Raw genomic sequence first — 57,671 nt, forward strand, 5'->3', positions numbered from 1 at the left:
GACGGTGTGATGATCGGGCGACATCATGGCAATCGGGCGATCCGCAATCACCCGGTCCAGATCGTGCCGTGTCACCGGCGCGCCCAGGATCTCATACGAGGCCCCCTGCGCCATCAACAGCGCGCTGTCGGGATGTTGCTGCGCATAGGCGGCAAAGGCGGCCTTCAGCGCATCGAAACCGTACAGCCCACCAATCTGCAACTGCACCAGCTCATTGCCGCCCAGCACCAGATGCAGATGGCTTTCCACGAACCCCGGCAGCACCGTGCGCCCGCCTGCATCAATGACCTGCGTGTCAGGCCCGGCGAGCGCGGCAATCTCGACCACCGACCCCACGGCGATGATTTTCCCTTTGGCAATCGCCACCGCCTCGGCGCGCGGGGTCGCGCTGTCCATGGTCAGCACACGGGCATTGGTCAGGATCATATCGGTCATCGGTCAGGCGTCCTTCACGTCGGGCGACAGGGTTTCGGCAATGGCGCAGAGCATTTCGAACAGGATCGACGCGCCCAGAAAGGCCGTCCCCCCCGAAGGGTCAAACGGGGGGGACACCTCGACCAGATCCGCCCCCACGATCTTGACACCGCGCAGGCCCTGCGCCGCCTGCAAGGCTTGCCAGGAATTCGGGCCGCCCACCTCGGGCGTGCCGGTGCCCGGGGCAAAGGCCGGATCCACAAAGTCGATGTCATAGCTGACATAAGTATCGCCCGTCCCGGCGATGGCCCGAGCCTCTGCCATCACATCTTCCACGCCACGGGCATGAAACTCTTCGATCGGAATCACGCGGATGCCGACGGCACGGGCGAAATCACGGTCCTCACCATCATAGGTGGTGCCGCGAATGCCGATCATGCACACCCGCTGTGGATCCAGCAAACCTTCCTCCACCGCGCGGCGGAACGGCGTGCCATGCGTGTAAAGCGTGCCGCCGAAATAGCTGTGGAACAGGTCTGTATGGCTATCGAAATGGATCATGCCCAGCGGATGATCCTGCGCCAGGGCCCGCAGGATCGGCAGGCTGCACAGATGGTCGCCCCCGGCGGTCAGCGGCACGATGCCAACGGCGCGCACCCGGCCATAAAACGCCTGCATCCGCGCCATGCTGTCCATCAGATCGGCAGGGTTCGGCGCCACATCACCCAGATCGGCGCAGCGCACCCGCTCGAACGGGCGGACCCCGGTCAGGCCGTTCTGCGCGCGCATCATGGTCGAGGCATCGCGCAATTGCCGGGGACCGTGGCGCGGGCCGGGGCGGTTGGTCGTGCCGCCATCCCAGGGCGCGCCGATCAGCCCCACCTGCACCTGCGCCAGACGCGGATCCTCCAGCGTGACATGCGGCAGGCGCATGAACGTCGGCACCCCGGCGTAGCGCGGCAGGTCAAAGCCGGAAACCGGCTGGAAAAAACGGCTGTCATCGGCGGTCATGCTGTGGCCTTTCCTTCATGCCCGGGCATCCAAGCAGCCGCCTTGCGCTTTGTCATGCCCGGAAACGACGCCCGAATGTCTCAGCCATACCGGCGGAAATCCCCACTGCCCCTTGACCAATGCCCGCCCCTGCCCCTTCTATCTGCCAAACCCGTGAACAGGACCGCACCATGACCCTCCCTGCCGAATCGCCCCGCCCCGCCGCCATGGGTGGCCGCTCCGTCATCGCACAGGATGTGCGGATCAAGGGCGACCTTGGCTCTGACGGCATCGTCGAAGTCATGGGCGAGATCGAGGGAAAGATCACCGCGCGCACCCTGGTCATTGGTGCCGAAGGTTATGTGAAGGGCGCCGTCATGGCCGAAACCGTGGATGTGCGCGGCCGGATGGATGGCCGCATCTCTTGCGTCACGCTGACCCTGCGCGCTGCGGCCCAGGTGAAGGCCGACAGCAGCTATTCCACCCTCAGCATCGAAAGCGGTGCCACGGTGGACGGACGGTTCAGCAAATCCAAGGCCTAACGCGGCGGAATCGAATAGGTCAGCCCGGCCCGCGCCACGGGCTGATCGCCACCGTCGGAATAGATCAGCACATCCGTCACCGCCAGCACCCGCCCCAGCTTCAACACGCGGGTGCGGGCCAGCAGATCGCGCCCCGCTTCGGGTTTGCGCATGAAATCCATGGCGCAATTGGTGGTCACCGCCAGCGCCACCGGCCCGATCCGCGCCAGAATGGCCAGATAGGCCGCCACATCGGCCAGCGCGAACATCGACGGCCCGGACACGGTGCCGCCGGGGCGCAAATGCCGCTCGGCCACCTTCAGCCGCACCACAAGCTCGGCCTCTGTCACCGCATCAATCGCAAAATCACCCGCCACCTGCGGGAATTGCTGCGCCAGAAACGCCGTCAGGCCCGCCGCCTGCATCACCAGTGCCATTCGCTTCCCTCCCCCGTCATTCCCCGGTAGCCTTTCGCCAAATGGGAGGAATGACAAGATGACTGACCTGCTTTTGCGCGAAGATCTTGGCCCGGTGGCGCGGCTGACGCTGAACGCCCCGACCAGCCTCAACGCCCTGTCGGATGCCATGCTTGGCACCCTGACCGAGGCCTTTGCCCGCCTTGCCACCGATAGCAGCATCCGGGTGGTGATCCTGCGCGGCGCGGGCAAGGCCTTCTGCGCCGGGCATGATCTGAAGGAAATGCAGGCCGCCCGTGCCGCCCCCGACAAGGGTGCCGCCTATTTTGCCGATCTGTTCACCCGCTGCGGCGCGATGATGCAGGCCATCCCCGCCCTGCCCCAGCCGGTGATTGCCGAAGTGCATGGCATCGCCACCGCCGCAGGCTGCCAGCTTGTTGCCTCCTGCGATCTCGCCGTGGCCGCAGCGGGCACGCGCTTTGGCGTGAATGGGGTGAATATCGGCCTGTTCTGCTCCACCCCGATGGTGGCGCTCAGCCGCAATGTGCCCGCCAAGGTCGCGTTCGAGATGCTGACCACGGGCGAGTTCATTGATGCCGAACGCGCGCGCGAGGTGGGTCTTGTCAATCGCGTGGTGCAGCAGGGCGATCTGGAACAGGAGAGCCTGCGCCTTGCCCAGACCATCGCCGCAAAGCTTGGGGCGGCGGTCAAGATCGGCAAACGCGCCTTTTATGACCAACTGCCGCTGCCGCTGGCCGAGGCCTATGCGCATACGGCGGCGGTGATGGCAGAAAACATGCTTTGGCGCGATACGCAGGAAGGGATTCAGGCCTTTCTGGAGAAGCGCCCCCCGGATTGGCAGGTCTGACCGGCAGGCGGGGCCTCGCAAGGCCCCGCGCCACGGGGTTACAGCCGCACGGCGATGCGGCCCTTCAGCCGCCCCTCCAGCAAATCCGCCGCGAGTTTCGGCAAGGCGCGGAAGTCATGCGTCTCGCTCAGCTCGGCCAGCAGGCCACGATCCAGCTCTGTCGCCAGCCGCGCCCAGGCCCGCTCACGCCGCGCCATCGGCACCATCACCGAATCCACGCCACGCAGGGTAACACCGCGCAGGATGAACGGATAGACCGTCGTCTCAAGCCCGCCGCCACCCGCCATGCCACAGGCGGCCACGATCCCGTCATAGCGCGTCTGGGCAATGGCATCAGCGAGCAAGGCCCCGCCTGCCACATCCACCACCCCGGACCAGCGCTCTTTGGCCATCGGCCGCCCGCCTGCCGAAATCGCGTCGCGGCCCAGAACCTCTGCCGCGCCAAGGGCACGCAGAAACCCCTCCTGCTCGGCCCGGCCACTGACCGCGATCACGTGAAACCCGGCCCGCGCCAGCAGACTGACCGCCACGGCCCCCACCCCGCCCGAGGCCCCGGTGACCAGCACCGCATCGCGGCCCGGCTGCAACCCGTGATCGGTCAGCGCCATCACACACAGCATCGCTGTATAACCCGCCGTGCCGATCTGCATCGCCTGTTCGGTGCTGAACTCCGCAGGCAGCGGCTGCACCACGCTCTCGGGCATCCGCACCAGCTCGGAATAACCGCCCCAGCGGGTTTCCGACAGGCCCCAGCCATTGACCAGCACCTTGTCGCCGGCGGCAAAGCGGGCGCTGTCACTGCTGACCACCTCGCCCGCAAGATCTATGCCCAGCACCATCGGAAAGCTGCGGATGATCGGCGCGCGGCCCGTGATCGCCAGCGCGTCCTTGTAGTTCAGCCCGGAATGCGCCACCCGGATCACCACTTCCCCGGCGGGCCAATCCTCCAGCGTCAGCCCTTCAAAACCCACGGCATAAGCCTTGCCTTCGGTGACCCGCGCCACCAGCGCCCGTGTGGCCGTCATGCTGCATCCCCCCGCACGGCGGCGGCCAGCGGATCTGGCAAGGCAAATTCCTGCAACAGCCGCACCCGCGCCGACTCTGACATCTTGCGGGCGGTCTTTGCGACGATGTCCACCACATCTTCATCCGCATGTTTTGCCGCAAAATCCGCGAAATAATGGCGGATAAACACAAAGCAGATCACGTCTTCCAGCGCCTGCACCTCGGCATCGCGTTTGATGCCCTCCTTGCGCAGCAACACACCGACGCGGGCCTGCGCCGCGGCGTCATAACCCGCCTCGGCCATGATCCCCGCTACGCGCTCTGCATGACGGCGGCCCTGTTCGCGCCGCCAGTCCAGATACCCCGCCTTGCCCTCAGGATAATCCGCACGCGGCAGCAGCCAGCGTTCCACATGCTGCCCGCGCGCAGCGATCTGCAGGACATCGCTCGCCTCAGGCACCAGCCGCGCCAGTTCCGCACTCATCCGCTGACCATAGAGCAAGGCCGCAGGCTGCCCGGTCTCGACATGCGGGTCTGCGCTGTTTGCCGCGTCAATTGCAGCCAAGGCGCTGTTCAGATCTGCCATGATCCCCCTCCTTCTTTGCCCTGATCCTGCGCTGCGGGCGCGGTTCATGCAAGCCACCGCGCACAAACGAAAACGCCGCCCCGAAAGGCGGCGGATCCGGTGAGGGCCGATCTATTCGGCCACGATCAGCTTGGGTTTGCTTTCCGGTGGCGGACGGCGGTTTTCCAGCTGTGACAGCCGCGCCTCCATCGCCGTCAGCTCCGCCGTCATCACCTCGGGCGACAGGGTCTCCGGCTCCACTTCCTTGCTGCCGATCATGGTGCGCGTCAGCCGGAACAGCAGGCGCGACAGATCATCCATGATCAGGAAGAAGGCAGGCACCACCACCAGCGACAGCACGGTCGATACGATGATCCCGCCGATCACCGCCGTTGCCATCGGCGCGCGGAACGAACCGCCCTCGCCCACCCCCAGCGCCGAAGGCAACATGCCCGCCGACATGGCAATCGAGGTCATCACGATGGGCTGCGCCCGTTTGTGCCCCGCCTCCATCACCGCTTTTACCCGGTCCATGCCCTGCCGCCGCATCTCGATGGCGAAGTCGATCAGCAGAATCGCGTTCTTGGTCACAATCCCCATCAGCATCAGGATCCCGATCATCACCGGCATCGACACCGCCGAGGATGTCAGGATCAGGGCCGCCGCCACCCCGCCAATGGCCAGTGGCAACGACAACAGGATGGTAAAGGGCTGGATCACGCTCTTGAACAGCAGGATCAGCACCGTCAGCACCAGCATCAGGCCCATAATCATGGCATTGCCAAAGCTGCCCATCAGTTCGGCCTGAATTTCGGCATCGCCCGATTCCGCCACGCGGACCGAGGGAGGCAGTTCCACACTGTCGGTGATTTCCTTGAACCGCGCCGAGGCTGTGCCCAGCGCCACCCCCACGGGCAGGTTGGCCCCGATGGTGGCGCGGCGTTCGCGGTTCAGACGTTCGACCAGCGACGGCCCTTCGGCAATGCGGATATCCGCCACCGTGTTCAGCGGCACCGAAGCGCCGGTGCCCGTCGTCACCCGCAGCGCACCGATGCGCGCCAGATCGGTGCGCGTCGCATCATTCAGCCGCACGCGCACCGGCACCAGCCGGCTGTCAATCGACAGTTTCGCCAGCGCCGCATCCACATCGCCAATCGTCGCCACGCGCACCACCTCGGCAATTGCCGCCGTGGTCACGCCCAGCCGCGCCGCCTCGGCCAGCTTTGGTTCGATCTGCAATTCCGGCCGCGGCAAAGCGCCTTCCGACGCCACATTAGCCAGCAGCGGATCGCCGGTCAGCGCCGCCTCCAGCCGCGCCACCGCCGTATTCAGATCCGCCTCATTGTCCGACAGGATCGAAAAGGACAGATCGCGTTCGCCCCGGTCATTCAGCTTGAACGCCCGCACATCCGGCACATCAGCGATACGCTCAAAGATCTCGGCTTCGATCTCGTTCTGCGGGCGCAACCGGCCCTTGCTTTCTACATCCGGCACGATCATCGCCAGACCGGGCACGGAATTGCCGATCTGAGACAGTTTCAGCAGCAGTGAATGATCCAGCTTTTCCAGAATGACCGTCACCGAGGCCCGGCGAATGTCGCGGTCGCCGGTGGGCGACGAGCCGCCCAGCACAAAGACATTCTCCACCCCTTCGATATCCTTGATGTGATCCCGCATCAGGGTGGTGGTCTTGTCGGTGTCATCCAGTGTCGCTCCCGGCGGCAATTCCACACTGATGGCCACGCGGCTCACATCCTCGGGCGGCAGGAAACTGCCCGGCACTTGCAGCATGAAATAGACTGAAACGGCCAGAATCATGATGGCGCTGACCATCGTCAGATACTGGTGCCGCGTGGTCAGGGCCACCAGCCGCAGATAGCGCCGCATCACCGGGCCATCCTGATGGTCGTGCTCGCCCATCGCATCCTTGGCGCGCATCAGATAGGCCGCCATCAGCGGTGTGATCAAACGCGCCACCAGCAGCGAAAACAGCACCGAAATCGCCACTGTCAGACCGAATTGCCGGAAATACTGCCCCGGAATACCGGGCATGAAGCTGACCGGCACAAACACGGCGATGATGGTAAAGGTGGTCGCAATCACCGCCAGCCCGATTTCGTCCGCCGCCTCGATCGACGCGCGATAGGGCGATTTGCCCATGCGGATGTGTCGCGCGATATTCTCGATCTCCACAATCGCGTCATCGACAAGGATCCCTGTCGCCAGCGTGATCGCAAGGAAGCTGACCAGATTGAGCGAGAAGCCCAGCATATCCATGATCCAGAAGGTCGGCACCGCCGACAGCGGCAGCGCCACCGCCGCGATCAGCGTCGCCCGCCAGTTCTTCAGGAAGGCCAGCACCACCAGAACCGCCAGAATCGCGCCCTCGATCAGCGTATGCAGCGCGCTCTCATAGTTGCCATAGGTGTAATACACCGTGTCATCGACCAATGAGATACCGACATCCGGGTGCTTTTCGCGCAGGCGGTCCAGCTCTGCATTGACCACTTCGGCCACCGAAACCTCGGATGCGCCCTTGGCGCGGAACACCGCAAAAGTCACCACCTGATCGCCGTTGAAGCGCGAGAAGGACCGCAGCTCCTCATAGGTATCGGTGATGGTGCCCAGATCCGACAGGCGCACATGCCGCCCGCCGCCCAGCGCAATGGTCGTGGCCGACAGCCGCTCCACCGTTTCGGCATTGCCCAGCGTGCGGATCGCCTGCTCGCCCGCGCCCAGTTCAGACCGGCCCGCGCCCATATCGGCATTCGTGGCCCGCAATTGCGCGCTGACCTGTTGCGCCGTGACGCCATAGCTGCCCAGCCGCACCGGATCGAGTTCGATGCGGATCTCCCGATCCGCGCCGCCATACCGATCCACCTTGCCGACGCCCGGCTTGCCCTGCAACGACCGGGTGATGGCATCATCCACGAACCAGGACAGCTCTTCCATCGTCATGTTCGGGGCAGAGACGGCAAAGGTCATGATCGCCTGACCTTCGACATCCACCCGGTTCACGATGGGCGGCTCCACATCGCCCGGCAGATCGCCGCGGATCTTGTCAATCGCGTCCTTCACATCCTGCACCGCCTTGTCGGTCGGCACTTCCATGCGAAACTCGACCAGCGTCTGCGAATTGCCATCCGACACGGTCGAGGTGACGTTTTTCACCCCGGCAATGCCCGCCACCGCATCTTCGACCTCTTTGGTGACCTGTGTTTCAAGCTCGGCCGGGGCCGCCCCGGCCTGCGACACCGAGACTGCCACCAAAGGCACGTCGATATTCGGAAAGCGGGTGATCGGCAGGTTGTTGAAGCTCTGCCAGCCCAGTACCATCAGCAGAACAAAGGCCAGAATTGGCGCAACCGGATTGCGGATGGCCCATGCGGAAAAGTTCATCGCCAATCCCTCACTGCGTTCCGGCCAGAACCGGGTTCACATGATCGCCGTCGCGCACAAAGGCGGCGGCCTTGGTCACAACGCGGTCGCCTGCCTGCACGCCGGTCAGGATCTCCACCATGCCCTGATCGCGGATCCCGGTCTGCACCGGCACCTGGCTGACCAGACCGTCCGGCTTGACGATCATCACGGTCGCCCCGTTCGGCCCGACGCCGACTGCCGTCACCGGCACCGCAAGCGCCTCATGTTCGGTCAGCAGGATTTCCGCATCGGCATACATGCCCGACCGCACCGTCCGCGCGTTTTCCAGCGTGATGCGTGCCGTTCCCAACCGGGTCGTGGTGTTCACGCCCGGCTCGACCAGCCGCACGGTGCCCTTCAGCGGTTCGGACGCGCCAACCGTCGTGATCCGCGCCGTCATGCCCGGTTGCAGCCGCACCAGATCGGCCTCGGCAATCTCGGCCCGCAGTTCCAGCGCGCCATCGCGCATCAGGGTGAACATCGGCAGCCCGGCGGCAGAGGCCACCGCACCGATCTGGGCATTGCGCGCCAGAATCTCGCCCGCCACCGGCGCGACGACACTGGTCCGCGTCAGGCTCAGCTCCACATTGGCCAGCTGCGCCTCGACGAGCTCCACCTGCGCGCGCGCCGCCTCCAGCACCTGTGCGGCCACCGTCACCCGCGCCGTAGCTGAAACCGCCGCCGCCTGCGCCTGTTCAAGCGCCGCTTGCGAAGCGCTGCCATTGGCCTTCAACGCCTTGGTACGGGCCGCAACCCGCTGTGCCTCATCCGCCGAGGACCGGGCCTCCAGCACCTGCGCCTCGGCCTGCGCAATCGTGGCCCGCGCCGAGGCCATCGATGCCTTCAGCTGGCTTTTCTGCAATTCAAGCGAGGTCAACGACAGCCGGGCCAGCACCTGCCCAGCCTCGACATAATCGCCCACTTCCGCCTCCAGCGCCTCGATCGGCTGGCCTTCGATCAACGGTTGCACCAGAATTTCTTCCACCGCCCCCACCAGCCCGCCCGCAATCACGCGGTCCTGCAAGGACATGGTTGTGACCTCAGACACGGTGATCGCCGGCAAGACCGCCACCTGTTGTGGCGCAGTTTCGGTTGCGGCCTCGGACCATGCCCCGCTGGGCAGCCCCACTGCCAGAGCCATCACAATACCCAGTTCAATCGCGCGCATCATCAAAGCCCTTTGCTTTCGCCGCCGAAACTTCATCCAGAATCATATCAACCATACGCTGCACCAATGCGGTAAGATCACTGCGGCATCTTTGCCCATCGGCCTGCGCCTGAATCGCCGTCGTCTTGATCAGCATGACCACCATCGCCGCATGGGCGGCAAAGCGGCGCGCGGCCTCGGCCTCGGGCACGCCCGCAATCAGCGCAAAGGCATTGACCAGATAGCCCTGCACCCCGCGCTCCATCTTGCCCACAACCGCGCCAATCTCGGGTTTGCGCTGTGCAGCGGCGGTAATCTCGGCCCAGAGCGGCGCATCGGGGCAGCCCATACATTCCTCGGCGATGCGCGCATGCAGCCCGCAACGCAGGGCCGCCAAAGGATCGGAGGCCGCCACGACATCGGTAAACTTGTCGCGCACATCTTCCAGATCGCGGGTGATGATCGCCTCGACCATCGCGGCTTTCGACGGAAAATAGCGGTAGAAATTGCCCACGCTCATCCCGGCCGCCCGTGCCAGATCCTGCATCGACGCGCCATCGAACCCCTTTTCGGCAAAGGTGTGACGGATATTGTCGAGGATTTCATATTCGCGCGGCCGTGGCGGCGCGTTTGACAGGGTTTGATCATCGGCCATCAGGGCCACAGGCTCCAGCGAGTCTAGCGAGTGAACGTTCATTCACACGGATGGCGAAACTTGTCCCTTCGGTCAAGTAAAACATGCTTTGCACATATGGTTTCAGGCCCGCGCCGGGCAATTTCTCCGCGCGAGCCGCACAAATGATACGCAAAAGGCAGAAAAGTTCAGCGCGCGCGCTGTTCGGCCCGCCGCCATGCCTCTTTTGACCAGGCCAAAGCCAACATCAGCAGAACCCCGGCAGAGATCACCGCCAGATCCAGCGCAAAGCTGGCGGGTAGCACGGTTTTGATGCCATTCGCCGTGTAGCACAGCACAACACCAAAGCCGAACACCGCCAGCCCATTGCGCCCCAGCAGGGCAAAGGGCGCGGCCAGCCGATGCGCGCAGGCCTGCCGCACGGCGGGAAACGCGCTCAGCACATAGGCCAGCGCCAGCGCATGGGTCAGGCGCGGCCCCGACAGATAGGTCTTGTCAAAGGCCATCACGAACCACGGCAGGTTCAGCCGGTCCTGCACGAACCACAGCACATGGCCAAACTCGTCCTGAATCGCCGGGAACTGCGCCACCCCCAGCCCCACAAGCAGCCAGGCCACCGCCAGCGCCAGCAGATCGCGCCGGACCGGCACCAGCCGCTGCCCCTGCTTGAGCTTGATACCGATCAGCAGCCCCAGCACGAACAGCAATTGCCAGCTGAGCGGGTTGAAGAACCACCCACCCTTGTTGGGAAAGGCCGGAAAGTTGATCCAGAACCGGGCTACCAGCGCCCAGACCAGCACCGAAACCGCCATGGTGCGCAGCGGCCAGCGCAACGCCGACCACAACAGCACCGGCCCGGCAAACAGCAGCACGGCATAGAGCGGCAGAATATTCGCATAGCCCAACTGATGGGTCAGCAGCGGGATACCGATCATGTATTGCAGCGGCTTCTTGTAACTGGCGCTGACCACATTCTTCTGCATCATCTCGAACCCGCCGAACCACAGCGCGGTTGCGGCGGCGATGCCCACCGCGATGACGGTGGTGACGATATGAACCTGATACAGGGTCCAGACCCGCCGCCACATGCGCCCGGTGCCCGCCCAGTAAGGGCCCGGCCCGGCAAAGAACTTCGCATAGGCCAGAGCCGCCGCGATGCCCGACATCAGAACAAACCCCTCTGCCGCATCGGAAAACCCGAAATTGCGCGAGGTGAGGTTTTCAAACACGGTGCCGGGCGTGTGGTTGATGAAGATCATCACCAGGGCCAACCCGCGAAACACGTCCAGCCGCAGATCACGGGCAGAGGAGGCCTCAGGATGCCGCATGAACGGCCTCCGGCACCAGCGAGATGTCCTTCATGGCGATCATGTCCCGTTCCCACAACGCCAGAATTTCCCGTTGCCGCCGCATCACCGGGGCTTCCTGCAAATCGGTGGGCGTCACGAACATGCCGCTTTGGGTCGGGCGGGATGACCAGCTGATGATCACCGGGGCCAGCATCATCGGCACCAGCACCGGCAGCATCCAGACCACCAGCCCGGGCGCCAGCATCCAGGTGCCGATCAGGCTCAGCACCCCGGTCGAGACCACCCAATGGCTTGCAGCCCAGGCCTCGGCCAGCGACAGCCGCGCATCACCGCGGTTGTTGGTGGGCCAGCCGCCATCGCGGCCCAGCAAAACCTGAAACACCGAGCGCGTCTGATAGGCCAGCAGCACGGGGGCGCTGATCGACGAAAACAGCAGCTCCGCCATCATCGACACAAACGCCCGCAGCGCACCACCAAAAGACTGCGCCCGCCCGCTCATCGCCGCATGCAGCGCCACGGCAAATTTCGGCAGGATCAGCAGGCCGAACACACCGATGGCCAGACCGATGGCCTTGGAGGTTTCCGCCTGCGGAAAGATCGGGAACGGCCAATAGGGCTCGGGGAAATAGTCAGGGGCGGGGGCGAAGAACGGCGCGGCAATGCTGGCCAGCATGAAGCCGATCCAGAACAGCGGCGAGATATAGGCCATGATGCCCTGAAAGAACACAAAGCGGCTCCAGGGCAGCAGGCCGGGGGCCAGCAGCAGCCGCGTATGCTGCAAATTGCCCTGACACCAGCGCCGGTCGCGTTTCGCGTGATCGACCAGATTTTCCGGCCCTTCTTCGAACGAACCGCCCAGATCGTCGTCCAGACGCACCCGCCAGCCCGCCCGCGCCAGCAGCGCCGCCTCCACATAGTCATGGCTCATGATATGGCCGCCAAAGGGCGGTTGCCCGGCCAGTTCCGGCAGGCCGCAGCTTTCGGCAAAGGCGCGCACCCGCACCATGGCGTTATGACCCCAGAACGGCCCGCTGCGGCCCTGCATCATCGCAAGGCCGCGCGCGAAGGCAGGCGAGTGGAAGGCCGCCGAAAACTGCATGGCCCGCCCGAAGCGCGTGCTGGCCCGCGTCACCACCGGCAGGGTTTGCAACAGGCCGATGTCCTGCTCTGCCTCCATCCGGCGCGCCATTTCGACGATTGTGGCACCTTCCATCAGGCTGTCGGCATCGAGGATCAGCGCAAGATCATAGGCTGCACCGGATTTCTGGATGAAATCCTCGATATTGCCGGCCTTCTTGCCCTTGTTGTCGGTGCGGCGACGATAGAACATCCGCCCTTCGGCAGCGCGGTCCTTCAGCAAGCGCAGGAACCACAGCCGTTCGCGGGCCGCAATCGCGTCATTGCGGGTATCTGACAGGATGGCGATGTGGAACAGATGGCCATAGCCGGTGGCGTGCAGGCTTTCATCCATCGCCGATACGCGTGAAAACGTGGTCAGTGGATCCTCGTTATACACCGGCACCAGCACGACGCAGCGCGCGGTCAGCGGCCCGGCCAGCGTCAAACGCGGCGGCTCGGCGCGCGTGGTCAGGCCCATCAGGCCCTGCACCGCCCCCCAAGCCAGCCACCAGGTTGAAATCAGGATCAGGACAGCCCGCAGGATATCAATGAAATCCAGCCCGTCCGCCCAGCCGAATTGCAGGAACAGCATAAAGGCCCCAGCCCCTGCAATGAGGCTGAGCACAATCGCAACCCCGCGTGGCAGGGCGGCCGATCCGGCGCGCACCGCCGGGCTGGTCATTGATTACATCTCCTGACGCGGAGCCGTCATCAGATGAAGGCGCGTCAGCACAGCCCGCAGCCTGCCACGGTTGGCCGTTTCCAGGATCTGCTTGGGCATCACCATCGGCGCGGTGACCGGCGCCGCGATATCCTGCACGAGACGCTCGATCTCAGCGGCGGAAAGTGTCGTAATATTCTGCATCACGCGTTGATCCACTGATAGAGCCAGGTTTCAGAAAGCTTGCGTCCATAACCCGCAACATGGGCAACAAGTTCCACAGTCGCCCCCGCTTCAGCCCGCACATCGACGACAAGCCGCCAGATGTCGGTGCCCCAGACCCGCTGGAAGCTTTGCGAAATGATGTCGCCGTTATGCACCGTCAGCATCGGTTCGATCTCGGCATCGGCGGGCAGCGGTTGCAGCGGCCCCCCGGTGAAATCGACCACGAACTTGCGGGTGTTTTCGGCGCTTTCCACGCCCGAGACGCCACCGGCCCCCGAACGGGTTTCAAACACATAGCCGATATCCATGCGATCTTCGGGCGGCAGATTGCCCCAGCGCAGGCGATAGGCGAACTCTCGCGTGTCACCCGCCTTCACGGCCCCCTCCGGCGTCCAGAAGGCGACGATATTGTCATTCACCTCCAGCTCGGACGGGATTTCGACCAGCCGCACGATGCCCTTGCCCCAATCCCCGATCGGCTCCACCTCCAGCGAGGGGCGGCGTTCGTAATGCGCTTCCGCATCCTGATAGCTGTTGAACTCGCGGTCACGCTGATGCAGGCCAAAAGCCTTCGGGCTGGTTTCGCCGAAATGCGACCCGGCCAGACGCGGCGGATTATTCAGCGGCCGCCACAGCACATCGCCATCGGTGCGCGTGATGCGCAGGCCGTTGCTGTCATGCACATTCGGGCGGTAGTCATCGAATTCGGACCGGTTCTTTTCCGAGAACAGATACATCGAGGTCAGCGGCGCAATGCCAAGCTGTGCCACATCGGCGCGGAAGAACAGACGCGCTGTCACCTCCATCACCGTCTCTTCGCCGGGGCGGATCACAAAGCGGTAAGCGCCGGTGACGCTCGGCCCTTCCAGCGCGGCGTGAACCGTGATGTCGCGTGCGCCGGGCACCGGACGGTCGACCCAGAACGCCGAAAACCGCGGAAACTCTTCGGCCTGATCGCTGGCGGTGTTGAGCGCGAGCCCGCGCGCAGAAATGCCATAGCCGCTGCCCTGCCCCAGTGCGCGGAAATAGCTTGCGCCCAGAAAGGCCACAACCTCATCCATTACATCCAGCCGGTTCAGCGGATAATGCAGGCGGAACCCGGCCAGCCCCGGAACAGGTTCGCCCGCAGGCACCTTGTTCTTCAGCTCGTTCAGGAATTCGAAATCATCGGTGGTGAAGCCCATGGAGGTCGCAAGACCGTCCTTCACCTCGTACATCTTCACTGGCTCGCCGAACAGCCAGCCCATCGGGAAGGCGTGCAGCTGGAACTGGCTGTCCTTCTCCTCGCTCCAGCGGGCGTGATCGGGCCGATAGCGGATCAGGCGATAATCGTCATAGGTCAGCTCGGCAAAAAATCCGCTGATCTTTTCCGGCGCGGCATAGGGCTGCCCGGCCTTGGCCTTCATCGCCTGCGTCAGCAGATCGAAGGAAAATTGCTGCGGCGCAGCAGGCGCCGCCTGTGCCGGAGCCTCTTGCGCAAAAGCAACACCCCGCCCGCCGCCAAACGCAGCCAGAGCGAAAGCGGATGTCGCCGCGAGAATCACAGCGCGGCGAGACAGGGCAGACACGGCATTCGGGCCGAGAGACATGGCATAAAATCCAGTATTTATGGGCTGGCGGACGCGAGCCCCTTTTCGCGCTCCTATATCGGTCGCGGGGGTCGCTTTGCAAGATCGGCTGCACGCTTCGTGAGCCGGTCAGCGTGAATCTGCCCGCCTGTTGCGCAACCGCCAGAGCAGCTGTTGCAAGCTTGCGCATTTCGCAGGCGCAGCACAAGATTCTTGCTGGCAGAAAGGGCTTAGCCGGGCATGATCCACCGCGCGCCCAGCTTGGCCAAAGCCACACTCAGCACGATGCGGGCGACGTGATGCACCGTCACGAAAACGATTCCCATCTGAAGGCTCAGCGCGATCAGGCTCATCTCGGCCAGACCGCCCGGCGCAAAGGCCAGAAACACCGCCGTCACCGGCTCTCCGGTGATTTTCGCCATCGCCAGACCAAAACCGAAGGCCAACAGCAAAGCCACAGCCACATTGCCACTCGCCAGCGCAAAGCCACGCCGCAGCAAAGCCCCATTCATGCCGATAAACCGCGCGCCCAAGCCGGTGCCAACCACGATCTGCGTCAACGCCACGGCCCAGCCGGGCGGCACCCCTTCGGCCCAGCCCAACAGATGCACACAGGCCGAGGCCGCCATCGGCCCGGTCATCGGCGCGGCAGGCAGATGCAGCAGCCGCCCGACCCAGAAGCCGATACAGCCCGCCGCGATCAGCACCAGCGCATCCGCCGGATCCAGTGCCACCTTGGCCGCCAACGTGGCGCCAGAGGCCGAGCCGACGGCATGGCCGGTCAGCACCAGAAAGATCAGCGGCACCGCAACAATGGTCAGAATCAGCCGCAGGAATTGCAGCAGCACCAACATGCGCACATCCGCGCCCGCCTCTTCCCCCAGCGCCACGCTTTCAATCAGGCCACCCGGCACCGCCCCGAAAAACGCCTCCGGCTTGGGCAATCCGCCCAGACGATAGATGGCATAGCCCGACAGATGCGCCAGCGGGATGTAAAGGCACAGCGCCAGCAGGCTCGGCCACCAGCCCGGCATCTGCGCCACCACTTCGGGCGTGAAGGCACCGCCGATGCCAACCCCGATCACCGGCACGAAAAACAGACGCAACTGCTGTGGAAATTCGATGGAAGCGCCGCCAAGCCTGCCGCCGCGCGCCGCCACCACGCCAACCGCAACCATCGCCCCCAGCAAGACGCCCAGCGGCACCCCGGCCAACCAGCCCGCCGCACCGCCCAATCCCCCCAACGCCAAGGCGAATGCGGGGCCTCTCACCCTGTGCCAGAGGCTCATCCGATCCGCCTCACCAATGCGGCGGCCGCTGATCCGCCAGCGGGATCGTGTTGCCCATTGCCTCGCGTTCGGCTTCGCGCTCCATCAACATACCGACGCGCCGGGCCAGACGTTCCAGCTCGCGGGCTTGCCCTGCCACCACGTCAGACAGCTCTTCCACCGCTTTCACCAGATGGGCAATCTGCTCTTCCGCTGCCGTGATCCGTTCCATTGCATCTCCACATGGCTTGTCCCGAAGGCCCCCATCCGCTAAGGCAGGCCCGATTAGATGCGAGGCTTCCCCATGTCGAAGGACAAACCCGCCCGCCGCCCCAAGGCCGAACCGCCCAAAGGCTTCCGCGACTATTTCGGTGCGGATGTCACCGAACGCAAGGCAATGCTGGATCAGATTGCCGGGGTTTACCATGCCTACGGTTTTGATCCGCTGGAAACCAGTGCGGTTGAAACGGTCGAGGCTTTGGGCAAGTTCCTGCCGGATGTCGACCGCCCGAACGAAGGTGTGTTCGGCTGGCAGGACGAGGACGACCAGTGGCTGGCCCTGCGCTATGACCTGACGGCCCCGCTGGCGCGGGTGGCCGCACAGTTCCGCAATGATCTGCCCTCACCCTATCGGCGCTATGCCATGGGGCCGGTCTGGCGCAATGAAAAGCCGGGACCGGGGCGGTTCCGTCAATTCTATCAATGCGATGCCGATACGGTGGGCAGTGCCACCGTGGCCGCGGATGCCGAAATCTGCGCCATGCTGTCGGACGCGCTGGAAATCGTGGGCATTCCGCGCGGCGATTACATCGTGCGGGTCAACAACCGCAAGGTTCTGAACGGCGTGATGGAAGTGGCCGGGGTTCTGGATCCCTCGGATGCCAGCCGGTTCGAGGCCGAGCGCGGCATCGTGCTGCGCGCCATCGACAAGATCGACCGGCTGGGCGACGCGGGTGTGCGCGCACTGCTTGGTGCGGGCCGCAAGGATGAGAGCGGCGATTTCACCAAGGGTGCGGGCCTTTCGGACGAACAGGCCGAGGTCGTGATGGCCTTCATGGCCGCCAAGCGCGACACGGGGGCGGCCACCGCCGCCCGGCTGCGCGATCTTGTCGGGGCCTCCACCGTCGGGCTGGAAGGCGTGACAGAGCTGGAAACCATGGCCGAACTGCTGGAAGCGCAGGGCTATGGCGCGGACCGGATCGTGGTCGACCCCGGCGTGGTGCGCGGGCTTGGCTATTACACCGGCCCGGTGTTCGAGGCCGAGCTGACCTTTGAAATCCTGGATGAAAAGGGACGCAAACGGCAATTCGGCAGCGTGGCCGGCGGCGGGCGCTATGACGATCTGGTCAAGCGCTTCACCGGCCAGAGCGTGCCTGCCACCGGCGTGTCCATCGGCGTCGACCGCCTGCTGGCGGCACTGCGCGCCAAGGGCCGCGCCGGGCAGGCCGCTGTCGGCCCGGTCATCGTGACGGTGATGGACCGCGACCGCATGGCTGATTACATGGTCATCGTCGGAGAGCTGCGCCGCGCGGGCATCCGCGCCGAAATGTATCTGGGGAACCCGAAGAACTTCGGCAACCAGTTGAAATATGCCGATAAACGCCAATCCCCCGTCGCCGTGATCCAGGGCGGGGACGAGGCAGCCAAGGGCACGGTTGTGCTGAAAGACCTGATCCTTGGCGCGAAAATCGCCGAAGGCGCATCGCTGGAAGAATGGAAATCGCGCCCGGCTCAGGTCGAAGTGTCGCGCGCCGATCTGATCCCCGCGCTGCGCCGGATGCTGGATCAATGACCGTGACGCCCGCGATCCGGGCCGAGGCCGAGGCGCTGTTTGCCGCGTTCCGCGCGACCGGTGCCCTTCCGGTCGAGGCTGATATTCTGCAACCCGCTGGCACCCTGCTGGATCTCTATGGCGAAGATATCCGCGCCCGTGCTTATATCACGCAAGACCCGCTGCGCGGCGAAATGGTGCTGCGGCCCGATTTCACCGTGCCCGTGGTGCAGGCGCATATGGCCCATGGGGCCGACCCGGCCCGATACACCTATATGGGCGAAGTGTTTCGCAAACAGGATCACATCGGCCCCCGCGCGTCGGAATATCTGCAAGTCGGGTTCGAGATGTTCGACCGCGACGCGCCCGAGGCCGATGCAGAGGTTTTTGCCCTGTTCTCGCGCCTGCTGGCCCCTTTGGGACTGCGCGCCGCGACCGGGGATATCGGCATTCTTCTGGCGGCGATTGAGGGCCTGTCCACCACCGAGCGGCGCAAGGCGGCCCTGCGGCGGCATGTCTGGCGGCCCCGCCGATTCCGCGCCCTGCTGGATCGGTTCTCGGGCCGTGCGCCCATGGCCGAGGCGCGCAGCCGCCTGCTGGCACATCTTGGATCCCGCCCCGCCGCCGCCCTGATGGAAGCGGCAGGCCCCCGGATCGGGCTGCGCAGCGCCGATGAAATCGCGGCGCGGGCCGAAGCGCTTTTGGCAGATTCCACCACGGCCCCGATCGCAGCCCCCGAAGCGGCGCTGCTCTATGATCTGCTCGGCCTGTCTGCCCCCGCCGAAGCAGCCCTGATGCACCTGCGCGGGATTGAGTCCCTGATGCCCGCCATCTCCCCGGCGGTTGATCGCTTTGCCAGCCGTCTTTCGGCGCTGCGCAGCCGGGGGATCGACACCGGCAATCTGCCGTTCGAGGCGAGTCTGGGCCGGACCACCTTGGAATATTATGACGGCTTCGTCTTTTCCTTCCATGCCGGGGATCAGGGGGCCGAGGCGATGCCACCAGTCGCATCGGGCGGGCGATATGATGCCCTGACAGCCATTCTCGGCCAAGGCCGATCCATCCCTGCGGTGGGCGGCATCGTGCGCCCTGCCCTTGTCGCCCAGTTGAAAGGCCAAGACGCATGAGCCTGAAGATCGGCGTGCCGTCCAAGGGGCGGCTGATGGAAAAGACATTCGAATGGTTCGGCGCGCGCGGCATCGCCATGCGCCAAAGCGGGGCCGAGCGGGAATATTCCGGCGCGGTCGACGGGATCACCGGGGTCGAATTGGTGATGCTGTCGGCGGGTGAAATTCCGCGCGAACTGGCGGCGGGGCGTGTTCACCTTGGCGTGACCGGCTCTGATCTGGTCCGCGACAAGCTGGCCGACTGGGACAAACAGGTGGCCGAGCTTGCGCCACTTGGCTTTGGCCATGCCGACCTGATTCTGGCCGTGCCCGCCTGCTGGATTGATGTCGAAAGCCTGGACGATCTGGATGCCGCCGCCAGCGCCTTTCGCGCCAGGCACGGCTTCCGCCTGCGTATCGCCACCAAATACCATCGTCTGGTGCGCGATTTCCTCACCGAACAGGGCGTTGCGGATTATCAGCTGGTCGACAGTCAGGGCGCGACCGAAGGTACGGTGAAGAACCTGACCGCCGAGGCGATTGCCGATATCACCTCCACCGGCGAAACCCTGCGCGCGAACCATCTGAAGATACTCGCTGATTCGGTGGTTCACCGCAGTCAGGCCACGCTGTTTCTTGCCCGCGCCGCCGATTGGGGCGCTGCTGACCGCGCGACGCTGGCGGAACTGACGCGCATACTCGCCCTGACCACCCCTGATCTGTAAGAACAGGGCAACGAACGCGGCAAGAAGAAACAGGATCGCACGCAAGACAGGCACCCTCCCTCAGGACTGCCCCATTAAGCCTGCAAAAGGTTAAGGCCGGGTTGCTGCGCGCGCCTTATACGCAGCAAAACCTCAGCGCAGGCCGATTTCGGCCAAGGCGCGGGCCAGTTCTTCGGGCAGCGCCTCTTCTTTCTGGCGTGTCTTGGGCAAATCGCGCGGGCTTTCCTCAGCCGCAAGATAGCGCCAACCCTGAAACGGCCTGCGCGGCACCGGCTCGGTGCGGATGACCTCGCGATCCAGCAACAGCGCACAGCGCTGGATACCGTCGTCGCCCGCGACCCGCTCCAGCCCCAGCAGCTTTTGCCGCGCCAGAACCATGCCTTTGATAACCCAGTACAAAGAACCGCCATCCAGCAATTCTTCGGCCCGTTTGGGCCACATGCGGGTGACATGCACCGCATGCCCCTTGGGCCAGCGATGGCTTTGGCTGTCTTGCCAGGCCTCCAGATCCTCGACCGAATCAGCTCCGACGCACAGCTTCAGAAGATTGACGAATTCCGGCACGCATACCCCCATGACCTTGCTGCAACCTAGCAGCCAAAGCCCCCGCAGCAAGGGTTTGACCCTTCCTTCTGTGGGGCGTATCTTGTAGGGCCTCCCCGACAGAATACCATAGCAAGGATGCCGCCATGTCGCGTTTCGCCGCCCCCATCGCCGAACAAATCTGGGACATGAAATATCGGCTGAAAGCTGTGGATGGCACCCCGATCGACGGCACGCTGGAGGACACCTGGCGCCGGATCGCCCGCGCGCTTGCCGAGGTGGAGCAGGATCAGGCCCATTGGGAAGAGAAATTCTATCGCGCGCTGGAAGGGTTCAAATACCTGCCCGCAGGCCGGATCACGGCGGGGGCGGGCACGGGCCGCGCCGTGACGCTGTTCAACTGCTTTGTGATGGGCACCATTCCCGACAGCATGGGCGGCATCTTCGACGCGCTGAAGGAAGCTGCGCTGACGATGCAGCAGGGCGGCGGAATCGGCTATGATTTCAGCACGATACGCCCGCGTGGCGCCGAGGTGAAAGGTGTCGCCGCCGATGCCTCTGGCCCGCTGTCCTTCATGGATGTCTGGGATGCGATGTGCCGCACCATCATGTCGGCCGGGTCACGGCGCGGTGCGATGATGGCCACGATGCGCTGCGATCATCCCGATGTCGAAGCCTTCATCGAAGCAAAAAAAGACCCTGCGCGTTTGCGGATGTTTAACCTTTCGGTCCTTATCACAGACGCATTCATGGATGCGGTAAAGGCCGATGCCGCATGGGATCTGACCTATGGAGGGAAAGTCTACAAAACGGTGCAGGCACTGGATCTGTGGAACCGCATCATGCGGAACACCTATGATTTTGCAGAGCCGGGCGTGATCTTCATCGACCGCATCAACAAGATGAACAATCTGGCCTATTGCGAAAGCATTGCGGCCACCAACCCCTGTGGCGAACAGCCTTTGCCGCCCTATGGGGCCTGTCTGCTCGGCTCGATCAATCTGGCAACGCTCGTCTCTGCCCCGTTCAGCCCCGAGGCACAGTTGGATGTGCGGGCGCTGGACGAACTGGTCAGCCTCGCCGTGCGGATGATGGACAATGTTGTGGATGCCTCGCGCTTCCCGCTGCCCGAACAGGCTGCCGAGGCCCGCAACAAGCGCCGCATCGGTCTGGGCGTGACCGGGCTTGCCGATGCGCTGCTGATGGTGGGGCTGCGCTATGGCTCCGAAGCGGCGGCGGCCCAGACGGATCGTTGGATGAAGGCCATTGCGCGGGCGGCCTATCTGGCCTCGGTGGATCTGGCGAAGGAAAAGGGGCCGTTCCCGCTGTTTGATGCCGAAGCCTATCTGGCGTCGGGCACGATGATGCAGATGGACGAGGATGTGCGTGCGGCAATCCGCGCCCATGGCATCCGCAATGCGCTGCTGACCTCGGTCGCGCCCACCGGCACGATCAGCCTTTATGCCGGCAATGTCTCGTCAGGGATCGAGCCGGTGTTTGCCTATGCCTATACCCGCAAGGTGCTGCAAAAGGACGGGTCGCGTACCGAAGAGGAAGTGGTGGATTACGCGGTGCGGCTGTGGCGCGAACTGAAGGGCGATGCGCCGCTGCCGGACTATTTTGTGAATGCGCAGACCCTGCCGCCGCTGGATCATGTGCGGATGCAGGCCGCCGCACAGAAATGGATCGACAGCAGCATTTCCAAGACGATCAACTGCCCCGAGGACATCAGCTTTGACGCGTTCAAAGAGGTCTATATGGCCGCCTGGGATCAGGGCTGCAAAGGCTGCACGACCTATCGCCCCAATGCGGTGACCGGCTCGGTGCTGACCGTCTCGGAAAGCAGTGAAAAGGCCCCGACAGAGCTGCCGCAAGCCGGGCAGGGCGCGGAGGTGGTGTATCTGAGCGAGCCGCTGGACCGTCCGGCGGCACTGGAAGGCCAGACCTACAAGGTCAAATGGCCGGGCAGCGAACATGCGCTGTACATCACCATCAATGACATCGTCATTGCCGCCCATCGCCGCCCGTTCGAGGTGTTCATCAACTCCAAGAACATGGAGCATTTCGCCTGGACGGTGGCGCTGACGCGGATGATTTCTGCGGTGTTCCGCCGGGGGGGCGACATTTCCTTTGTGGTCGAAGAGCTGAAGGCCGTGTTCGACCCGCGTGGCGGGGCCTGGATGGAAGGCCGCTATATCCCGTCGATCCTCGCGGCCATCGGTGGCGTGATCGAACGGCATCTGGTTAGCATCGGCTTCATCGAAGGCGAAGGCATGGGCCTCAAATCCGATCCGAAGGCCGAAGTGGTCGCCATTGGCGCCCGCCCGGGCAGAACCTGCGACAGCTGCGGCAGCAGCGACCTGCGGATGGTGGAAGGCTGCATGACCTGCGGCAGCTGCGGCCAAAGCAAATGCCAATAGGCCGGGTGCCCCTGCCGGGGCTGATCTGACAGCGTTGCCTGAAAACCCCGGCCCGCATCCCGCGCGCCGGGGTTTTTCTTTGCCGGAACCCTCCCTCCACATACGACCAGTTTCCTATCGGAAACGACATTTCCGCTTGCAAGACTCACAGGGGTTTCGTAATTCCCGCAGCGGGACACCTCTCCCCAACGAGAGGCTCATATCTGGAAGGATACCATGGCTGATCTGATCGCCCCGGCACTGCGCCCGGCCAACCCGCGCTTTTCGTCTGGCCCCTGCGCCAAGATCCCCGGCTTTACCCTCGATCATCTGGCAGACGCCCCTCTGGGTCGCTCGCACCGCGCCGCTGTCGGCAAGGCGAAGCTGAAGCGCGCCATTGATCTGACCCGCGACATTCTCGGTGTGCCCGCCGACTACCGCATCGGCATCGTGCCCGGCTCTGACACCGGGGCCGTGGAAATGGCGCTGTGGTCGCTGCTGGGCGCGCGTCCGGTGGAAATGCTCGCCTGGGAAAGCTTTGGCGAAGGCTGGGTCACCGATGTGGTGAAGCAGCTCAAGCTGGATGCCAAGGTCAAGATCGCGCCTTACGGCGAGATCGTCGATCTGGCCACCGTCGATTTCAATTCGGATGTGGTGTTCACCTGGAACGGCACCACCTCGGGCGTGCGCCTGCCGAATGCCGATGCCATCCCGGCAGACCGCGCGGGCCTGACCATCTGTGATGCGACCAGCGCCGCCTTTGCGATGGATTTGCCCTGGGACAAGCTGGATGTCACCACCTTCTCCTGGCAGAAGGTTCTGGGCGGCGAAGGTGCGCATGGCATGCTGATCCTCAGCCCGCGTGCGGTGGAACGGCTGGAAAGCTATACGCCCGCCTGGCCGCTGCCGAAGATTTTCCGGCTGACCTCCAAGGGCAAGCTGATCGAAGGCATCTTCGTCGGCGAAACCATCAACACCCCGTCGATGCTGGCGGTGGAAGATTACCTCGTGGCGCTGGACTGGGCGCAATCCATCGGCGGGCTGAAGGGCCTTGTCGGCCGGGCTGCGGCCAATGCGCAGGTGGTGTGGGATTTCTGCGCCGCGAACCCGTGGATCGCCAATCTGGCGGTGGATCCGGCAACCGCCTCGACCACCTCTGTCTGCCTGAAATTCACCGATCCGCGCATCACCGATGGTGCGACCTTTGCCAAGAACGTGGCGAAACGGCTGGAGAAAGAGGGCGTGGCACTGGATGTGGGCGCCTATCGGGATGCCCCGGCCGGGCTGCGTATCTGGTGCGGCTCCACGGTGGAAACGGCGGATGTGGCCGCGCTGATGCCCTGGATCGCCCATGAGTTCCATGCGGAAATCGCCACGCTCTGATCGGGACGGCGGGGGATGCCCCCGCCCTGCCACCCCTGTCGGGCGGGTTTGCCCCGCCTCTTGCCCATCATCATAGGAGCCCTGCAATGGCCCCCCGCGTTCTCGTATCCGACGAACTGTCCGAAACCGCCGTCCAGATCTTCCGCGACCGTGGGGTCGAGGTGGATTACCTGCCGAAACTCGGCAAGGACAAAGAAAAACTGGCCGAACTAATCAGCCAATATGACGGCCTTGCCATCCGCTCGGCCACCAAGGTCACCGAAAAGCTGCTGGAAAGCGCGACCAACCTGAAGGTGGTGGGCCGCGCCGGGATCGGTGTCGACAACGTCGATATTCCGGCTGCGTCGAAAAAAGGCGTGATCGTGATGAACACGCCCTTCGGCAATTCGATCACCACTGCCGAACATGCCATTGCGATGATGTTCGCCGTGGCGCGGCAGATCCCCGAGGCGAATGCCTCCACCCATGCCGGCAAATGGGAAAAATCGCGCTTCATGGGGGTTGAGCTGTTCAACAAGACCCTCGGCGTGATCGGCGCGGGCAATATCGGCGGCATCGTCTGCAACCGCGCTGTCGGGCTGCACATGAAGGTCGTGGCCTATGATCCCTTCCTGTCGGACGAGCGCGCCAAACAGCTGGGCGTCACCAAGGTGGAGCTGGACGAGCTGCTGCACCGCGCCGATTTCATCACGTTGCATGTGCCGCTGACCGACAAGACCCGCAACATCCTGTCGAAAGACAATCTGGCCAAGACCAAGAAGGGCGTGCGCATCATCAACTGCGCCCGTGGCGGTCTGGTGGACGAGGTTGCCCTGCTGGAGGCGCTGAACTCCGGTCAGGTGGCCGCAGCCGCGCTGGACGTGTTCGAGGTGGAACCGGCCACCGAAAGCCCGCTGTTCGGCCATGCCAATGTGGTCTGCACCCCGCATCTGGGGGCCTCCACCACCGAGGCGCAGGAAAACGTGGCGCTGCAAGTGGCCGAACAGATGTCGGATTACCTGCTGACCGGCGCTGTGCAAAACGCCCTGAACATGCCGTCGGTCACCGCCGAGGAGGCCGCCGTGATGGGGCCGTGGCTGAAGCTGGCCGCGCATCTGGGGGCCTTCATCGGCCAGATGACGGACGAGCCGATCAAGGCGCTCAACATCCTCTATGATGGCACCGTGGCGGGCATGAACCTTGCCGCGCTGAATTCGGCGGTCATCGCAGGCGTGATGAAGGCGGCGAACCCGGATGTGAACCTTGTGTCGGCCCCGATCGTCGCCAAAGAGCGCGGCATTCAGGTGTCCACCACCCGTCAGGACAAGACCGGCACCTTTGATGCCTATATCAAGGTCACCATGGTCACGGACAAGCGCGAGCGGTCGGTTGCGGGCACCTGTTTCTCGGATGGCAAACCGCGCTTCATCCAGATCAAGGGCATCAACATCGACGCCGAGATCGGCGCGCATATGCTCTATACCACCAATGACGACGTGCCGGGCATCATCGGCCTGTTGGGCATGACCATGGGCAAGAATGGCGTGAACATCGCCAACTTCACCCTTGGCCGGTCGGGTGTGGGGCAGGATGCGATTGCCATCCTGTATCTGGATCAGGCGATTGACCCGAAAGTGCTGGAAACGCTGGAAAGCACCGGCATGTTCCAATCGGTCAAGGCACTGCAATTCGACGTGGCCTGATCCCCTCGCCAATCCAATCCAAAAGGCCCCGCCCCCCAGGGAGCGGGGCCTTCTCGTACCTGCGCCTTGGTGCGGCAGCGCATGGGGCGCATCTTTCTTTCCATCCGCAGGCTGCTATCATCGGGGCTCATCCCATTCACAGGTGCCCCCATGAGACATGCGTTTCTCTGCCTGCCCCTGCTGGCCAGCCTCGCGCTGACCGGCCTCAGCTCGGTCAGCCTTGCCCAAAGTCGTGAGGTGGTAAAGTTCGCGGCGGGCAATGACAATGCCAGCCTGTCGGCCTCTGTCACCGGGCAGGAATACCGCGATTACATCCTCGGGGCGCAGGCCGGGCAGACCATGTCCGTGTCGCTGATCGGGGATGCCTATTTCAACATCCTGCCGCCCGGCAGCACGGGAGAGGCGATCTACAACGGCTCCATCGACGGGGCGGATGCCGTGATCCCGCTGACGGCCAGCGGCGATTATACCGTACGGGTCTATATGATGGGCAATGATGCGGATACCTGCGTAACACAGGCCTTCACCCTGTCTTTCGGCATCATGTAACGCCTTGCAGCGCCCGGTGGCGGCCCCTAACGTGGCCGCCGCAACATCGGGACCACGACAATGACGCTCTACGCCATCGGCGATATTCACGGCCATCTCGACCAGCTCAAGCAGCAGCATGACCGGATCGCGGCAGATCAGGCCCGCCATGGCGCGGCCACGGTGGTGCATATCGGCGATCTGGTGGATCGTGGCCCCGACAGCCGGGGGGTGATCGACTATCTGATGGCCGGGCAGCAGTCCGGGGCGGATTGGGTCGTGCTGAAGGGCAATCACGACCGCATGTTCGCGCTCTATCTGACGGCGCTGGATGCCCATGATGACGGGCTGCGCCGGGATCTGAGCTGGCTGCACCCGCGGCTGGGCGGGGCAGCCACTCTGGCCTCTTACGGCGTGCAGAACCCCGGTGACCGGCCACTGGAGCCGGTGTTTCAGGACGCACTGGCCGCCGTACCGCAGGCCCACCGCGATTGGTTGGCCGCCTTGCCCACCGCCCATCACAGCGGGGATGTGATCTTCGCCCATGCCGGGATTCGCCCCGGTATCCCGCTGGCCGAACAGGTGGAAACCGATCTGGTGTGGATCCGCGAGCCGTTTCTGTCAGATCCGCGCGATCATGGCGCGCTGATCGTGCATGGCCATACCGCCATCGACGCCCCCACCCATTACGGCAATCGCCTGAACCTTGACAGCGGCGCCGCCTATGGTGGTCCGCTCTCTGCCGTGGTGATCGACGAGGACGGCGTGTTCCACCTGACAGACAAGGGCCGCATCCGTCTGTCGCCGCAGGCGGACTGAGGCGCGATCCCCATGACACGACGCCATCTGCCCTATGTGATCACCGCAGCACTGGCGCTGGCTGCCGTGGTCTGGCTGCTGATGATCGGGCGCACGCCGATCTGCACCTGCGGCTTCGTCAAGCTCTGGCATGGCGAGACGATGAGTTCGGAAAGCTCGCAGCACCTGCTGGATTGGTACAGCCCCTCGCATCTGCTGCACGGGTTTCTGCTCTATGGCGCACTGTGGCTGGTGGCGCGGCGGCTTGGGTTCGGCTGGCGGCTGGCCATCGCCACCGCCATCGAGGCGGTGTGGGAGATCGTCGAAAACTCCGATGCGATCATCGAACGTTATCGTGCCGTGACCATTTCGCTCGATTATTTTGGCGACAGCGTGGTCAATTCGGCGGCGGATATCGGTGCGATGATCCTCGGGTTCTGGCTGGCGCGGATGCTGCCGCTCTGGGCCTCGGTTGTGATCGTGATTGGGTTCGAGGTGCTGACCCTCTGGCTGATCCGTGATGGTCTGGCGCTGAATGTGCTGATGCTGGTCTATCCGCTTGACGCCATCAGGCTTTGGCAGGCGGGCGGCTGACCGCCATCGCCCGCATCCTGCCGTGCAGCGCCGCGAGCAGCAAGACCACCGCCGCAATCCCGCCCAGCAGCCAGAAAAATGCCCGGTCGCCCGCCCGGTCCAGCGCCTGCGCCAGCAACAGCGGCGCGGAAATGCCGCCGATCAGCCCGGCCCCGATCACCACGGGCGCCACCCGCGCATCCCGCCCCATGCGCCGCGCCGCCTCGACGAAATAGCCGGGGAACACCATGCTCGCAAAGGCCCCTGCGGGCACGTAAAACAACGCCGGGGCCACCACAGCCCCGCCCAGCAGGCACAGAGCCATGCCCGCCAGCGCCAGCATATAGAGTGAAAACGGCGCAATCAGATGGGCGCAGAAGGTCAGCATCACCCGTGCGGCAAGGAAGGCCACAAAAAACGCCGACAAAAGTCCTGCCGCCGCGGCCTCGGTCTCGCCCAAGCGGAGCAGCGCCGCCGGGCCAAGCCCGATCAGGCAGGCCTCCATGCCCACCCCCACCGCGCCAAAGGCGAGGATCGCCCAATCGGGCCGCACGCCGCCCAGCGCCCCGGCCTCGGGGGCCACCTTGCCATCATCGCTGGCCCCGATCAGAACCAGCGCCGCCAGCCCGGCCACAAGCGCAAAGCTCAGCCCTGGCTGGCTGTGCAGGGCCACAAACACCAGCGGCGCGATGATGGCCCCGATACCGAAGGTGGCGTTCAGCAGGCTGAGCATGGCCGGGCCGCGCGCGCCAAAGGCCGCCAGAAAGCGCGGATTGAACAGCACCGTGGCGCAGCCATAGCCCATGCCGAACACCAGCGCCCCGGCCAGCGTCACCGCCCAGCCCCAACCCACGGCCATCAGCGCCGCACCAAGCGCCATCACCAGCAGCAGGCGGCGTGGTGTGGCCAGATGCCCGGCGGCAAACATCGCGCCCACGCCGATGAAACAGCCCACCCAATGCGCAGAAATCACCCCGCTCGCCTCGGCAAGGCTCAGCCCGTAATCGCGGGCAAAAACCGGCACCGCCGGACCATAGAGCGATTGGCCCGCCCCCATCAGGATAAAGGTCGCCATTCCGGCAAAAAGCAGCCCCAGATGGGCCCCGATCATCCCGCGCATACCCTGTCTCCTGTCGCTGGTCCTCCCTTCGTCTGCGGGCGCGCCACTGTCAATTGCCCGCGCGGCCTTGGCCCTGACCGCCACCGCGCTTGTGACACAGGCACACCGCATGGCAAAAACGGACGTAACGTCACACTCGCGGATCCTGCGGATCGCGGCCACTCTCGCGCCACCCAGAACCGCACCGACCGAAAGGCTGAACCATGAATGAGATCGTCATCCTGTCCGGCGCCCGCACGGCGATTGGCACCTTCGGCGGCAGCCTGTCTGCCATCGCGCCCATCGACCTTGCGACCCATGTTGCAAAGGCCGCGCTGGAACGGGCCGGGGTGGAGGGCGGCCAGATCGGCACCACCGTCTTCGGCCATGTCATCAACACCGAACCCCGCGACATGTATCTGAGCCGGGTGGCCGCGATGCAGGCGGGCGTGCCGGAAACGACCCCGGCGATGAACGTCAACCGGCTCTGCGGCTCCGGCGCGCAGGCCATCGTTTCGGCCACGCAGGCGCTGATGCTGGGCGACGCCGATTTCGCGCTGGCGGGCGGGGCAGAGTGCATGAGCCGCGCGCCCTATATCCTGCAAGCGGCGCGCTGGGGGCAGAAAATGGGTGATACCCGCGCGCTTGACATGATGACAGGCGCGCTCACCTGCCCCTTTGGCACCGGCCATATGGGGGTGACGGCCGAAAATGTCGCGGCGGAACATGGCATCAGCCGCGCCGATCAGGATGCCTTCGCGCTGGAAAGCCAGATCCGCGCCGCCCATGCCATTGCCGAGGGCCGGTTCAAGGATCAGATCGCCCCGTTCGAGATGCAAAGCCGCAAGGGCACCGTCCGGTTTGACACGGACGAACATCCCAAGGCCAGTTCGCCCGAGGCGCTTGCTGCGCTGAAAACCGTGTTCCAGAAGGATGGCACGGTTACGGCGGGCAATGCCTCGGGCATCAATGACGGTGCTGCGGCGCTGGTTCTGGCCCGCGCCGATGCCGCCGCCCGCGCCGGTCTGACACCCCGCGCCCGCATCCTCGGCTATGCTGTGGCGGGGGTACGGCCTCAGGTGATGGGCATTGGCCCGATCCCGGCAGTGGAGGCGCTGCTGGCCCGCACCGGGCTTGCCCTCTCTGATTTCGACGTGATCGAGTCGAACGAAGCCTTCGCGGCACAGGCACTGGCCGTCAATCGTGGCCTCGGCCTTGATCCGGCCAAGGTGAACCCGAATGGCGGGGCCATCGCCCTCGGCCATCCCGTTGGCGCAACCGGGGCCATCGTCACGGTGAAAGCCCTGTATGAGCTGGAGCGGACCGGCGCAAAACGCGCGATCATCACCATGTGCATCGGCGGTGGTCAGGGCATCGCGCTGGCGATCGAGCGGCTGTAATCAGGCCGCAACGCCGGGCTGCGCGTCATCCCCGATCAGTGGCGTGCCCAGCGCATAGCGCAGCTGTTTCGCCGCGTGCAGCGCAGCGCGCAGCTCGGCCCCATTCTCCACCCGGTCAAACGGGCGCGCGGCCTTGTCCTGCCGGATGAAACCGGGTTTGCGGATCTGGTCGGGCAGCTTTGCGCCCGTGCCAAGATCGGCCAGATGCAGGGCAAGCTCCTGCATCAGCGCCGCCTTGCCCACATTCACGTCCTGCTCATAATCCCAGATGCGATAGGGCAGGCCCAGCGCCGTCACATCGGCCAGACGATCTGCGAACCATGCGTCATTGGCCTTTGACCATTCCAGAAACGCATCGGCATCCACCCTCACACGCAGGTCGGTCGTGTCCTGATTGGCCCAGCTTTTATGCGTCTGCGCCTTGCAATAGGAGACATAGACATCCAGCCTGCGCCGCGTCAGGAACGACACCGACACATTCTCGCGTGCCATCAGGGCCGAAAGCTGTTCGGGCGGAAGCTGTCGCGGGAAGACCTTGTAGCTGATCAGCGAGGCCCCCTGCGCATCCGCATAGGATCGCAACAGATTGACCGCCTGCAACGGATCCTGCTTGAAAAACGCGACCAGCCGCTTGTCGCGCGCACCGTCGATATCATGCCCCAAGGCCTCGGCGAAATGGGCCAAAAGCGGTGGTTCCCGCACCCCGAACACCGCAGACGGGTTGAAAATCTCGAACAGCCCAAGCGCGCCTTCGATCTGCCGCACACATTCGCAATAGAAATTTGTCCCATTTCGCGGGCTGGAAATGATGATCATCTCGCGCAAATGGGCCATACGCAGGGGCGGCTTTCTCGGTAAATTGGGTCGCCCAAGAACGTAAAGGCACAACAGGGGCGGGGCAAGGCATCATTGGCCGCCCGCGCTGCGGATCAGTGCAGCAAGACCTGAACCCGCGCCGAACGCCCCAAGGCATCAATCACCGACAATGTCACATAGCCGCCGCCCAGCATCGGCAGCAGCGCCTCGCGGTCGCGCAAGCCAAGCCGCAGCGGCACGCCATCAGCCAGCACGGTGAAGGGGGCCTTGCCGCCACGCAGCCGCAGCAGCAGCGCGCCATCCAGCCGCTCCACCGCCGCGCCATCGGGCGGAAAGGTGACCACCGGCGCATCCGCGGCCACATCGAACGCCGCCGTGCGTGACCGGAAACGCCGCAGCGGCTGGGGCAGTTCGGCATTGGCCACCAGCAGCGTGGCAGGCGGCGCAGGCGGCAGCGGGGTCAGGGTGCGGCTGATCCGGCCTATCGCCTGAAACAGCACCGGGGCGGCCAGATCCCCGCCAAAGGCCCCCGGCACCGGCGTGCCATCTGCCCGCCCCATCCAGACCCCGACCACATACCGACCGTCAAAACCGATGGCCCACGCATCGCGGTGGCCATAGCTGGTGCCGGTCTTGTAAGCGAGGCGGTTTTCCGGTGCGCCTGCCGGGGGCGGCAGCCCGGCAAGGATGTCGGCCACCTGCCACGCCGCCACGGCAGAGATCACCCGCTGCCCTTCGGCCCCCGCCCCGGTATAACGCAGCGGCAGGGCCACGCCACCGCGGGCGATGGCCGCGTAAAGCTGCACCATGTCTTCCAGCGTCACGCCGACGCCGCCCAGACTGATCGCCAGCCCCGGCTCGTCACCCTTGATGACCGGCGTCATCCCCGCCCGCCGCATCGCCGCAATCAGCCGCGCCGGGCCAAGCGCATCGGTCAGCAGCACCACCGGAATGTTCAGCGACAGTTGCAACGCCTCGCGCAGCCGGAGGGTGCCGCGAAACATCTTGTCGAAATTCTGCGGCGCATAGGTGCCAAAAAAATTTACCGGGCGGTCGTCTATCATCGTTTCGGGATGGGCCAGCCCTTCATCGAAGGCCAGACCATAGACCAGCGGTTTCAGGGTGCTGCCGGGCGAGCGCAGCGCGCGGGTCATATCCACGAACCCCTGCCGCTGATCCGCCAGAAACCCGGCAGAGCCGACCGAGGCGAGAACCTCGCCCGACAGGTGATCGGCGGCCAGAATGGCCACCTGCAACTGATCGCCCTTGCCCGCTACCGCCTCTTTCGCCAGCGCCTCCAGCGCCTTCTGCAAACCGGCATCCAGGGTCAGCTGATGCCGCAGCCCGCCGGGACCGGCCTTGCTGATCCGGTCTGCCAGATGCGGTGCCAGCATCGGCACCGGCTTGCGGGCAGTTGGCACCGGCTCGCCGGTGGTCGCCTCGGCCTCTTCGGCGCTGATCACCCCGTCGCGCAGCGCCCGCGCCAGCACCCGTTCGCGCGCCGCCACCGCACGGGCCACCTGCCGGTCGGGGCGGCGGCTTTCGGGCGCTTGCGGAATGGCCACCAGCAGCGCCGCCTCGGCCGGTGTCAGCCGCAACGGCTCTTTGCCGAAATAGGCAAGGCTGGCGGCGCGCACGCCTTCAAGATTGCCACCAAAGGGCGCAAGATGCAGATAAAGTTGCAGGATCTGATCTTTGTCCAGCCGCTGTTCCAGCGCCAGCGCCACCCGCATCTGCCGCAGTTTGCCCGCCACCTTGCCGGTGCCGCTTTCCTCCAGCAACCGCGCCACCTGCATGGTCAGCGTCGATCCGCCCGATACCACCCGCCCATGCCGCACCGCTTGCGCCACCGCCCGCAGCATGGAGCGCCAATCCACCCCCGGATGCCGCCAGAAGCGTTTGTCCTCATAGGCGACCAGCATGTCGATATAATCGGCATCGACCTGATCGGGGGCCACGGCCATGCGCCAGCGCCCGTCCGCCACGGTATAGGCGCGCAGCAGGGTGCCGTTGCGGTCCACCACCTCGACCGAGGTGGGCAGGGTCAACGGCGGCAGTTCGGTTGCCGCCACCCAGTCGCGCCCGCTGTCACAGGCAAAGGCCGCCACCCAAAGGGCAGCGGCCAAAGCCAGAGGCCAACGCGCGCGCATCACTCGGCAATCGTGATCCGGCCGGTCTCCGACCGCGCCCGGTAATCCGGGCGATACATATCCTCGACCGAGGCGGCGGGGTGGCGGAAGGTTCCGGGCGAAATCGCCCGCACCACATAGGCCAGCCGGAACGGCGCATTGTCATAGCGGTCAATCGCGGTCAGGAAGCGGTCCTGCCGGAATTCGCTATGCGCCGCGTCGACCTCCAGCCCCAGCCAGTCCAGCGCCGAAACCGCCCCGCCGCCGATCAGGTTCGGGTTGTCGATCTCGAACCCGGCGGGCAGCGGATCGGCCACCATCAGCCGCGCCTCGCCCTTGCCGAAGGGCGTCACCTCCAGCACTGTCACCAGCCGGGTGCCCACCACCAGATCATCCAGCGAGGCGGGTTCCCCGTCCAGCGTGTAGTAGCTGCGGGTGATCGCATAACCATTGCCGCCAGCGGCCACCGGCTCGGACGGCACGCCATAGGTGGTGACGGTCAAGGCGGTTTTCGCGCCATTGTTCTTCACCACAACCGGGGCGCTGGCATCATTGGCGACCCGGACCAGAGGCCCCGAGGCCGCCGCGCCATTCAGCGTCACATCCGCCCCGCCGCCATCAATCAGCGCGTTGGAGGCCAGCAAGGTCCACACGCTTTCCTGCGTGGACAGCGCCCCCGCCGTGGCGATGCGGTTGGTCAGCGCCTCGCGGTCCACCGCCTCGGAGCCGGATTCCACCGCCAGCGTCAGCACCGCCGCCGCATCGCGGAACGCCGTGCCATAATCGGCACGGAACAGTTGCGCCGTATCGGCCTGTGCCGCATCCAGCCGCGCCTGCGCCTTGCGGAACATCGCATCCGCGCGCGACGGATCGCCGTAAGAGGCCAGCGCCGCGCCCAGTTGTGCCTGCGCCAAGGGCGTGCTGAACGCATCGCCCTTCACGTCGGCATAATATCGCAGATCGCCCACCGCCGCAGCCCCTTCACGCGCCAGCACCAGCAGCGCATAGGCCAGCGCCTCGCCCCCAGCATCGAAATCGGTCTGGTAATTCACCTGATTTCTGAGGTTGTCCAAGGCATTGCGGAACGCCTGATCCGGCACCGCATATCCTTGCGCCCGCGCCCGGCTGAGGAAATCGGTGACATAGGCATCAAGCCACATATCGCCGGTGGCCGGTTGCCACAGGCCAAACGCGCCTTCGGCGCTTTGGTTCTGCAGCACTTCGGTCACCGCCTGTTCGATGCGCAGGCTGATATTGTCAGCGCCTTTCAACTGCATCGCCTGCGCCACCTGATCGAAGTAGATCAGCGGCAGCGCGCGGGAGGTGATCTGTTCGGTGCAGCCATAGGGATAGCGGTCCAGCGCCTGCAACAGCCCCGGCGCATTCAGCCGGGCAATCGGCCCGATCGCCATGCTTGCCGATCCGGTGCCGGGGATCAGCCCGGCAAAGACATTGGCATCAAAGGTGAACTCCTGCCCCGGCTCCAGATCAAAGCGGCTGATCCGGGCAATCTCCGGGTCGTTCGACTGCACCGGCAGCATCAACGTCTTGACCAGTTCCTTGCCGTCCGGCGTGGTCAGGCGCACGCTGATCTGGTGCAGGCCCGCCGCATCCGCCGTCACCGGCACGGCAATCACCGCCTTGGCCTTTTCGCCCAGATCAACCTCGGTCGGGGCGGTGCCCAGCGTCACACCCTGCCCCGTCACCGCCAGCGCCATCTTGCCCGCAGGCCCGGTGGCATGAACGATTTCCAGCAGCACCCGGCTTTCATCCCCCGGTGCCATGAAGCGCGGCAAGGAGGCTGTGACCACCACCGGATCACGCACCAGAACCTCGGCCTCGGCCTGCCCGACACCCTTGCCGGACCACGCCACCGCCATCAGCTTGACCGTGCCATTGAAGGCCGGCAGATCAAAGCTGGCCCGAGCGTAGCCATCGGCCCCAACCGCAACCGGGCCGGTGAAATAGGCCACCAGCTCTTCGGTGGGCGGTGGCGCTTGCAGGCGCGCCTGCGCGCCCGCATCCCCGCCCGAGCGCACCTGACCTTCGGCCCCATTCAGCCCGTCGATCAACCGCCCATAGACATCGCGGATCCCGACGCCCAGCTTGCGCTGGCCGAAATAATGGCCCGCAGGATCCGGTGACTTGAAGCCGGTCAGGTTCAGGATGCCCAGATCCACCGCCGCCAGCGTGACGAAGGCCGCATCGCCTTCGGCCACGCCATCCACCTTCACCGCAACCTCCACCGGCCCGCGCGGCGCAGCCTCTGCCGGGGCTTCAACCGAGACGGCGAGCCTGGCGGCCCCCGGATCAATCGCGGCATGGGTCAGCCCCAGCGCCCGCGCCGGATTGCGCCCCGCCGCCACATCCATCGGCCGCAGCACCGAGGCGGTGACGTAAACACCCGCGCCCCAGTCATCCGTCACCGGCAGATCAATCAGGTTTTCACCCTCGGTCACGTCGACCGCCTGCATCGACACCAGACGGTTCGACATCACCATCACAAGCGCCGTGCCGGGCGCACGCGGCACCAGCCGCAGTTTCGCGGTCTCGCCCGGTTTGTAGGCAGGTTTGTCCAGCGAAAGCTCCAGCGTATCCGGGCTTTCCGAGGCATCGGCGGGGGCATACCAGCCCGCATAGAAACTGGTGGAGGTTTCGGCAGGGGTGCCATCCACCCGGCTCACAGCCAGTTCATATTCGCCCCATTGCACCGGGGCCGAAATCGCCACCGGCTCCGCGCCCAGATCGGCCTTGCCCTCGGCAATGCGGGTGCGGGTGGTGACGGGTTCCCAGTTCCAGTTGCCCGAATACTGATACCACTGATAGGTGGTTTCCACCCGCGTCAGCTCCCACGCCACCTGCATCGGGGTCGGGGCCTCATCGGCACCAATACCGATCAGCTGAAACCGTGCCTCGGCCCCTTCGGACACAACGCCGTCGAACATCGGCTTTACGCCGATCATCGGCGCAGAGGGCGTCAGGATCTTGTCCACCCGCCGTTCCACCGGGCGGCCCGAGCCTTCGGCGATGCGCAGCGTCACCCGCGCCTCCAGCGGGCGACCGGGGTCTTCCACCTCGGGCAGCGGCGCGCTGACCACGGCCTTGCCTGCCGCATCGGTGCGGGTGCCGCCCATGATGCTTTCCATCCGCGCATCGAAGGGCAAATCATGGCGGCCAAACACATAGCCGGGGAACTTGGGCAGGCCTTGGGCAGCGCGCAACAGCACCTCGCCTTCAATTGCCAGATCGGCCCCCGGCGCGCCGAACAGATAGCGCGCCTCGACCGCAATCTGCGGCACATCACCCAGCTTCACCGACCCGTCCAGCGCCAGCGTGTAATCAATGCGTTCCGGCAGGAAATCCTCGACCAGGAAGGTTTGCGAGGTCAGCGGCTCCGCCTCCACATCCGCCAGAACCTCCAGCCGCCACACACCGCGCGGGGCCGACCCGGCAATCGGCAGGGCAAACACATGGCCGCCCTTGCCGCCATCCGCCGCCTGCAGGCGGCTGTATTCCACGCCGTCCGGGCGTTTCAGGATCGCGGTCAGCGGCAGGCCTTCGATTGCCCCCGCCTGCGCATCCCGGGCCAGTGCCGTGGCATAGACGGTTTCCCCGGCGCGGTAGGCCCCCCGGTCGGTGGTCAGAAACACATCCAGCGGCGGCGCAGGTTCGCGGCCTTCCACGCCACGGTCCGACAGATCGAATTCCGGGTCGGTCAGCGACAGGAAGGCGATGTCGCCTTCACCTTCGCGCACCACCACCATGGCCGGGGCCGCCCCGCCGGTGCCACGCGCCAGTCCGGCATCAAAGCGGGCATAGCCCTGATCATCGGTCTGCGCCGTGCCCAGCACCGCATTGGCCCGGCTCAGCAATTCCACCGTCACACCGGCCTTGGCCTCTGCCGAGGCAAGGCTGCGCACGATCACATGCAGCCCGTCGGTGCCAGAGAGCGTGGTCAGGCCCAGATCGGAGATCACGAACCACTGCCAGGCCGCAGGCACCACATAGGGGTCCACCCCCGGCACCGAGGCTTTCAGCGCATAAATCCCGGCAGGCAGGCCCTTGATCGCCTCGGCCAGCGGCAGACGGGTGGTCACGTCGCGGTTGACCTCCATCGCCACGCTGCCCGCGCCGGTCCACAATTCTTCGCCGACATCGCCGGTAAAGCCGGATTCCTGATATTCCATCATCGGCCAGCCAAAATAGCTGTTCTGCACAGACCGCAACAGGTTGCGGTCAGATACGCGGAACAACACCAGATCCAGCTTTTCGGTATTTACCGTTTCAACCGGCAGCGCCGCCTGATCTGATTTCGGCAGCACATAGGCCCGCCCGGGGAAGCGCACTCCGGGCTGGCGGTCGCGCACATAGGACGTCAGCGTGACCGATTTCACCAGCACCTGCCCATCCGCCGAAGGCAGCCCCTCGCGGAAGGTCAGCTGATAGCGTTTGCCATGCTGCACCCCTTCGACACAAAGCTGCCGCCAGCCTCCCGGCGCGACCGACAGACCCGGTTCCGGCAATTGCACGAAGGGGGTGTAATCCAGCCCCGCCTCCACCAGATTTTCTGACAGATTCACACAGATGCGCGGGCGGGCATTGTCGGATTGCACATCGGTTTCCAGCACGCGGAAGCCGTATTTTCCGGCGGCATCGTCCAGCAGGGCGGCGGTTTCATCGCGCGGTTGCAGATCCTGCGCCAGACGCAGTGCCTTGACCATGTCATTGCCACGGCCCGTCTGTTCCAATGCAAAGGCCATCTGCACCAAGGCATTGTGGCGCAGCGCCTTGTTCGCGCCGCGCAGATAGGCGTTGGTCGCCGCCCGCAGCGCACGGGCGCGCAGATCGCTCTGATCGCCCTGCTGTGCCTCGGCCGCCGCCAGCATCAGCCGGGCGTATTCGGTCCAGGCATCCGCCGAATCTTCCACATTGACCGCCGCCCCGGCAAAGTTGCTGGCCGACAGCAGATCGCCCTGCGCCTCCATATCGCGGGCGGATTGCAGATGTTCGGCCTCGCTCCATTGGCCGGAAGTGTGCTGATTGGCCAGATCCCTGGCCTGTGCCAGCGCCATGGCAAAATCATCGTCGGACAGGAAAGCAAGCTCGGCCTTGCGCTCGGGTGCTGCGGCCAGAACGTTGGCATCCGTGATCACCAGCCGCCCGGAAAACGCGCCCTGATAAAACGCCTCTGCGCCCGGATCGGCCTTGGGAAAACACGAGCCGTTGCGTGTGTTGAAGGTGAAATGCGTGCAATTCTGATCCGCCATGCAGGCGCGTTCGCAGGCGTCGATTGTGGTATCCAGCTGGGTCGACAGATCCCCGCCCGGCAGATCGGCATCCTGGCTCAGCACAAACCGCTTGGCCGGAATCACCTCTTCGGCCCAGGCCATTCCGGTCAGTGCGGGCGCACAGACCAAAAGCCCAACAAAAAACGCCCGGCTGAATGCACGCATCGAAAAATCTCCTCAAAGAGTTGCGCGGATGCTGCCACGCCCGCCCTGTTCACGCAATGACAAGCACGCCGCCGTTCCTGATTTGATCGCGTTAAGTTTTGTTTCACGATGTTGCGCCAGCTTGACCAAAACGCCGAATCCACAGGGGGCTCGGGCAGATCGGGTAACGGATGGACCTCGCAGATCGTCTGGCAAAGGAACGGCGGGCACGGCTCGCGGCAGAGCGGCTGCTGGAACACAAAAGCCGCGAATTGTTCGTGGCTAATGAAAAGCTGGCGCTGCACGCCCGCGCGCTGTCGGATCAGATTGTCGAACAGCGTCAGGTGGTGAAATCCGCCCTGTCAGAGGCCGAGGCGTTGAAGGGGCAGAACTCTCGCTTTCTGACGGATCTGGAACGCGCGCATACCGCCGCCGTGATGGCGGAACGGCGGCTGTGGGATTCGATCAACACGATTCGCGATGGATTCGCGGTGTTTGATGCAGGCAACCGGCTGGTCGCGGCCAATCGCGCCTATCTTGCCGCCTTTGACACCGATGCCATCGCCCCCGGCATCGGCTATGATGCGATCCTGCGTCTGGCCGCAGAAACCGGCCTTGTCGATATTGGCAACCAAAGCCCGGATGCCTGGTGCGCGGCCATGCTGGCCCGGTGGGACAGCGACCAGATCGAACCGATTGTGCTGCAATTTTCCAACGGCACCTGGGTGCGGCTGGTCGATCATCGGGCGCGCGATGGCGATATGGTCAGCCTCGCGCTCAACATCACCGATCAGATGCGGATCTGGGCGGCGATCGAGGCGATCCCCGATGGCTTCGTGCTGTTTGATCGGGAAGACCGGCTGATGACCTGCAATCAGCGCTACCGCGATCTTTATCCCGAAAGCAGCGCGGCGATGACCCCCGGTGCCAGCTTCGAATCCATCCTGCGCTATGGCCTTGCCCATGGCCAATATGCTGATGCGCTGGACCGCGAAGAGGCCTGGCTGGAGGACCGGCTGCGCCTGCGCGAAACGAAAAGTGTCGATTTTGAACAGGAACTTGCGGGCGGCCACTGGCTCCGGGTGATTGACCAGGAAACGCCGGATGGCGGGCGGGTCGGCCTGCGGGTGGACATCACGCAGGCCCGCGAACAACAGGCCGCGCTGGAGGCCGCGCGCGCTGCAGCCGAGGCTGCCGTGCGGGCGAAATCGGCGTTTCTGGCCAATATGAGCCATGAAATCCGCACGCCGATGAACGGGGTCGTCGGTATGGCCGAGTTGCTGTGCGACAGCCCGCTGTCCGAAGAGCAACGGCTGTTTGCCGAAACCATCCGCTCCTCCGGCGAGGCCTTGCTGGTGATCATCAATGACATCCTCGATTATTCCAAGATCGAAGCGGAACGCCTGACGCTGCACCCGGAACCCTTTGATCTGGAACGGGTGATCCACGAAGTGACGATGCTGCTGCAACCCCGTGCGCGCGCCCGCGGCGTCGATCTGATCATTGATTTCGACATGTTCCTGCCAACCCGCTATGTCGGCGATCCCGGTCGTTTGCGGCAGGTGCTGACCAATCTGATCGGCAATGCGGTGAAATTCACCGATGTGGGCCATGTTCTGGTGCGTGTGGTCGGGATCGAGGCCGGCCCCGGCGCGCAGCAGTTGCATATCACCGTCGAAGATACCGGCATCGGCATTGCACCCGAAAATCTCGATCACATTTTCGGCGAGTTCAATCAGGTCGATACCGCCACCAACCGCAAGTTCGAAGGCACAGGTCTGGGCCTTGCCATCTCGCGGCGGCTGATCGAACGGATGGGCGGGGCGGTCTGGGTCGACAGCGAGCTGGGGCGCGGCTCGTGTTTCGGGTTCCGCCTGTCGCTGCCGGTGGCCGAGGATGATGGCGACCACCCGGCGACCGTGACGCTGAACCGTGCGCTTGTGGTGGATGACCAGTTCATCAACCGCACCATTCTGGAACGACAACTGGCCACCTGCGGCATGCGTTCGGTGCTGTGCCGCTCCGGGGCCGAGGCCTTGGCCGTGCTGGCACAGGACCGGGACTTTGATGTGATCCTGACCGATCACGACATGCCCGATATGGATGGCCTGTCCTTTGCCAGCCATCTGGCGGAGGCGGGCAATGTGACACCGATCCTGCTGCTGTCCTCCTCCCCGGCCACCGCGCGCGAGGCCCCGGGGGCCGAACATCTGGCAGGGTTCCTGCAAAAGCCGCTGCTGCGCGCCGATCTTTATAGGCGCCTGCAGGATCTGTCGCCGCCGCCGCAGCCCCCCGTGGTGGCCCTGCCGCCCGCCGCGCCCGACCAGCCGCGCCGGGCGTTGCGGGTTCTGGCGGCCGAGGACAACCGCACCAATCAACTGGTGTTTCGCAAGATGGTGAAGGATCTGGATCTGGAGCTGACCTTTGCCAGCAACGGGCGCGAGGCGGTCACGCTGTTCCGCAGCCTGCGCCCCGATCTGATCTTCATGGATATCTCGATGCCGGAAATGGATGGGCGCGACGCCGCGCGCGCCATCCGCCAGTTGGAAACCGACGGCGATCATGTGCCCATCGTTGCCCTGACCGCCCACGCGCTTGAGGGGGATGCGGAGTCCATCCTTGCCGCCGGGATCGACCGTTATCTGACCAAACCCCTACGCAAATCCGTCATCTGCGAGGCGCTGTCGGAATTCACCCCCGCCGATGTACGCCCAGTGCAGCGGGGCGAGGCGGCGTTGCCACAAAGCGGAGCGGCCTGATGCACGCCGCGTCAGCTCTGGCGCAGAAATACCGGGCGTTCGGGCGCGGAGGAGGCGGGGCAATAGCGATAGCCCCCGGCCGTGAAATCGCGCAGCGTGTCGGGATCGGTCAGCCGCTGCTCCAGGATGAAGCGCGCCATCGCCCCCCGCGCCTTCTTGGCCCAGAAGCTCACCACTTTCTGCGCGCCTGCACGGTCCTCCAGAAACACCGGCGTGATCACCCGCAGGCGCAACGCGCCCGTATCCACCGCCGAGAAATATTCGACCGAAGCGCAGTTCACCAGAACCGCGCTGCCCTGCTCGGCCGCAAGATCGTTCAGCGCCGAGGCAAGGCGCGCGCCCCACCAGTGATAGAGCGTGGCCCCCCGATCCGTCGCCAGTCGCGAGCCCATTTCCAGCCGATAGGGTTCGATACAGTCGGTTGGGCGCAGCAGCCCATAAAGCCCCGAGAGGATGCGCAAATGTCCCTCAGCCCAGCGCCAGGCGTCGGGGTCAAGGGTCTTGGCCTCCAGCCCGGCATAGGTATCGCCCGCAAACAGCAGCGCCGCCGGCGCCTTGGGCTGCGTGCCAAAGGCGCTGAACCGCCCGGCATTCAGCTCGGCCAAAGCAGGCGAGATGTCCATCAGCTTGCGCAGGGCGTCTGGCGACAGCCCGCGCGCCACCGCGGCCAAGGCCCGCGCCTCCTCCTGAAAGGCCGGGTCTTGCGCCGTCATGCCCGCAGGCAACAGACCCGGTGCAGGCTCAAGCCGCTTGGCGGGCGAGATGACGGTCAGCATGGGTATTCCTTCACGGCCATGGGGATCGGGGCGGCGGGCATGGGCGTGTCAATCCGCGCGGCAGATCGCCAGAAACGCCGCGCCGAACCGGTCCAGCTTGGCGGGGCCCAGATCGCCAACCCGATCCAGTTCGGCCAGCGAGGCGGGCCGCGTCTCGGCAATACGGCGCAACACCGATTGCGACAGCGACAATGGCTTGCCGATCCCATCTTCGCCACGCATCAGCTGCAATTGCGCTTCGGCCAGCCGGTCAAAGATCTCGCCCGCCGGACGGCCCGCCAGCCGCATCCGCTGGGGATGCAGGGCCGCTGCCGCGCCGGTGATCACCTCCAAAAACGCCAGCCCGTAGCTTTCCAGCTTTTTCGCACCGACCCCACTGACCTGCGCCATCTGATCCAGCGAGGCCGGGCGACGCTCGGCCATCTCGATCAGCGTGCGGTCGGGGAAGATCACATAGGCGGGCACGCGCGCCGCCTCGGCCAAAGCCCGGCGCTTGGCCTTGAGCGCCGACAGCAGCGGCGCATCCTCTTCGGACACCAGCGTCTTGACCATGGGCCGCGCCCCTGCCGCCTGCACGGTATCGCGGCGCAGGGTGATCGGCTCTTCGCCGCGCAGGATGGGGCGCGCCGCTTCGGTCATGCGCAGGGCGCCAAAACGGTCCGGGTCGGGGCGTACCAGATCCCGGCCCATCATCTGCCGGAACACCGCCCCCCAGGCCGGTTTCGACAGATCCCGCCCCACAGCAAAGGTGGGCAGCGCGTCATGGCCCTTTTCGCGCACCTTGGCGGTAGCATTTCCGGTCAGGATATCAATCAGATGCCCCGCGCCAAACCATTCGCCGGTGCGCAGAATGGCCGACAGCGCCTTGCGCACCGCATCGGTGCCGTCAAACAACACGGCGGGCCGGTCGCACAGATCACAATTGCCACAGGGCTCGGCAGTTTCGCCGAAATAGCCCAGCAACACCTGACGGCGGCAGGCCATCGCCTCGGCAAGCCCCAGCAGCGCATTCAGCCGCGCATGATCGGCGGCCTTGCGGTCCGGCGGGGCCTGCCCTTCGTCGATCTGGCTGCGCCGCAGCCGGATGTCATCGGGGCCATAGAGCGTCAGCGTTTCGGCAGGCGCACCATCGCGGCCCGCGCGACCGATTTCCTGATAATAGCCTTCAATGCTTTTGGGCAGATCGGCATGGGCGACCCAGCGGATATCCGGCTTGTCGATCCCCATGCCGAAGGCAATCGTGGCCACCACGATCAGCCCGTCTTCCTGCTGAAAGCGCACCTCGACGCTGCGCCGGTCTTCCGGGTCCATGCCGCCGTGATAATGGCAGGCAAGGTGCCCAGCCTCGCGCAGTGCCTGCGACAGAACCTCGGTTTTCGCGCGGGTCGCACAATAGACGATGCCGGACTGAGCCTTGCGCGCCTGCGCGAAGTCAAGGATCTGGCGGCGCGGGCTGTCTTTCACCGCAAAGGCAAGGTGGATGTTCGGGCGGTCAAACCCGCGCAGGAAGGTGGCAGGCTCCACCCCGTCGAACAGGCGGGTGACGATTTCGGCGCGGGTTTCCTCGTCTGCCGTGGCGGTAAAGGCCGCCAGCGGCACCTGCAAGGCGCGTTTCAGCTCGCCGATGCGCAGGTAATCAGGGCGGAAGTCATGGCCCCACTGGCTGACGCAATGCGCCTCGTCCACCGCGATCAGCCGCACGCCGATCCGGCGCAGCAGGCCCATGCTGCCCGGTGCGGCCAGCCGCTCCGGTGCCATATAGAGCAGCTTGAGCCGCCCTTCATCCAGCGCCGCGAATACCTCTTCGGTTTCGGCATCGGTATTGCCAGAGGTCAGCGCCCCCGCCTCGACCCCGGCCTCGCGCAGGGCACGCACCTGATCGCGCATCAGCGCAATCAGCGGCGAGATGACCACCGTCACGCCCTCGCGGCACAGGGCAGGCAGTTGGAAACACAAGGATTTTCCGCCACCCGTCGGCATGATGGCCAGCGTGTCGCGGCCCGCCAGCACGGCCTCCACGATCTCTTCCTGACCGGGACGAAACGCCCCGTATCCAAAGACCGAGGCCAGAAGCTCGCGCGGGTGCTGCATGGATCAGAAGAACATCGGCAGGTTGTTCTGGATCACGATGCGCAGCGCATAAATGCCCAGCAGCACGACAAGCGGGGCAAAATCAATCCCGCCCATCTGCGGCAGCACCGAGCGGACCTTGCTGTACACCGGCTCAAGCACGCGGTTCAGGCCATACCAGATCTGCGCCACGATCGGCTGACGCAGGTTCAGCACCTGGAAATTGATCAGCCAGCTCATGATGATATGCGCGATGACGATGAACTGCGCGATATCAAGCACGAGCAGCAGGATTTGCAGGATCGAAACCATCGAAAGGGCCCTCATTATCGGTTGTGGTTTAGGTAGCGCGCAGCCCCCAGAAGCACAACCATTTCCGCAGCGTTTCGCTTGACCTGCGCGTCAGTCTTGGGCAGGCCACGGACAGGAGGCCCGCGCATGTATCCGTATTTTCGTCTCGCCAAGGAAATCCTCAAATTCCGCAAGGCGCCCCGCCTCGGGATTTTTGACACGCATGTCAGCACCCATATCTGCTGGCCTTGGGATATTGACCCCTGGCGCGAGCTGAACAATGGCCGCACCCTGACGCTCTATGATCTGGGCCGGGTGCCGCTTGGCCTGCGGGCCGGGCTGCATGAGGTGGTGCGGCGCAATGGCTGGGGCATGGCGATTGCCGGCAATTCGCTGCGTTACCGCAAAAGGGTCACGGTGTTTCAGCGCGTCACAATTCATTCGCGCTGCATCGGCTGGGATCACCGCTTCATCTATATCGAACAAAGCATGTGGCGTGGCGCGGACTGCACCAGCCACATGCTCGCCCGCTCTGCCTTCACCTCGAAACAGGGCATCGTGCCACCTGGAAAGGTGCTGGCGGCCATGGGGCTATCGCCCGAAAGCCCGGCCCTGCCTGGCTGGGTGCAGGACTGGATCGACGCGGATGCCGGGCGGCCCTGGCCGCCGGAGCGCTGAGCCCCGCGCGCTGACACCTTGCACGCGCGGCCTGTTTCAGGCTTCATCGTGGCCAAACAGGGGGCACGCATGGTAACGACACGCAAACGCATCTGGGGCTGGTATTTCTTTGATTGGGCCAGCCAACCCTACAACACCCTGCTGCTGACCTTCATCTTCGGCCCATATTTCGCAGAAGTCGCGCGCGCGCATTTCGTGGCGCAGGGTCTGACCGCCACCGCCGCCGGGGCAGAGGCACAGGCCTTGTGGGGCTATGGCCAGACCATTGCGGGCGTCTGCATCGCCCTGCTGGCCCCGGTTCTGGGCGCAATTGCTGACGGGTCGGGGCGGCGCATGGTCTGGATCTGGGCCTTTTCGGCCTGTTATGTCATTGGTGCCTATGGGCTGTGGTATCTGCTGCCGGTGCAACCCGGACTGACCATGGCGATGGTCTTTTTCGGGCTGGGCCTGATCGGCATGGAATTTGCCACGATCTTTACCAATTCGCTGATGCCCAGCCTCGCCAGCGAAGAGGAAATGGGCAAGATCTCGGGCTCGGGCTTTGCCTTTGGCTATCTCGGCGGCATCGTCTCGTTGGTGATCATGCTGCTGCTGTTTGCGGAAAATGGCGTGACGGGCAAAACCCTGATCGGCATCGACCCGATCTTCGGGCTGGATGCCACCGAGCGTGAGGGCACCCGCGCGGTCGGCCCCTTCACCGCGCTGTGGTTTGCGCTGTTCATGGTGCCGTTTTTCCTCTGGGTGCGCGAGCCGCGCGGGACGCACCGCGCCATCAGCCTCGGCACCGCCATGGCCAATCTGGGGCGGCTGCTGAAAAGCCTGCCGTCGCGGCAAAGCCTGTTTGCCTATCTCATGTCCTCGATGTTCTACCGCGACTCGCTGAATGCGCTTTACGGCTTTGGCGGCGTCTATGCCTCGGGCGTGCTGGGGTGGAGCGTGACGCAGATCGGGATTTTCGGCATCACCGGCGCGATTGCGGCCAGCCTCGCCACCTGGATCGGCGGCAAGCTGGATGCGGCACGCGGGCCAAAGCCGGTGATCGTGCTGTCGATCTGGGTGCTGATCGCGGTCTGTTGTGTGATCGTCGGCATGTCGCGCGAGGCGATTTTCGGCTTTGCCTTCGCCCCCGGTTCGGCCATGCCGGATTACATCATGTATGGCTGCGGCATCCTGATCGGGGCGGCGGGCGGTACGGTGCAGGCGGCCTCACGCACGATGATGGTGTTCCACACCACGCCCGAACGCGCGACCGAGGCTTTTGGCCTGTTCGCGCTGTCTGGCAAGGCCACCGCCTTCATCGCGCCCTTCGCCATCGCAGTCGCCTCGGACATAAGCGGATCACAGCGCATCGGCGTAGCCCCGCTGATCGGCCTGTTCCTCATCGGCCTCATTCTGCTAGTCTGGGTCAAACCGAATGGTGAAAAGCAGGCATGACAATGATCCGCAAACTGTCGCTCGTGCTGTCCATAGGCCTTGGGCTGGCGCTGCCTGCCGGGGCGGATGGTCTGGCCAATCAGCTGCTGGGGGCCAAGGCCCTGCCGTCGCAGCAGGCCCCGATGCCGATCGGATCCTATGCCAAGGGCTGTGGTGCCGGGTTGATGGAATTGCCGGAAACCGGGCCGACATGGCAGGCCATGCGCCTGTCGCGCAACCGTAATTTCGGCCATCCCGAAATGGTCGGCTTCCTGCAGGCGTTGTCGGTTGCCGCCACCCAGATCGGCTGGAACGGGCTTTATATCGGCGACATCAGCCAGCCGCGCGGGGGGCCGATGACCTCGGGCCATGCCAGCCATCAGATCGGGCTGGATGCCGATATCTGGATGTTGCCGCCCAAACGACTGAACCTGTCGCGGTCTGAACGGGAAAACATCAGCTCGATCCCGGTGCGGTCGGCGGATCAGCGCAGCGTCACCCGCAACTGGACGGCCTCGCATCACGCGCTGCTGCGCGCCGCGGCCTCGGACAAACGTGTGGACCGCATCTTTGTCGCCGCCGCCGTCAAGATCGAGATGTGCAAGACCGCCACCCGCAAAGACAAGGCGTGGCTGCAAAAGATCCGCCCCGTCGCCGGGCATGACACACATTTTCATGTGCGGCTGAAATGCCCGAAAGGGGCAACGCTCTGCGAAACCCAGACACCGACGGTGGCAGAGCTGTCGAATGGCGGCAATGGCTGCGATGACACGCTGATGTGGTGGGTCACCGATTACCTGAACCCGCCGAAGCCCAGCAAGAAGCCGACAGAACCGGCACCGCGCAAGCGCCATCCGCGCGAATACACCATGGCCGATCTGCCGAACCAATGCGCCGCCGTACTGTCTGCGCCATAATTCTGGCCTGTGGGCTGGCACTGGAAGGCAGCGCCAGCCCGACCCTGCCGAACGGCTATCTGGGCAGCTTTATCTGGCGGTCGGAGGATCCGCGCATGGGCGGCATGTCGGCCATCGAGCTGGACCGCAACGGCAGTGGCTTTACCGCGCTGTCGGATCGCGGCGGCTGGACCACGGGCAGGCTGATCCGCGATGACGCAGGCCGCATCACCGGCATTGAGGCCGCGCCGGTGCGCTTGCTGCGCGGCAAGGGCAGCGCGCCACTGGCGGCAGAGAGGTCGGATAGCGAAGGTCTGGCGATTGCCCCGGATGGCACGGCTTATGTCTCGCTGGAGGGGGTGGCCCGGGTGCTCCGCTATGAGCGGTTGGACGGCCCCGCCGAAAACCTGCCGATCCCGCCCGAGTTCCGCCGCCTGCAACGCAATTCCGCGCTGGAGGCGCTGGCAATCGGTCCCGATGGCGCGCTTTATACCCTGCCCGAACGCTCTGGCCGCGAAAACCGCCCCTTCCCGGTGTTCCGCTTTCGCAATGGCGCCTGGGCCCAACCCTTCACCATTCCGCGTCTTGGCTCTTTCCTGCCTGTGGGCGCGGATTTCGGCCCCGATGGCCGCCTTTATCTGCTGGAGCGGCAGTTTCGCGGGCTGATGGGCTTTGCCGCGCGGGTGCGCCGGTTTGAGATTGCGGGTGATAGCATCAGCGCGGGCGAGGTGCTGCTGGAAACCCGGCCCGGTCAGCATGACAATCTGGAAGGCATGGCGGTCTGGCGCGATGGCGGCGGTGACATCCGCCTGACACTGATTGCCGATGACAATTTCCGCTTTTTCCAGACCACAGAAATTGTCGAATACCGTATCCCCGGTTGACTCGGCCATCCCCGGCGCGTATCGGGGCTGCCTTGCCCAAAAGGGCCAAGTCTCCGCGACCTTGTAAAAAACGGAACTCGCATGTCCAAATCCCTGATCCCTGGCATTCTTGCCATGGCCGCGCTTGTCGTGGCCTCGAATATCCTTGTGCAATATCTGCTCGGCCCCTGGCTTACCTGGGGGGCGCTGACCTATCCCTTCGCCTTTCTCGTGACCGACCTTACCAACCGCCTGCAAGGTGCCGCCGCCGCGCGCCGCGTGGTGATCGTGGGCTTTGTGGTCGGGGTGATCTGTTCGCTGATCGGCACGCAGATCATGGGCGAATTCGGTCCGCTGGTCACCCTGCGCGTGGCGCTTGGCTCGGGCACCGCGTTCCTCTGCGCGCAACTGACCGATGTTGCAGTGTTCAACCGCCTGCGCGCCGGAAGCTGGTGGCGCGCGCCGCTGATCTCCACGCTGGTCGGGGCAACGCTCGACACCATGCTGTTCTTCACCATTGCCTTTTCGGCAGGGCTGAGCGGCATTGAGCCGGGCAATGATGTGGCTTGGGCAAATGAACTTGTGCCGCTTCTGGGCGTGGGCCCGGTGCTGCCCTTGTGGATCTCGCTCGGAACGGCCGACTGGCTGGTGAAACTTGCGCTCGCAGCTGTTGCACTTGTGCCATTCCGGCTGATTGTCGGAAAGTTGACCACACGGCTGGCGTAAAAACTTTTGACAAACACAAAATCTGTGTCAGGCTCACCTTATCGGCAACACATTGAAAGGAGGTGATCCAGTGTCTAGAGTGATATTGGAGAGAGGTGTCGGGACAGTCGGAGGGAGTGGTTCCTAAGGGCAAACCCTTAGAAAACAAGACTTTTGATTGGGCTTGAAACCTAACTGGCCCATCTCCTAGGAACTCGGAAAGGGTCGCCGAACACCGGCGGCCCTTTCTCGTATCAGCGTGCCAATGTTAAAATAAACCGGATGCACGCTTAAAATGTAACCGCTTTATAAACGACCCATCAGGGCGTTTATAACCGGCAGATTGACGGATCAAACCGCACTGCCCCCTTCCGTGCTGCGCAAAACCCGCTACCTTGTCGCCATGCTGCGGATCAATGACACACTCACCATTGCCGACTGGGAACTGTCCGAGAGCTTTTCGCGCTCGTCAGGGCCGGGGGGGCAGAATGTCAACAAGGTGGAAACCGCCGTTGAACTGCGGTTCGAGGCCGAACGCTCGCCGCATCTTGGCCCGGCGGTCAAGGCGCGGCTGAAGCGGCTGGCCGGGCGGCGCTGGACCAATGAGGGCGCGATTGTCATTCGGGCCGAAGAAACCCGCAGTCAGGCGCGCAACCGCGAACTGGCCGAGGAACGGCTGATCGAGCTGATCCGCGCAGCGCTGGTCGCGCCAAAGCGGCGCATCGCCACCAAACCGACGCTGGGCAGCCAGCGCCGCAGGCTCAGTGCCAAAACCCAGCGGGGCGAGGTGAAATCGCTGCGCGGCAAAATCCCGGAGGATGGCGAATGACCGAGGCCGAAGAGGCAGCGGCCCATTGGGGCGGCACCGATCTGCGCCTGCTGCGCAACCGCGAAAATGCCGTCTATGCCATGCGCCTGCCCGATGGGCGGCGCGCGGCCCTGCGTCTACATCGCCCCGGCTATCAGGGCGCGGCGGCGATCCGGTCCGAGCTGTGGTGGTGCGCGGAACTGGCGGGCCGGGGCGTGGCGGTGCCAGCACCGCTGCCCAGCACTCATGGCGAGATGTTGCCACAACTGACGGGCGGGCGGGTCGCATCCGCCATCGCCTGGGTCGAGGGCCAGCCCTTTGGCGAGGCGGGGCACCCCCTGCCCGGCACCGCCGCCCAGCAGATTGCCCGCCATCATGCCTTGGGCCACCTGCTTGCCACCGTCCACACCGTGACCGACTCGCTGGTCTTGCCGCACGATTTCACCCGCCCGCGCTGGGACATCGACGGGCTGACCGGCGAGACGCCGTTCTGGGGCCGGTTCTGGGAACATCCCGCCCTTGGGCCGGAGGATGGCCGCACCCTGCGCCGCGCGCGCGATTTCCTGCGCGAGGCCCTGACGGATCATGCCCGCACAGCACCGCTGGGGCCGATCCATGCCGATGTCTTGCGTGAAAACATTCTGGTGGATGGGGAACAGCTGTCGCTGATTGATTTCGATGACAGCGGCATCGGCTTTCGGCTCTATGATCTGGGCACGGTGATGTCGCAGAACCTGTATGAGCCACAGCGTCCTGCCCTGCAACAGGCGCTGATCGACGGCTATGCCGCACTCCGCCCGCTCGATTCCAATATGGTGCCAGTGTTCACATTGGCGCGTGTGCTGGCATCGGTCGGCTGGGCCGCCCCCCGTCTGGCCCCGGATGATCCCATTCATCGTAGCCATATCGCCCGCGCGGTGATGTGGGCGGATCATGTGATGGCAGGCCACGCCTGAGCCATTCCGCACGATCATGCGGAAATCGGTTGCCGCCTCGCCGGACGCGGGATAATGCGACAGGCGAATGACAGCTCGGTAACATCTGCATGACAAACCCTGCCCCGCAAAATCAGTGGAAAACGCTCGACAAGGATCTTTCACGCCTTGTGGTCCTGGAACAGGCGACAAGCTTTCTGTCACGCCCGCTGATCGCCATCGGCATCGGTCTGGCGTTTGTTGCCTTCTGTGCCATTGCCGCAGCCGTCTTCACCGGCGGTGCGCCCAATTCGTTGATCATCGTCGCGGCGGCGGCCTTCGGGGCCTATATGGCGCTGAACATCGGCGCCAATGATGTGGCCAACAACATGGGCCCGGCGGTGGGGGCCAATGCCCTGACCATGGGCGGCGCGCTGGTGATCGCCGCCGTGTTTGAAACCGCAGGCGCGCTGATTGCCGGGGGCGATGTTGTATCGACCATTTCCGGCGGGATCGTCGCCCCCGAGGCGGTGGCCGATCCCCACACCTTCATCTGGACGATGATGGCGGCGCTGATCGCCTCGTCGCTCTGGCTCAATCTGGCGACGGCGCTGGGGGCTCCGGTGTCGACCACCCATGCGATTGTCGGCGGAGTGATGGGCGCGGGCATCGTGGCGGCCGGCTTCGGCGCGGTCGATTGGGGCAAGATGGGGCAGATCGCCCTCAGCTGGATCATCTCGCCGGTGCTGGGCGGGGTGATTGCCGCCGCGTTTCTGGCCTTCATCAAGGCCCGCATCAATGATGTCGAAGACAAGCTGGGCGCGGCGCGCTTCTGGGTGCCGATCCTGATCGGCATCATGGCAGGCACCTTCGCCACCTATCTTGCCGTCAAGGGTCTGAAAAAACTGATCGACATTTCCATGCCCTCGGCGGTGCTGCTCGGGCTGGCAATTGGCGTCGTGTCGGTCTTTCTCACCCGCCCGATGATCCGCCGTCAGGCAGCCGGGATGGAGAACCGCAAGAAATCGCTGAAAAAACTGTTCGGCATGCCACTGGTCCTGTCAGCCGCGCTGCTGTCCTTTGCGCATGGGGCCAATGATGTGGCCAATGCGGTGGGGCCATTGGCAGCGATTGTTCATGCCGTGGCCGATGGCGGCACCGCCGAAAAGGTGCAGATCCCGCTGTGGGTGATGCTGATCGGCGCGGGCGGCATCTCGTTCGGCCTGACCCTGTTCGGGCCGAAACTGATCCGCATGGTCGGCACCGAAATCACCAAGCTGAACCCGATGCGCGCCTATTGCGTGGCGCTATCGGCAGCGATCACCGTGATCGTGGCCAGCTGGCTGGGCCTGCCGGTCAGCTCCACCCATATCGCCGTGGGTGCGGTGTTTGGCGTTGGTTTCTTTCGGGAATGGCACGCCGAACGGCGTGTGCGGCAGACCGGCATCATCAAGGGCAAACCCGTCGCCCCGGATGAACGGTCGCGGCGCAAACTGGTGCGGCGGGCGCATGTGCTGTCGATCGGCGCGGCCTGGGTTGTCACCGTGCCCCTGACGGCGCTGCTGTCGGCCCTGATCTTTGTCGTACTGAACTGGCTGGCCTGACGCGCGTCAGACCAGCAGATCCTGCGCCACCTGATCGGCCACGCCGAACACCCGTTTGTAGCGCGCCACCTCTTCCGCCGGACCCATGGCCTTGTTCGGATTGTCTGACAGCTTCACCGTGGGCCGCCCATTGGCCGAGACGGCCTTGCACACCAGACTGAACGGCGCCAGCCGTTCGCCCGCGAGGCCGCGGAAATCATTGGTCAGCATCGTGCCCCAGCCGAACGAGACCTTGACCCGCCCGGCGAACTGCCGGTGCAGCTCTTCGATCTTGGCGACATCCAGCCCGTCCGAAAAGATCACCAGTTTCTTCAGCGGGTCTTCACCCTTTTCCTGCCACCAGCGAATCGCCGTCTCTGCCCCGCGCGCCGGATCACCGCTGTCGATGCGGATCCCGGTCCAGGTGCTGAGCCAGTCCGGCGCGTTTTTCAGAAAGCCCTCGGTCCCGTAGGTATCGGGCAGCATGATGCGCAGATTGCCGTCATGTTCCTCGTGCCAGTCGGCCAGCACCTGATAGGGGGCCTGCGCCAGATCGGCATCATTGGTGGTCAGCGCCGAATAGACCATGGGCAGTTCATGCGCATTGGTGCCGATGGCCTCGATATCGCGCTTCATGGCAATGCGGCAGTTGGAGGTGCCGGTGAAGGCAGAGCCCAGACCCTCTTGCATCGCCTGCACACACCAATCCTGCCACAGGAAGGAATGGCGGCGACGGGTGCCGAAATCCGCAATTTTCAAGCCCTCGATCCCGCGCAACCGTTCGATCTTTTCCCACAGCCGGGCCATGGCGCGGGCATAGAGCACCTGAAGCTCAAACTTGCCCATGCCACGCAGCACGGCGCGCGAGCGCAACTCCATCAGCACCGCCAGCGCCGGAATTTCCCACAGCATCACCTCGGGCCATTTGCCCTCGAAGGTCAGCTCATACTGCCCGTCGCGCTTTTCCAGATGATAGGGCGGCAGGCGCAGCCCCTCGAACCATTCCATGAAATCGGGGCGGAACATCTGGCGTTTGCCGTAGAAGGTATTGCCGCGCAACCAGGTGCTTTCGCCGCGCGACAGGCTCAGGCTGCGCACATGATCCAGCTGTTCGCGCAGCTCGCCCTCGTCGATCAGATCGCCCAGCCGCACCGATTTGCTGCGGTTGATCAGGCTGAACACCACGGTGGTATCGGGTTTATTGCGGAAAATCGACTGGCACATCAACAGCTTGTAAAAGTCCGTGTCGATGAGCGAGCGGACGATCGGGTCGATCTTCCAGTTGTGGTTATGCACCCGTGTGGCGATATCGACCATTCAGCGTCTCCCTTTGCCACCCCTGTCTAAGCCATGTTCCGGGGAAAGGTCAAAACCAGATCCGGGGCGGGCCTAGGCTAGAATGACCCCGGCTGCGCGCATCTGATCGCAGGCCCGGGCCAAAGAGCCGTCCAGATCAATCGCGCGGCAGGCCTGCATCCGCACCGTCACGCCAAAGCCCAGCCGCACCGCATCCAGCGCCGAATAGGCGACGCAGAAATCCGTGGCCAGCCCGACCAGCGTCAGCGTGGACGCCCCGCGGGCACGCAGATACCCGTCAAGCCCGGTCTGGGTCTGATGGTCATTCTCGAAAAACGCGGAATAGCTGTCGATCTGCGGGCGAAAGCCCTTACGGATCACCAGATCCGCCGCATCGCTGTGCAGCCCGGAATGGAACACCGCCCCCGCTGTGCCCTGCACACAGTGCGCGGGCCACAGAACCTGCGGCCCATAGGGCATGTCTATCTGCGAAAACGGGGCCGCGCCAGGATGATTGTCGGCAAAGCTGCTGTGAGTGACGGGGTGCCAATCCTGCGTCAGCACCTTGATGGCAAATTGCCCGAGCAGGGCATTGACCTCGGGCAGGATCTCGTCCCCCCCGGCCACCGCCAGCGCCCCGCCGGGGCAGAAATCATTCTGCACGTCGATCACGATCAGGGCGTCGGTCTGTGGGTGCATCGCCATTGTCCTTGCTGTTTGCACAGGGCTAAGCATCGCGGCGGGATGCGTCAATGCCGCCCTTGCATTTCACACGCGCCGGGGCCAAATGCGCGCATGATCACCATTGCCGCACTCTATCATTTCACCCGTTTCGCTGATCCCGCCAGCCTGCGCGCGCCGCTGCAAACCGCCGCCGAGGCACAGGGCATCAAGGGATCGCTGCTGATTGCCGCCGAAGGCATCAATGGCACGATTGCAGGCAGCCGCAGCGGAATCGACGCCTTGCTGGCGATGATCCGCGCCCTGCCCGGCTGCGCCGATCTGGAGCACAAGGAAAGCTGGTCCGAAACCATGCCCTTTGGCCGGATGAAGGTGCGGCTGAAGCGGGAAATCGTGACCATGGGCCAGCCCGACATCGACCCGCGCGCCCGCGTCGGGCATTACGTCGCCGCGCAGGACTGGAACGATCTGATTTCGCAGCCGGATGTGGCGGTGATTGACACCCGCAACGATTACGAGGTCGCCATCGGCACCTTTCGCGGTGCCGTCGATCCCGACACCCGCAGCTTCCGCGATTTTCCGGCGTGGTGGGCGGCCAACAAGGACAGGTTCCACAACAAACGCATCGCCATGTTCTGCACCGGCGGCATCCGCTGCGAGAAATCGACCAACTTCCTGCTGGGGCAAGGGGTGAACGAGGTCTATCACCTGAAAGGCGGCATCCTGAAATATCTCGAGGATGTGCCGCAGGACCAAAGCCTGTGGGATGGCGAATGTTATGTGTTCGATCAGCGCGTCAGCGTCGGCCATGGCCTTGTGCCTGGTGCCTATGACAGCTGCCACGCCTGCCGCAGACCGCTCGCCCCCGATGACAAACTGCGCCCGGAATATGAGCTTGGCGTGCAATGCCATCACTGCGTTGACGAATATGGCCCCGAAGACCGCGCCCGGTTTCGTGAACGGATGCACCAGATGACCCTGGCCCAGAAGCGCGGGCAAAAGCACCTCGGCGGCTGATCCCCGAAGATCAGGGGGCAGCGCCGAGGGAGATCTCCACCGCCCGCGCATAGCCCATGTCGGGATCAAACCGGCCCTCGCGCAGAAACAGGATCGTCTGCGCGATCACCTGCGGGTTCAGCATCATGAATGTATGCGTCACCGGCAGCGTCACATGCGCCGTCATGCCGGCCACCTTGGTCGAGGCGACCGACACCTTGCCATCATCCGGGCCTTCTATGATCGAGGAATAGACGGGGTTCAGCGACCGGCTGCCCGCAATCACGCCCAGGGCATAATCCGGCAGCGGCAGCGCCCGTGGCACGGATCCCGGCCCGGTGCCCAGTTGCACCCCCGCCGGGCCGTTCAGCCATTCAAACGCACCAATCTCGCCAAAGGCATCCACCAGCTCTGACCCGTGGTTGGGCGGGGCGAGCATCACCACGCGGCCCATCTCGGCCGGAGGGTTTGCCATCAGCCAGATCCGCGCCAGAATCCCGCCCATGGAATGGGTGACAAAATGCACCGGGCCGGGCGCGCATTGCGCAACCGCCGTGCCCACCAGCGGCGCCAGATCGCGCAAAGGCGCATCGGTAGAAGGATAGCCCTCGTTCACCACCTGAAAGCCCTGTGCCTTCAGCGCCTCTTCCATCGCCAGAAGCGAGGTTTCGCTGCGCGCCAGCCCATGCAGAAGCACCACACAATCGGCAAGGGCGGGTGTGGCAAGCAGGCTGAACAGGGCAATCAGGCGCAACATGCCCGCAATCTAGGATCAGATGCGCGGCAAATCCATGGACAAACGCAGCGCTTTCCCCCAGCCTGCCCGCATGAAGCCCATCTGCCCCCGCCTTGCCGCCCGCGCCCTGATCCTGCATGACGACCGCCTGCTGCTGGTGAATGCCTATGGCGGCGGCATATCCGATCTGTGGTGCGCCCCCGGTGGCGGGGTGGAGCGCGGCACCTCCTTGCCCGCAAACCTGATCCGCGAGGTGCATGAGGAAACCGGGCTGACCGTCGCTGTTGGCGATCCGGCGCTGGTGAATGAATTTCACGATCCGCGCGGCACGTTTCATCAGGTTGACATCTATTTCCGCTGCACCATCGTGGCGGGCGTGATTGATCCGGCATGGCGCGACCCCGAAGGCATCGTCACCCAGCGCCGGTTTTTCAGCCGCACCGAACTGTCGCGCATCCGCTTCAAACCCGACAGCCTGCCCGCCGCCGCCTGGGGCAGCGGTATCCTCTATGACGCCTTGGAGCCGATCACCCGATGAGCCGCGCCTTTGTCAAGGAAGATGGCAATGATCTGGAGCCACTGCCCGATCTGCCTCTGTCGCCGCATCCTAATTACGTCACCCCGCGCGGCCTGACGGCGCTGCAAACCCGCCTGCGCGACACGCAAGAGCGGCTGGCCCTGCTGCGCGCCCGGCCAGACCGGCTGGACAAGCTGCCCGAAGCCGCCGCCGAGCGGGACATCCGCTATCTGGAGGCCCGGCTGCGCAGCGCCATGGTGATCGACCCGGCGCAGCAGCCGTTGCGCGCCGTGGCCTTTGGCCTGAGCGTTGTCGTCGCGGATGAGGCGGGCGTGGAAAGCCGCTATGAAATCACCGGCGAGGATGAGGCCGACGCAGCACAGGGCCGGATTGCGCCGCAATCACCACTGGCCCGCGCCCTGATCGGGGCCGAGGTCGGCGACAGCGTGATCTGGCGCCGCCCCACCGGCCCGGCCACGCTGGAGATCGTGGCCATCGAACACCCCGCCTGATCGCCGCTCAGCCCGCCTCTGTCTGTGCCGCACAGCGCGACCACAGCCAGCCATTCGGCCCCAGCTGCACCATACCTTTCGCCAGCTTTGCCGCCGCGTGCGGCCCGTCCATTGCGACCAGCTCCGCAACGGCCACGCTTTGCGCGTCGGATGACAGGTTGAACAGACAGATCACACTGCCTTCTGCATCATCCCGCCGAAACCCGAGCAGCGGCGCCGGCAGATCGAAGAACCGGCTGCGCCCGGCCCGCAGCGCCGATCCCTTGCGCCAGTCCAGCAGCGCGCGATAGGTTTCCAGAACCGACCCCGCCACACCCTGTTGCGACAGCACGTTCCGGTCCAGCTGCGGCCCCTTCACCGGCAACCACGGCGTGCCCGTGGTAAAGCCGCCGGTATGCGAGCCATCCCAGACCATCGGCGTGCGGCAGCCATCGCGCCCCTTGTAATCAGGCCAGAAGCGGAAGCCGGGCGGATCGGTCAGTTCGTGATATTCGATATCGGTTTCGGTCTGGCCCAGCTCTTCACCCTGATAGAGACAGATGGAGCCTTCAAAGCTCAACAGCATCGCCGCCGCCAGCTTTGCCACATCGTCCTGGGTGCCGTGATCGGCCCAGCGGGTCACATGCCGGATCACGTCATGGTTGGAAAAGGCCCACATCGGC

50 protein-coding genes (2 of these 50 cut by a window edge) are annotated in these 57,671 nt (G+C 64.7%); 24 read left to right on the forward strand and 26 right to left on the reverse strand.

The window, feature by feature from the left end; genetic code table 11:
- Window positions 1-435, reverse strand: partial view of an amidohydrolase gene (locus KM031_RS07850; protein WP_215506414.1) — the 5' end (the start) only. The gene continues 1,221 nt to the left of window position 1, outside the view; the window shows 435 of its 1,656 coding nt (coding positions 1-435); it begins with the start codon at window positions 433-435; its stop codon lies beyond the left edge, outside the window.
- 3 nt (window positions 436-438) lie between these two features.
- The gene (locus KM031_RS07855; protein WP_215506413.1) at window positions 439-1,425 is read right to left on the reverse strand and encodes an agmatinase; all 987 of its coding nucleotides are present in this window, start codon (window positions 1,423-1,425) and stop codon (window positions 439-441) included.
- A gap of 170 nt (window positions 1,426-1,595) precedes the next feature.
- Between KM031_RS07855 and KM031_RS07860 the strand changes: the two genes are divergently transcribed.
- On the forward strand, window positions 1,596-1,946 hold the full coding sequence (locus KM031_RS07860) for a bactofilin family protein (RefSeq protein WP_215506412.1): 351 nt from the start codon (window positions 1,596-1,598) through the stop codon (window positions 1,944-1,946).
- Here KM031_RS07860 and KM031_RS07865 read toward each other — a convergent pair.
- Complete coding sequence (locus KM031_RS07865; protein WP_215506411.1) at window positions 1,943-2,362, reverse strand: PaaI family thioesterase; 420 nt, start codon at window positions 2,360-2,362, stop codon at window positions 1,943-1,945. The two genes, KM031_RS07860 and KM031_RS07865, sit on opposite strands and share 4 nt — an antisense overlap.
- 58 nt (window positions 2,363-2,420) lie before the next feature.
- On the opposite strand from KM031_RS07865, the gene KM031_RS07870 reads away from it, so the two are divergent.
- Entirely contained in the window at window positions 2,421-3,209 is a 789-nt protein-coding gene (locus KM031_RS07870; protein WP_215506410.1) for an enoyl-CoA hydratase, read from the forward strand.
- A 38-nt stretch (window positions 3,210-3,247) separates the two neighbouring features.
- On the opposite strand, the gene KM031_RS07875 is transcribed toward KM031_RS07870, so the two are convergent.
- The 11 genes from KM031_RS07875 to KM031_RS07925 all read right to left on the reverse strand — a co-directional run bounded on the left by KM031_RS07875 (window position 3,248) and on the right by KM031_RS07925 (window position 16,363).
- Window positions 3,248-4,234 (reverse strand): MDR family oxidoreductase, encoded by a 987-nt coding sequence (locus KM031_RS07875; protein WP_215506409.1) that lies wholly within the window; start codon window positions 4,232-4,234, stop codon window positions 3,248-3,250.
- Window positions 4,231-4,800, reverse strand: a complete 570-nt coding sequence (locus tag KM031_RS07880) for a DUF4202 domain-containing protein (protein ID WP_215506408.1) — start codon at window positions 4,798-4,800, stop codon at window positions 4,231-4,233. Before KM031_RS07880 ends, KM031_RS07875 begins: the two co-directional genes overlap by 4 nt.
- A 111-nt stretch (window positions 4,801-4,911) precedes the next feature.
- Entirely contained in the window at window positions 4,912-8,178 is a 3,267-nt protein-coding gene (locus KM031_RS07885) for an efflux RND transporter permease subunit (RefSeq protein ID WP_215506407.1), read from the reverse strand.
- 10 nt (window positions 8,179-8,188) lie between these two features.
- The gene (locus KM031_RS07890) at window positions 8,189-9,370 is read right to left on the reverse strand and encodes an efflux RND transporter periplasmic adaptor subunit (RefSeq protein ID WP_246567212.1); all 1,182 of its coding nucleotides are present in this window, start codon (window positions 9,368-9,370) and stop codon (window positions 8,189-8,191) included.
- Window positions 9,354-10,001 carry a TetR/AcrR family transcriptional regulator gene (locus tag KM031_RS07895; protein WP_215506406.1) on the reverse strand — a complete coding sequence of 216 codons (648 nt, stop codon included), beginning with the start codon at window positions 9,999-10,001 and terminating at the stop codon, window positions 9,354-9,356. Before KM031_RS07895 ends, KM031_RS07890 begins: the two co-directional genes overlap by 17 nt.
- A gap of 167 nt (window positions 10,002-10,168) precedes the next feature.
- Window positions 10,169-11,308, reverse strand: a complete 1,140-nt coding sequence (locus tag KM031_RS07900) for an OpgC family protein (RefSeq protein ID WP_215506405.1) — start codon at window positions 11,306-11,308, stop codon at window positions 10,169-10,171.
- Entirely contained in the window at window positions 11,295-13,091 is a 1,797-nt protein-coding gene (gene mdoH / locus KM031_RS07905) for a glucans biosynthesis glucosyltransferase MdoH (protein WP_215506404.1), read from the reverse strand. Before mdoH ends, KM031_RS07900 begins: the two co-directional genes overlap by 14 nt.
- A gap of 3 nt (window positions 13,092-13,094) precedes the next feature.
- On the reverse strand, window positions 13,095-13,274 hold the full coding sequence (locus KM031_RS07910) for a hypothetical protein (RefSeq protein WP_215506403.1): 180 nt from the start codon (window positions 13,272-13,274) through the stop codon (window positions 13,095-13,097).
- The gene (locus KM031_RS07915) at window positions 13,274-14,884 is read right to left on the reverse strand and encodes an OpgD/OpgG family glucan biosynthesis protein (protein ID WP_215506402.1); all 1,611 of its coding nucleotides are present in this window, start codon (window positions 14,882-14,884) and stop codon (window positions 13,274-13,276) included. The genes KM031_RS07910 and KM031_RS07915 overlap by 1 nt, the downstream gene beginning before the upstream one ends.
- Window positions 14,885-15,093: 209 nt before the next feature.
- Window positions 15,094-16,152, reverse strand: coding sequence for an AbrB family transcriptional regulator (locus KM031_RS07920; RefSeq protein ID WP_215506401.1), 1,059 nt, complete (start codon window positions 16,150-16,152; stop codon window positions 15,094-15,096).
- 10 nt (window positions 16,153-16,162) lie between these two features.
- Entirely contained in the window at window positions 16,163-16,363 is a 201-nt protein-coding gene (locus KM031_RS07925; RefSeq protein WP_215506400.1) for a SlyX family protein, read from the reverse strand.
- A gap of 72 nt (window positions 16,364-16,435) precedes the next feature.
- Between KM031_RS07925 and hisS the strand changes: the two genes are divergently transcribed.
- The 3 genes from hisS to hisG are packed head-to-tail and all read left to right on the forward strand — an operon-like array spanning window position 16,436 to window position 19,733.
- Window positions 16,436-17,923 (forward strand): histidine--tRNA ligase, encoded by a 1,488-nt coding sequence (gene hisS, locus KM031_RS07930; protein WP_215506399.1) that lies wholly within the window; start codon window positions 16,436-16,438, stop codon window positions 17,921-17,923.
- Complete coding sequence (locus KM031_RS07935; protein ID WP_215506398.1) at window positions 17,920-19,029, forward strand: ATP phosphoribosyltransferase regulatory subunit; 1,110 nt, start codon at window positions 17,920-17,922, stop codon at window positions 19,027-19,029. Before hisS ends, KM031_RS07935 begins: the two co-directional genes overlap by 4 nt.
- A complete protein-coding gene (hisG, locus tag KM031_RS07940; protein WP_215506397.1) occupies window positions 19,026-19,733 on the forward strand; it encodes an ATP phosphoribosyltransferase in 708 nt (235 codons plus the stop codon). Before KM031_RS07935 ends, hisG begins: the two co-directional genes overlap by 4 nt.
- A 132-nt stretch (window positions 19,734-19,865) precedes the next feature.
- Here the strand turns inward: hisG and KM031_RS07945 are convergent, their stop codons facing one another.
- Window positions 19,866-20,297 carry a DUF1489 family protein gene (locus KM031_RS07945; protein WP_215506396.1) on the reverse strand — a complete coding sequence of 144 codons (432 nt, stop codon included), beginning with the start codon at window positions 20,295-20,297 and terminating at the stop codon, window positions 19,866-19,868.
- A gap of 125 nt (window positions 20,298-20,422) precedes the next feature.
- On the opposite strand from KM031_RS07945, the gene KM031_RS07950 reads away from it, so the two are divergent.
- The 6 genes from KM031_RS07950 (at window position 20,423) to KM031_RS07975 (ending at window position 27,660) form a co-directional block, all read left to right on the forward strand.
- On the forward strand, window positions 20,423-22,696 hold the full coding sequence (locus tag KM031_RS07950; RefSeq protein ID WP_215506395.1) for an adenosylcobalamin-dependent ribonucleoside-diphosphate reductase: 2,274 nt from the start codon (window positions 20,423-20,425) through the stop codon (window positions 22,694-22,696).
- A 216-nt stretch (window positions 22,697-22,912) separates the two neighbouring features.
- Window positions 22,913-24,058, forward strand: a complete 1,146-nt coding sequence (locus KM031_RS07955) for a phosphoserine transaminase (protein ID WP_215506394.1) — start codon at window positions 22,913-22,915, stop codon at window positions 24,056-24,058.
- 86 nt (window positions 24,059-24,144) lie between these two features.
- Window positions 24,145-25,740 carry a phosphoglycerate dehydrogenase gene (gene serA / locus KM031_RS07960; protein WP_215506393.1) on the forward strand — a complete coding sequence of 532 codons (1,596 nt, stop codon included), beginning with the start codon at window positions 24,145-24,147 and terminating at the stop codon, window positions 25,738-25,740.
- A gap of 150 nt (window positions 25,741-25,890) precedes the next feature.
- Window positions 25,891-26,289 (forward strand): hypothetical protein, encoded by a 399-nt coding sequence (locus KM031_RS07965; protein ID WP_215506392.1) that lies wholly within the window; start codon window positions 25,891-25,893, stop codon window positions 26,287-26,289.
- Between the two features lie 60 nt (window positions 26,290-26,349).
- A complete protein-coding gene (locus tag KM031_RS07970; RefSeq protein WP_215506391.1) occupies window positions 26,350-27,087 on the forward strand; it encodes a metallophosphoesterase family protein in 738 nt (245 codons plus the stop codon).
- 12 nt (window positions 27,088-27,099) lie between these two features.
- A complete protein-coding gene (locus tag KM031_RS07975; protein WP_215506390.1) occupies window positions 27,100-27,660 on the forward strand; it encodes a DUF2585 domain-containing protein in 561 nt (186 codons plus the stop codon).
- Here KM031_RS07975 and KM031_RS07980 read toward each other — a convergent pair.
- A complete protein-coding gene (locus KM031_RS07980) occupies window positions 27,635-28,759 on the reverse strand; it encodes an MFS transporter (protein WP_215506389.1) in 1,125 nt (374 codons plus the stop codon). The two genes, KM031_RS07975 and KM031_RS07980, sit on opposite strands and share 26 nt — an antisense overlap.
- A gap of 203 nt (window positions 28,760-28,962) precedes the next feature.
- Between KM031_RS07980 and KM031_RS07985 the strand changes: the two genes are divergently transcribed.
- Complete coding sequence (locus tag KM031_RS07985) at window positions 28,963-30,138, forward strand: acetyl-CoA C-acyltransferase family protein (RefSeq protein WP_215506388.1); 1,176 nt, start codon at window positions 28,963-28,965, stop codon at window positions 30,136-30,138.
- Here KM031_RS07985 and KM031_RS07990 read toward each other — a convergent pair whose 3' ends face one another.
- The 3 genes from KM031_RS07990 to KM031_RS08000 form a co-directional block, all read right to left on the reverse strand.
- Complete coding sequence (locus tag KM031_RS07990) at window positions 30,139-30,972, reverse strand: hypothetical protein (RefSeq protein WP_215506387.1); 834 nt, start codon at window positions 30,970-30,972, stop codon at window positions 30,139-30,141.
- 95 nt (window positions 30,973-31,067) lie between these two features.
- Window positions 31,068-33,107 (reverse strand): penicillin-binding protein 1C, encoded by a 2,040-nt coding sequence (gene pbpC / locus KM031_RS07995; RefSeq protein WP_215506386.1) that lies wholly within the window; start codon window positions 33,105-33,107, stop codon window positions 31,068-31,070.
- Complete coding sequence (locus tag KM031_RS08000) at window positions 33,104-38,536, reverse strand: alpha-2-macroglobulin family protein (protein WP_215506385.1); 5,433 nt, start codon at window positions 38,534-38,536, stop codon at window positions 33,104-33,106. Before KM031_RS08000 ends, pbpC begins: the two co-directional genes overlap by 4 nt.
- Before the next feature lie 170 nt (window positions 38,537-38,706).
- Here KM031_RS08000 and KM031_RS08005 point away from each other — a divergent pair, with 170 nt between their 5' ends.
- Window positions 38,707-41,274: a hybrid sensor histidine kinase/response regulator gene (locus KM031_RS08005; RefSeq protein WP_215506384.1), complete on the forward strand. Its 2,568-nt coding sequence runs from the start codon at window positions 38,707-38,709 to the stop codon at window positions 41,272-41,274.
- 11 nt (window positions 41,275-41,285) lie between these two features.
- On the opposite strand, the gene yaaA is transcribed toward KM031_RS08005, so the two are convergent.
- From yaaA to KM031_RS08020, 3 genes are read right to left on the reverse strand one after another with little or no spacing between them, the layout of a single operon-like run.
- Window positions 41,286-42,050: a peroxide stress protein YaaA gene (gene yaaA, locus KM031_RS08010; RefSeq protein WP_215506383.1), complete on the reverse strand. Its 765-nt coding sequence runs from the start codon at window positions 42,048-42,050 to the stop codon at window positions 41,286-41,288.
- 48 nt (window positions 42,051-42,098) lie between these two features.
- Window positions 42,099-44,141 (reverse strand): DNA helicase RecQ, encoded by a 2,043-nt coding sequence (recQ, locus tag KM031_RS08015; protein WP_215506382.1) that lies wholly within the window; start codon window positions 44,139-44,141, stop codon window positions 42,099-42,101.
- Between the two features lie 3 nt (window positions 44,142-44,144).
- Window positions 44,145-44,432 carry a YggT family protein gene (locus KM031_RS08020; protein WP_215506381.1) on the reverse strand — a complete coding sequence of 96 codons (288 nt, stop codon included), beginning with the start codon at window positions 44,430-44,432 and terminating at the stop codon, window positions 44,145-44,147.
- Between the two features lie 126 nt (window positions 44,433-44,558).
- Between KM031_RS08020 and KM031_RS08025 the strand changes: the two genes are divergently transcribed.
- The 8 genes from KM031_RS08025 (at window position 44,559) to KM031_RS08060 (ending at window position 52,292) form a co-directional block, all read left to right on the forward strand.
- A complete protein-coding gene (locus KM031_RS08025; RefSeq protein ID WP_215506380.1) occupies window positions 44,559-45,089 on the forward strand; it encodes an acyl-CoA thioesterase in 531 nt (176 codons plus the stop codon).
- A gap of 69 nt (window positions 45,090-45,158) precedes the next feature.
- Window positions 45,159-46,523, forward strand: coding sequence for an MFS transporter (locus KM031_RS08030; protein ID WP_215506379.1), 1,365 nt, complete (start codon window positions 45,159-45,161; stop codon window positions 46,521-46,523).
- Window positions 46,524-46,525: 2 nt separating this feature from the next.
- Window positions 46,526-47,419: a penicillin-insensitive murein endopeptidase gene (gene mepA / locus KM031_RS08035; protein ID WP_215506378.1), complete on the forward strand. Its 894-nt coding sequence runs from the start codon at window positions 46,526-46,528 to the stop codon at window positions 47,417-47,419.
- Window positions 47,392-48,282: an esterase-like activity of phytase family protein gene (locus KM031_RS08040; RefSeq protein ID WP_215506377.1), complete on the forward strand. Its 891-nt coding sequence runs from the start codon at window positions 47,392-47,394 to the stop codon at window positions 48,280-48,282. Before mepA ends, KM031_RS08040 begins: the two co-directional genes overlap by 28 nt.
- A gap of 81 nt (window positions 48,283-48,363) precedes the next feature.
- Window positions 48,364-48,987: a queuosine precursor transporter gene (locus tag KM031_RS08045; RefSeq protein WP_215506376.1), complete on the forward strand. Its 624-nt coding sequence runs from the start codon at window positions 48,364-48,366 to the stop codon at window positions 48,985-48,987.
- A gap of 382 nt (window positions 48,988-49,369) precedes the next feature.
- Window positions 49,370-49,795: an alternative ribosome rescue aminoacyl-tRNA hydrolase ArfB gene (gene arfB / locus KM031_RS08050; RefSeq protein ID WP_215506421.1), complete on the forward strand. Its 426-nt coding sequence runs from the start codon at window positions 49,370-49,372 to the stop codon at window positions 49,793-49,795.
- The gene (locus KM031_RS08055; protein ID WP_215506375.1) at window positions 49,792-50,730 is read left to right on the forward strand and encodes a phosphotransferase enzyme family protein; all 939 of its coding nucleotides are present in this window, start codon (window positions 49,792-49,794) and stop codon (window positions 50,728-50,730) included. The genes arfB and KM031_RS08055 overlap by 4 nt, the downstream gene beginning before the upstream one ends.
- Window positions 50,731-50,819: 89 nt before the next feature.
- Window positions 50,820-52,292, forward strand: coding sequence for an inorganic phosphate transporter (locus tag KM031_RS08060; RefSeq protein WP_215506374.1), 1,473 nt, complete (start codon window positions 50,820-50,822; stop codon window positions 52,290-52,292).
- 6 nt (window positions 52,293-52,298) lie between these two features.
- Here the strand turns inward: KM031_RS08060 and pncB are convergent, their stop codons facing one another.
- Together pncB and pncA are read right to left on the reverse strand one after the other, a co-directional pair.
- Window positions 52,299-53,588, reverse strand: a complete 1,290-nt coding sequence (gene pncB, locus KM031_RS08065) for a nicotinate phosphoribosyltransferase (RefSeq protein ID WP_215506373.1) — start codon at window positions 53,586-53,588, stop codon at window positions 52,299-52,301.
- A gap of 72 nt (window positions 53,589-53,660) precedes the next feature.
- The gene (gene pncA / locus KM031_RS08070) at window positions 53,661-54,266 is read right to left on the reverse strand and encodes a bifunctional nicotinamidase/pyrazinamidase (protein ID WP_215506372.1); all 606 of its coding nucleotides are present in this window, start codon (window positions 54,264-54,266) and stop codon (window positions 53,661-53,663) included.
- 96 nt (window positions 54,267-54,362) lie between these two features.
- Between pncA and trhO the strand changes: the two genes are divergently transcribed.
- Window positions 54,363-55,265: an oxygen-dependent tRNA uridine(34) hydroxylase TrhO gene (trhO, locus tag KM031_RS08075; protein WP_215506371.1), complete on the forward strand. Its 903-nt coding sequence runs from the start codon at window positions 54,363-54,365 to the stop codon at window positions 55,263-55,265.
- 10 nt (window positions 55,266-55,275) lie between these two features.
- On the opposite strand, the gene KM031_RS08080 is transcribed toward trhO, so the two are convergent.
- The gene (locus KM031_RS08080; RefSeq protein ID WP_215506370.1) at window positions 55,276-56,001 is read right to left on the reverse strand and encodes an esterase/lipase family protein; all 726 of its coding nucleotides are present in this window, start codon (window positions 55,999-56,001) and stop codon (window positions 55,276-55,278) included.
- 34 nt (window positions 56,002-56,035) lie between these two features.
- Between KM031_RS08080 and KM031_RS08085 the strand changes: the two genes are divergently transcribed.
- Both KM031_RS08085 and KM031_RS08090 read left to right on the forward strand, forming a co-directional pair.
- On the forward strand, window positions 56,036-56,518 hold the full coding sequence (locus KM031_RS08085; protein WP_246567207.1) for an NUDIX domain-containing protein: 483 nt from the start codon (window positions 56,036-56,038) through the stop codon (window positions 56,516-56,518).
- Window positions 56,515-57,009, forward strand: coding sequence for a GreA/GreB family elongation factor (locus KM031_RS08090; protein ID WP_215506369.1), 495 nt, complete (start codon window positions 56,515-56,517; stop codon window positions 57,007-57,009). The genes KM031_RS08085 and KM031_RS08090 overlap by 4 nt, the downstream gene beginning before the upstream one ends.
- A 7-nt stretch (window positions 57,010-57,016) precedes the next feature.
- On the opposite strand, the gene KM031_RS08095 is transcribed toward KM031_RS08090, so the two are convergent.
- Window positions 57,017-57,671, reverse strand: partial view of an alpha-amylase family glycosyl hydrolase gene (locus tag KM031_RS08095; protein WP_215506368.1) — the end only. 953 nt of this gene lie beyond the right edge of the window; 655 of the gene's 1,608 nt are visible here — the last part of the coding sequence; its start codon lies off the right edge, out of view; its stop codon occupies window positions 57,017-57,019.

Source organism: Gemmobacter fulvus, assembly GCF_018798885.1.
GTDB classification, from domain to species: Bacteria; Pseudomonadota; Alphaproteobacteria; order Rhodobacterales; family Rhodobacteraceae; genus Gemmobacter; species Gemmobacter fulvus.

Coding starts and splice junctions, on each gene's coding strand:
- KM031_RS07855 (WP_215506413.1), bottom strand. CDS start 1,425: ATGACCGCCGATGACAGCCGTTTTTTCCAGCCGGTTTCCGGCTTTGAC.
- KM031_RS07860 (WP_215506412.1), top strand. CDS start 1,596: ATGACCCTCCCTGCCGAATCGCCCCGCCCCGCCGCCATGGGTGGCCGC.
- KM031_RS07865 (WP_215506411.1), bottom strand. CDS start 2,362: ATGGCACTGGTGATGCAGGCGGCGGGCCTGACGGCGTTTCTGGCGCAG.
- KM031_RS07870 (WP_215506410.1), top strand. CDS start 2,421: ATGACTGACCTGCTTTTGCGCGAAGATCTTGGCCCGGTGGCGCGGCTG.
- KM031_RS07875 (WP_215506409.1), bottom strand. CDS start 4,234: ATGACGGCCACACGGGCGCTGGTGGCGCGGGTCACCGAAGGCAAGGCT.
- KM031_RS07880 (WP_215506408.1), bottom strand. CDS start 4,800: ATGGCAGATCTGAACAGCGCCTTGGCTGCAATTGACGCGGCAAACAGC.
- KM031_RS07885 (WP_215506407.1), bottom strand. CDS start 8,178: ATGAACTTTTCCGCATGGGCCATCCGCAATCCGGTTGCGCCAATTCTG.
- KM031_RS07890 (WP_246567212.1), bottom strand. CDS start 9,370: ATGATGCGCGCGATTGAACTGGGTATTGTGATGGCTCTGGCAGTGGGG.
- KM031_RS07895 (WP_215506406.1), bottom strand. CDS start 10,001: ATGGCCGATGATCAAACCCTGTCAAACGCGCCGCCACGGCCGCGCGAA.
- KM031_RS07900 (WP_215506405.1), bottom strand. CDS start 11,308: ATGCGGCATCCTGAGGCCTCCTCTGCCCGTGATCTGCGGCTGGACGTG.
- mdoH (WP_215506404.1), bottom strand. CDS start 13,091: ATGACCAGCCCGGCGGTGCGCGCCGGATCGGCCGCCCTGCCACGCGGG.
- KM031_RS07910 (WP_215506403.1), bottom strand. CDS start 13,274: ATGCAGAATATTACGACACTTTCCGCCGCTGAGATCGAGCGTCTCGTG.
- KM031_RS07915 (WP_215506402.1), bottom strand. CDS start 14,884: ATGTCTCTCGGCCCGAATGCCGTGTCTGCCCTGTCTCGCCGCGCTGTG.
- KM031_RS07920 (WP_215506401.1), bottom strand. CDS start 16,152: ATGAGCCTCTGGCACAGGGTGAGAGGCCCCGCATTCGCCTTGGCGTTG.
- KM031_RS07925 (WP_215506400.1), bottom strand. CDS start 16,363: ATGGAACGGATCACGGCAGCGGAAGAGCAGATTGCCCATCTGGTGAAA.
- hisS (WP_215506399.1), top strand. CDS start 16,436: ATGTCGAAGGACAAACCCGCCCGCCGCCCCAAGGCCGAACCGCCCAAA.
- KM031_RS07935 (WP_215506398.1), top strand. CDS start 17,920: ATGACCGTGACGCCCGCGATCCGGGCCGAGGCCGAGGCGCTGTTTGCC.
- hisG (WP_215506397.1), top strand. CDS start 19,026: ATGAGCCTGAAGATCGGCGTGCCGTCCAAGGGGCGGCTGATGGAAAAG.
- KM031_RS07950 (WP_215506395.1), top strand. CDS start 20,423: ATGTCGCGTTTCGCCGCCCCCATCGCCGAACAAATCTGGGACATGAAA.
- KM031_RS07955 (WP_215506394.1), top strand. CDS start 22,913: ATGGCTGATCTGATCGCCCCGGCACTGCGCCCGGCCAACCCGCGCTTT.
- serA (WP_215506393.1), top strand. CDS start 24,145: ATGGCCCCCCGCGTTCTCGTATCCGACGAACTGTCCGAAACCGCCGTC.
- KM031_RS07965 (WP_215506392.1), top strand. CDS start 25,891: ATGAGACATGCGTTTCTCTGCCTGCCCCTGCTGGCCAGCCTCGCGCTG.
- KM031_RS07970 (WP_215506391.1), top strand. CDS start 26,350: ATGACGCTCTACGCCATCGGCGATATTCACGGCCATCTCGACCAGCTC.
- KM031_RS07975 (WP_215506390.1), top strand. CDS start 27,100: ATGACACGACGCCATCTGCCCTATGTGATCACCGCAGCACTGGCGCTG.
- KM031_RS07980 (WP_215506389.1), bottom strand. CDS start 28,759: ATGCGCGGGATGATCGGGGCCCATCTGGGGCTGCTTTTTGCCGGAATG.
- KM031_RS07985 (WP_215506388.1), top strand. CDS start 28,963: ATGAATGAGATCGTCATCCTGTCCGGCGCCCGCACGGCGATTGGCACC.
- KM031_RS07990 (WP_215506387.1), bottom strand. CDS start 30,972: ATGGCCCATTTGCGCGAGATGATCATCATTTCCAGCCCGCGAAATGGG.
- KM031_RS08000 (WP_215506385.1), bottom strand. CDS start 38,536: ATGCGTGCATTCAGCCGGGCGTTTTTTGTTGGGCTTTTGGTCTGTGCG.
- KM031_RS08005 (WP_215506384.1), top strand. CDS start 38,707: ATGGACCTCGCAGATCGTCTGGCAAAGGAACGGCGGGCACGGCTCGCG.
- yaaA (WP_215506383.1), bottom strand. CDS start 42,050: ATGCTGACCGTCATCTCGCCCGCCAAGCGGCTTGAGCCTGCACCGGGT.
- recQ (WP_215506382.1), bottom strand. CDS start 44,141: ATGCAGCACCCGCGCGAGCTTCTGGCCTCGGTCTTTGGATACGGGGCG.
- KM031_RS08020 (WP_215506381.1), bottom strand. CDS start 44,432: ATGGTTTCGATCCTGCAAATCCTGCTGCTCGTGCTTGATATCGCGCAG.
- KM031_RS08025 (WP_215506380.1), top strand. CDS start 44,559: ATGTATCCGTATTTTCGTCTCGCCAAGGAAATCCTCAAATTCCGCAAG.
- KM031_RS08030 (WP_215506379.1), top strand. CDS start 45,159: ATGGTAACGACACGCAAACGCATCTGGGGCTGGTATTTCTTTGATTGG.
- mepA (WP_215506378.1), top strand. CDS start 46,526: ATGATCCGCAAACTGTCGCTCGTGCTGTCCATAGGCCTTGGGCTGGCG.
- KM031_RS08040 (WP_215506377.1), top strand. CDS start 47,392: ATGCGCCGCCGTACTGTCTGCGCCATAATTCTGGCCTGTGGGCTGGCA.
- KM031_RS08045 (WP_215506376.1), top strand. CDS start 48,364: ATGTCCAAATCCCTGATCCCTGGCATTCTTGCCATGGCCGCGCTTGTC.
- arfB (WP_215506421.1), top strand. CDS start 49,370: ATGCTGCGGATCAATGACACACTCACCATTGCCGACTGGGAACTGTCC.
- KM031_RS08055 (WP_215506375.1), top strand. CDS start 49,792: ATGACCGAGGCCGAAGAGGCAGCGGCCCATTGGGGCGGCACCGATCTG.
- KM031_RS08060 (WP_215506374.1), top strand. CDS start 50,820: ATGACAAACCCTGCCCCGCAAAATCAGTGGAAAACGCTCGACAAGGAT.
- pncB (WP_215506373.1), bottom strand. CDS start 53,588: ATGGTCGATATCGCCACACGGGTGCATAACCACAACTGGAAGATCGAC.
- pncA (WP_215506372.1), bottom strand. CDS start 54,266: ATGCACCCACAGACCGACGCCCTGATCGTGATCGACGTGCAGAATGAT.
- trhO (WP_215506371.1), top strand. CDS start 54,363: ATGATCACCATTGCCGCACTCTATCATTTCACCCGTTTCGCTGATCCC.
- KM031_RS08080 (WP_215506370.1), bottom strand. CDS start 56,001: ATGTTGCGCCTGATTGCCCTGTTCAGCCTGCTTGCCACACCCGCCCTT.
- KM031_RS08085 (WP_246567207.1), top strand. CDS start 56,036: ATGGACAAACGCAGCGCTTTCCCCCAGCCTGCCCGCATGAAGCCCATC.
- KM031_RS08090 (WP_215506369.1), top strand. CDS start 56,515: ATGAGCCGCGCCTTTGTCAAGGAAGATGGCAATGATCTGGAGCCACTG.